Raw genomic sequence first — 57,671 nt, 5'->3', positions numbered from 1 at the left:
GTCCGTGCCGGCGGGGCCGCCCTCCTTGGCCGTCTGGCCGGCCAGGAGGGGGCGCAGATGGTTCGTGGAGTCCTCGGCGCAGGAGAGCGGCCCGGCCTGGACGTAGGAGACGACGAGCTGGCCCTGGTGCAGGCGCAGGTCGTCGCGGTCGAAGCGGAAGTGCAGCTCGCGCCGGACGGTGAACAGGGACACCTCGGCCTTGTCGTCGGCCCCGGCCGGCCGCAGCGCGTACACGAAGGTGTGGTCGGCGGTGACCTCGAGCGTGGACGAGTCGGCCTCGGCCGCCTGCAGCGTGCCCTGGACCCGCACCTTGCGGTCGGCCAGCTCCGCGCGGGTGGGGTCGAAGCGGACCAGCCAGCCCGTGGGCGCGTGGCGTCCGTCCGCGGTGGGGCGGGAGAAGCTCTGGTCGAACTGGCCGAGCTGATCGGGGTCGAGCAGGACACGGACCGCCCGGACCTCACCGCCGGTGAGCACCTCCGGGTCGAGGGCGGAGCGGACGATGTAGTCCTTGGCGGTGGACAGGGCGGAGACGACCTGGCTGTCCGAGAAGTGCGCGGTGCGCCGGGAGGCGGGCAGCGGCACACCCTCCGCGCCGCTCTTGAACTGTGCGGCGGGGCTGTGCTCGTACAAGTAGGCCGGGTCGGGCGTGCCGGGCACCTTGCCCTCGGGGGCGAGCGGGATGACGGTCATCCGCAGCGGCTCGGCGGGCTCCTGGGCGGCTGGGGTCTGGTAGGGGTGCCGTACCCCCATGTAGATCGCGGTGCCGAAGGCGATGGCGATCAGCAGGACCAGGACCAGTGCCTGCCGGGACAGACCCCGGCGCAGGGGCGGGCGGCGGCGCACGGCGGGCGCGTGGTCGGCGATGCGCTCCTGGGCTGAGAATTCCTGGAGGCGGGCAGCACGGATGAACGATTCGTCGAAGACGACGGATCGATACTCGTCCTCTCCACCTCCGGGAGCCCCTTCGGGCGCCCCCTCAGGTGGGTCTCCAGGCCCGCCCATATCTTCAGGGTAGGTCTCCGGAAGGTCAGGTAAACGCCCCGCTCCATGACAAGTTCTGACAGGTTCTCACCAGGACAGGCGGGTTCCGGTCAGGGGGTGCGCGGGATCACCGAGACGGCGGGCCCGGTGTAGTCGGCGGACGCCGAGGGGGTCGCGCCACCGCTCTGTTCCAGCCCGGTCGAGGTGGGCGCCGGCACGGGCTCCTGGCGGTTCGAGGACGCGCCCCGGTAGACCGCCGTGAAGGCCAGCGCGACCATGCCGATGCCCATCACGAGGGCGAGCAGCCAGGCGACGGGGCGGTGCCAGCGGACCTGCTTGCCGTACGGGCCCGTGCCGCCGTAGCGATCCTCGAGGACGTCGGGGTCGTCCAGCTCGTCGAGGTCGGGATCATGGCCGAAATCGCCGTGTCCCTCGGAGCCGTACCCGTCGTCGTAGCGCTCGCCTCTGGTGTGGGCGCGGCGCGCCTCCGCTTCGGAGGCCTCGGCTCTCGCCTGTGCGGCGGCAAGGAGGCGTTCCACGGCGGTCGGCTCGTGCACCACGGCCGCGCGTACGAAGGCCTCGTCGAAGACCACGGAGGCGAACTCTTCGTCCGACACCCCGCGGTCCTGGTCGTCGTCGGGCTCCCAGCCGTCCTGGAACGGCGTGCCCCCCACGTCCTCCGGCACGGATCCAGAGTAGACCTGGGGGGTCAATTTGGGCAGACGGTATGGAAATTCATCCGCCGGTTGAGACGGCGTTCACGGGGCTCCGCACGGCGCGCGCCCCACCGGTCCGCCCCTGCCGCACGCATATGCGCTGCCGCACCTGGTCACGCGGGAGGCGCTCAGCGGCGCACGTGCCCGTCGCCGGTCACGATGTACTTCGTGCTGGTCAGCTCCGGCAGGCCCATGGGGCCGCGGGCGTGCAGCTTCTGCGTGGAGATGCCGATCTCCGCGCCGAAGCCGAACTGGCCGCCGTCGGTGAAGCGGGTGGAGGTGTTCACGGCGACGGTGGTCGAGTCGACCAGCTGGGTGAAGCGGCGGGCGGCCTGCTGGGAGGTCGTGACGATGGCCTCGGTGTGGCCGGAGGTCCACAGCCGGATGTGCTCGACGGCCTTGTCCAGGGAGTCCACGACGGCCGCGGCGATGTCGTACGACAGGTACTCCCGCTCCCAGTCCTCCGCCGTCGCCTCGACGACGGTCGCCTTGGAGTCCTTGGCGAGGGCCTGGACGCGCTCGTCGGCGTGCACGGTCACCCCGGCGCCCGCGAGGGCCTCCAGGGCGCGGGGCAGGAACTCGGCGGCGATGTCCTGGTGGACCAGGAGGGTCTCGGCGGCGTTGCAGACGCCGACCCGCTGGGCCTTGGAGTTGATCAGGATCTCGACGGCCATGTCGAGGTCGGCGGCGGCGTCGACGTAGACGTGGCAGTTGCCGGTGCCGGTCTCGATGACCGGGACGGTGGACTCCTGCACGACCGTGTTGATCAGGGAGGCGCCGCCGCGCGGGATGAGCACGTCGACCAGGCCGCGGGCGCGCATCAGCTCGCGGACGCTGTCGCGGCTCTCGCCGGGGACGAGCTGGATGGCGTCGGCGGGCAGCCCGGCCCCGCCCACGGCGTCGCGCAGGACGCGCACGAGGGCGGTGTTCGACTGGTAGGCCGAGGAGGAGCCGCGCAGCAGGGCGGCGTTGCCGGACTTCAGGCAGAGGGCGGCGGCGTCGACGGTGACGTTCGGGCGGCCCTCGTAGATGATCCCGACGACGCCGAGCGGCACGCGGACCTGGCGCAGGTCGATGCCGTTGGGCAGCGTGGAGCCGCGGACGACCTCGCCGACCGGGTCGGGCAGCGCCGCGACGTCGCGCACGTCGGAGGCGATGGCGCGGACCCGCTCGGGGGTGAGGGTGAGCCGGTCGATCATGCCTTCGCTGATGCCGGCCTCGCGGGCCTTGGCGACGTCCTTGGCGTTGGCCTCGACGATCTCGCTCGTACGGACCTCCAGCGCGTCCGCGATGGCGAGGAGCGCGTCGTCCTTGTCGGCCCGCGGCAGCGGCGCGAGGCTCGCGGCGGCGGCCTTGGCGCGGTAGGCGGCCTCGGTGACCGGGGACATCGAGTCGTACGGAGAGAGCGTGGTCATGAGGGAAGCGTAGTGCGCCGGGCGGATCCGTTCATCGTTCGTTTCACACCCCGAGACACCCCCGGGGCGCTCCCGAGACGCCTCCTGGACCAGGGTGGGCCGGGTCAGAACGGGTGGACTCCGACCGGGGACGCCGGTGGCGGTCCGTACCCCTCGGCGATGCGCTGGTGGTAGGTCGCGCGGTCGATGACCTCAAGGCCGACGATCTCCCAGGGCGGCAGTCCGGCGGTCTGCCGGTGTTCGCCCCACAGGCGCAGGGCTACGGCGGCCGCGTCGTGCAGGTCGCGGGCCTCCTCCCAGTAGCGGATCTCCGCGTGGTCGACCGCGTAGCGGCTGGTCAGGAGGAAGGGATGGTCGTGGGCGAGCTGTTCCAGGGCGCGCCGTACCTCGGGGAGCGGGGCCTCCCGGCCGGAGACGCTGAGGGTGACGTGCCACAGGCGCGGGATGTCGGCGGGTTCCTCGCCCTGGAACCGGTCACCGGCCGCCACGCTGGTCAGGGCGCGCTCGTCACCGGCCGCGCGGGAGCCTGCACCACCACGGGACGCCGTGGCCCCAGGGCGCACTCGTCTCACGACGCCTCCTTTGCACAGTGGTGCTCCTGCGGAATATTGCCCTGGGACAAAGTTCAGCAGGCCGCGGGAGATCGCGTGGCGGTTTTGCGGAACGTCCACCACCGGGGGCGGATGTTTCGGCCCATTACGGGTGGAGGACCACCAGGTCGTCCCTGTGTACGACCTCGCGTTCGTACGCGGGCCCGAGTTCGCGGGCCAGCTCGCGGGTGGAGCGGCCGATCAGCCGGGGGATCTCCTTGGCGTCGAAATTGACGAGCCCCCGGGCCACGGCCCGTCCCGTGGCGTCCCGCAGTTCGACCGGGTCGCCGGCGCTGAACTCGCCCTCGACGGCGGCGATCCCGGCCGGCAGCAGCGACTTGCGGCGGTCCACGACGGCCTGGACGGCACCGTCGTCCAGGGTCAGCGCGCCCTGCGGGGTGGACGCGTGCTGGAGCCAGAGCAGCCGGTCGGCGGAGCGCTTGCCGGTGGGGTGGAAGAAGGTGCCGGTGTCCTCGCCGGTCAGGGCGTCGGCCGCGTGGATGGCGCTGGTGAGCACGACGGGCACACCGGCGCCGGTGGCGATCCGGGCGGCCTCGACCTTGGTGACCATGCCGCCGGTGCCGACGCCGGCCTTGCCCGCGCTGCCGATCTCGACGTGCGCGAGGTCGGACGGCTCGCGCACCTCGGCGATGCGGGACGTGCCGGGCCGCGCCGGGTCGCCGTCGTAGACCCCGTCCACGTCGGACAGCAGGACCAGCAGGTCGGCGTGGACGAGGTGGGCGACCAGGGCGGCGAGGCGGTCGTTGTCGCCGAAGCGGATCTCGTCCGTGGCGACGGTGTCGTTCTCGTTGACGATCGGGAAGGCGCCCATCGCCAGCAGCTTGTCGAGGGTGCGCGAGGCGTTGCGGTGGTGGGCGCGGCGGCTCATGTCGTCGGAGGTCAGCAGCACCTGGCCGACGCGGACGCCGTAGCGGGCGAAGGAGGCGGTGTAGCGGGCGACGAGCAGGCCCTGGCCGACGCTGGCGGCGGCCTGCTGCCGGGCGAGGTCCTTGGGGCGGCGGCGCAGGCCCAGCGGGGCGAGTCCGGCCGCGATGGCACCCGAGGAGACCAGCACGATCTCCCGCTCCCCGCCGCTGCGGATCTTGGCGAGCACGTCGACCAGCGCGTCCACGCGGTCCGCGTCCAGGCCGCCCGAGGCGGTGGTCAGCGAGGAGGAACCGACCTTGACGACGATTCTGCGGGCCTCGCCCACGGCCTGTCTTGCCCCTGCCACGTCCCCGTCCGCCCCTCGCGTCGATTCGGTCCCTCACCAGGAAATCTACGGGACGGCGAGACCCGGCGCGGCGCCGGTCCACGCTACGGACGGTGCCGCCCGCGTCACGGACGACGGCCGCGTAGGAGTTCCGTCCCGGCCGAAGACAGGAACGCGATCTTCCGCTACGGTCCGACGTCACAGCGGGCCGACAGGCTCCCTACGCTCCGGCGACACGCGCGTGTCGTCAGGAGGTCGCCGCGCGTTAACCCGTACGGCCGACCTGCGCCGACACCCGACGCTCCTGGAGTGACCGCAGTGCCCGTACCTCTCCCCCGTCCACCGGTCCTGCTGAAGGGGCTGGTCACCCTCGTCCTGGCCGCCGCGTTCGCCGCACAGGCGGTCGCGGCGCTGCTGCCCCACGTACCGCTGCTGCTCGCCGCGACCGCCGTCTCCCTGGCCACCGAGGGCGCCCTGCTGCGGTGGCAGCGCGGGGTGCTGTCGCTGTTCGCCAAGTCGCACGCGGACATCACCGTGCGGCACGTCCTGCGCGATCTGCTGCTGGTCGTGGGCCTGCTGCGGCTCGGCGAACAGGACCGGGAGACGGTGTACGTCCCGCTGGTGGCCGGGCTGCTCGCCTTCTACGTACTGCACTGCGCGATCCAGGCGGTCTCCGTCCTGGTGCGCCGGACCCGCACCCTGCCGGTGGTGACCCGGAACATCGACGCCTCGGCGCTGCGGCTGTCCCCGGCCCCGGCCCTGCTGCTGCGCCGCCCCGGCCACCGGCTGCTGGTGTTCGGCCTGCCCGCGACGGCCGGGCTGCTGGCCGCCGCCCCGGGCGACGAGCCGGTGTACGCGGCGGTCGGCATCGCGCTCTCCCTCCTCCTCGCGCTGACCGGCCTCGGCGCGCTGCTGCTGCGGCTGCTGCCGGGCCGCCGCCCGGCCGGCGAGCAGGAGGTGCTCGACTGGTTCGACGCGTGGCTGGCCGCGTACCGGCCCACCGTCGGTCTGTACTTCTCCGGCGGCGCCGCCTCGGCCTATCAGGCGAACATGTGGCTGGAGCCCCTCGCGCGGGGGGACGGCAGGCCGGTCATCGTGCTGCGCGAGCGGTTCATGACGCAGAAGATCGCGGCGACGGACATCCCGATCGTGTGCCTGCCGAAGGTGTCGACGCTGATGCGGCTGGAGCACTCCACGCTGCAGGTCCTCGTCCACCCGTCGAACTCCGGCAAGACCTCCCAGGTGCTGCGCATCCCCACGATCAAGCACACCTTCGTCAACCACGGCGAGAGCGACAAGCTGTCCTCGTGCAACCCGTACGCGAAGGCCTACGACGAGGTGTGGGTGGCCGGGCCCGCCGCGCGCGAGCGGTACGCGCTGGCCGAGGTGGGCGTCGAGGACAAGGACGTGGTGGAGACCGGCCGCCCGCAACTGGACGCCGTACGGCCGTACGCGGGCCCGCCGGCCGGCGCCTGGACGACCGTCCTGTACGCGCCGACCTGGGAGGGCTGGGACGGCAACCCCGGCAACACCTCGGTGATCGCGGCCGGCGAGAACCTGGTGCGGGCGCTGCTCGCCGACCCGGGCGTGCGGCTGCTGTACAAGCCGCATCCGCTGACGGGGTCGGTGGACCCGCGCGCGGGCGCGGCCGATCTGCGGATCCGGGAGCTGATCCGGGCGGCGAACCGGGAGCGGACGGGGCCACGCCCCTCGGGCGACGCCGGACTCGACCGTCTCACGCGGGAGCTGGACCGCCTCACCACGACCGACTTCCGCGCGGGGGCCGACACGGTGGAGCGCATGCGGGTGCAGTCGGCGCCGGAGCCGGGCCGGGCCGAGGCGGTGGCGCGGGCGACGGCGGCCTGGGAGGAGGCGTACTGGGCCTCGCTGCCGGAGGGCGAGCACCAGATCATCACGGACGTCCGGCCCGCGCTGTACTCCTGCTTCGACGTGGCCGACCTGCTGGTCAGCGATGTGTCGAGCGTGATCAGCGACTTCCTGGCGAGCGAGAAGCCGTACGCGGTGGCGAACACCAGCGGGCTGAGCGAGGACGCGTTCCGTACGGCGTTCCCGACGGTGGTGGCGGCGACGGTGCTGTCGCCGGACGCGGGCGGGGTGCCGGCCCTGCTGGAGGCGGTCCGGCACCCGGAGAAGGACGAACTGGGCGAGGCACGGGCCGCGTTGAAGCTGCGGCTGCTGGGCCCGGCCGAGCCGTCGTCGCAGGAGCGGTTCGACACGGCCGTGCGGGAGCTGTGCGGCAGGGCCCTGGAACACCGGGAACGGGTGGCGGAGCGGCTGACGGCGGAACTGCCCGGCCAGCGCACGGAGACGACGCTCCCGGCCGCACCGCGCTGAGCGGCCGGTACGGATGCGGGACGAACGCGGGGGCCGGGCGAAAGCCGGCCCCCGCGCCCGTGTTCACGCCGCCGACCGCACCTCACGCGGCGTCAGCACCCGCCGCGCCTTGCGCACCGCCCGGCGTACGAACGTGTGGGCGCCGCCCTCGCGGTAGCCCGGGAAGGCCCGGGCCTCGCGCGGCTCGGCGAGGTACACCGAGTCGGGGATGCCGGCGTCGCGGTCGCGGAAGTGCGGGTAGGCCAGGTAGACGCGGCGGCCCTTGCGCTCCAGGAGCGCCGCCGCCTGCTTCTTGGCCTTGACGAACTTCACGACCTCGACGAGCAGCTCGGGCCGCTGCTCGGCGACCAGATGCAGCCGCAGCCGCTCGTGGACCCTGAGGCGCTGGGCGGCTCCCTCGGTCCAGTGGGCGTCCAGCAGAGGCTTGGCCAGCTCGAACTTGTGCCGACGGATCTCCTCGCTGTCCGTGAGGTACTTGGGCCCGAACTGCGGCAGCAGCGTGACGAGTAACGGCCGCAGCATGAGCTGGTCGCGCCGGCCACCCGCGGGGACATGCTCGGCGATGAGGTTCATCAAGGCCCGCGCGGAGTCGAACCGCAGCGCGTAACTGCCGCTCTTGGTCACGTGCTTGCCGTCGTCGCGGCCGACCAGGTAGTAGCAGGTGTGGTCGGCGACCACGGAGACGCCGTCCGCCCGCAGATACGCCTCCATGGTGAACAGCGCGTCCTCGCCGGTGAACAGCGACTCGTCGAACCGCATGCCGTGCCGGTCCAGCAGCTCGCGGCGGAACAGCTTCTGCGCGCTGAGCGTGAACTTGATGTTGGAGGAGAAGACGTCGGTCCGCTCCACCGTCTTGCCCCACATGGACTTCGGCGCGGAGCGGTTGACGCCCTCGACCTTGCCGAGGACGACGTCCGTGCCCGCCCGGTCGGCCATGGCGACCATCCGCTCCAGGGCCTCGGGGCCGAGCCGGTCGTCGGCGTCGAGGAAGAAGACATAGCGCCCGGTCGCCTTGCCCAGGCCGACGTTGCGCGGGCCGCTGGGGCCGCCGGAGTTCTCCTGACGGATCACCAGGACGTTCATGGGTGCGCGCGCGGCGAACTCCTCCAGGTACTCCCCCGTGCCGTCCGTCGATCCGTCGTCCACCGCGATGACCTCGACGCGCGTCGGATCGATGGTCTGTGCCTCGACGGACGAGAGGCACTCGATCAGATACGGCATCGCTTCGTACGCCCCGATGATCACACTCACATCAGGCTGCGCAACGGTCACGTTTCCCCCTAGTCAATGGGATATTCCCCCCGTATCGCCTCATTCGCTACTTGGTAGACGGGTGATCAGGGCAAGCGGTTGCCTCGCACGCACGTGTTAGTGGGACAGGTCACACGATGAATCGACAGGCGGCGGGCACGCGAAAGGGCTCGGTCCCCGAGGAAGGTCTTCCTCGGGGACCGAGCCCTTGATCAGCCGGTGGGTCAGCCCGCGCCGACACCGTCCGTGTCACCGGCCGCGGCCGCCCGCTGCCCGGGCACGGCGTTCGCCAGCTCGGCGTCGGCCTCGGGGTCGACCTCGGCATCGGCCAGGGCGGCCGCCACCCGTGACTCCTGGCCGACGTTGCGCGTCTCGGCCTTGAGGGCGAGGTCCGCGACGGCGGTGTTGAACTGGACGAGCGAGGTCGGCTCGTCCGGGCCCAGCAGGTACTGCTTGAGCTCCTTGCGGTCCTCGGCCAGCGGATCGGCGGCCCGGTCGCGGACAGCGGCGAGCAGCTCGGGCAGCTCGGCCGCGCTGTTGGACAGGATCACCGCGGCGCGCACCGCCGTGTTGTTCCGCTTGAACTCCTCGACGCCCACCTCGGCGGAGTCGGTGACCGCGTACGGCTTGCCGCTCGCGATGAAGTCGGAGACCACGCTGGAGATGTCGGAAACCATCGCGTCGGAGACGTTGAAGCAGTCGTACAGCCGCGGGTCGGCGCCGGTGATGACGCGGTGCTCCCAGGCGGGGAAGGAACGCCAGTAGGCGTCGTTCCACTCGCGGCGCAGCCGGGCGACCTCCTCGTGCCGGGCGATGTCGACCTGCCCGTCACGGGTGGCCTCGGCCTCGTCGCGGCGCTCGCCGCCGGAGCCGGACAGCTGCGCGAGCCGGGCCTCGATACGGGCCAGCTCGGCCTTGGCGTCGGCCTGGACGGCCGTGTCGGCGGCGAAGCGCGTGTCGAGGGCGCGCTCGGCGGCGGCCTTGCGCACCAGGGCGGTGATGCGCTGGTGGGCGGCGCCGGCCTCCTTGCTCACGTTGCCGGTGAACGGGTGCGGCTTGTACAGGACGCGGACCGGCGGGTCGGCCTGCACGAGCTGCCGCACGATGTTCTCGCCGGCCAGGACGACCGAGGTGTTGCCCGGGTTGCCGTCCCAGCCCTCCCAGGTGGGGGCGTAGAGCACGGTCGGGATGCGGCCGTCGGGCACGCCCTGCCAGGTCTGGATCGGGGCGAGCTGGGGGCGGCCGACCTCGACGATGTCGTCGTCGCGGACACCGACGTCGGCGATGGCGTAGCGGTCGCGGCCCGCGCGGCCGGCCGTCCACACCTCGTCGTAGACCTTGCTGTACGGGTTGACGCTGGCGAGCTTGTCGCTGTCGCCGTGGCCGATGAAGACGTGCTTGATCGTGGGCACGCGCAGCATGTGGATGTTCTTGCCGACGTTGGCCGCGTAGAGCGCGACCCGCACCGTGGACAGGTCCATGTTCATCAGGTGCACCCCTCCGGGCACGCAGACGACCGGGACCGTGGTGGGCGCCAGATTGTTCAGGATGGCCCGCTCACGCAGGATGATCAGCGGCTTGGAGTCCAGGTTCTCCATGGTGTCCAGCCACATGTTGACCTGGTAGGCGGAGTCCTTCGAACCGGAGAAGTACAGGACCGTCTCCGGCTGGTACTCGCCCAGCCAGTCGTCGACGGCGGCCAGGACCGTGTCGGCCTTCGGCGGGATCTTCCGGCCGCGCACGAACGGCACGAGCGCCAGCACGTACAGCACGCCGAGGGCGACCGTGATGCCGATGCCGACGAAGCCGACGAGAGCGGACTTCACCTGCGCGGCGAGCAGGATGCCGGCGACCGCGAAGAGGTCGATGTGCAGCATCTTCTCGGCGGAGCGGTGCAGCAGCTTGCGCGGCGGGGCGTCCGGGATGCGGATGCGCGACTTCAGGTCGACGTTGCGGGTGGCGACCGGCATACGGCGGCGGTTGCGGATCAGCTGCACCAGCGCGCCGTGCGGGGCCTGCAGACCGTAGAAGGCGATGAAGCAGGCGATCGCCCCGTAGTAGATCAGGTTGTCCGCGAGGGACAGCCGGGCCAGCAGCAGGACGAGGAGGAGCTGCCGGATCAGGAAGCGGATCGACAGGCCCGCCCGCACCTTGCTGAGGCGGTTGATCAGATAGCTGCTCTTGCGGTGCAGATAGTGGTCCGCCAGGTACGTCACGGCGGCCGCTGCCGCGAAGGCGGGAACGCTCGGGACGAGCGCGGCCAGCATGAGGGCGGGGTAGCCCGCCATCATGAGGACCGCCGCGGCCAGCTGGGCCGCACTGCCCACCCGGGCGACGCGAATAGCGGTGGATATCACGGAGAAACCTGCTCTTGGGAGGGGTGTGCCGGTCTGGTTCGGAATTGCGGCTGGTCTGTGAATATTCGCGGGACGGTATGGATTCAGGCCCCTGCGAACTCTCCTGTCGACGAACGTCGTGAACAGGAGACCGCAGAGGCCTGAATTACCGGGGTCTATTTGGCGGCAATTATTACACGCCGTCCTGCCGGTCCAGAACCGTGGCGAGCGCCTGCTCGAAGCCGGACGCCCGGGCCGCGCCGGCCGTCGGGTCCTGCTGGCGGACGTCGATGACGTGGCCGGTCAGCTCGGACAGCAGCACGTCGAGCGAGGTGCGGGCCACGGCCTCGGACGACAGCAGGGAACCCGAGGGCTCCTGGCCGAAGGCCTTGGTGCGCATGGGGGTGGCGGTGCGCTCGGGGTTGATGCAGTTGACGCGGACACCATCGCCGGCCCACTCGTCGGACAGGGCCTGGGTGAGGTTCACCATGGCGGCCTTGGTCGAGGAGTACAGGCTGTACTCGGCGCGGCCGCGGGTGTAGCTGCTGGAGGTGTACAGCAGCAGCTGGCCCTTGGTCTCGGACAGGTACTTGTACGAGGAGCGGGCGATCTGGACCGGGGCCAGGTAGTTGACCTTCAGCGCCTCCTCGATGGTGGCGTTGTCGGTCTCGGCGAGCTTGCCTATGCGCAGCACGCCCGCGGTGTTCACCACGTAGTCGATGCGGCCGGTCTCGGCGTACGCCTTGGACAGCGCGTCGTCGACCTCCTCCGGGTTCTCCACGTGGGTGCCGGTGGTGGAGCGGCCGAGCGCGTAGACCTTGGCGCCGTAGGACTCGGCGAGCTCGCCGATGTCCTTGCCGATGCCGTAGGAGCCGCCGAAGACGACCATGGTCTTGCCGGTGAGGAGCTCGCGGTAGGCCTCCTCGGAGACCTGCTCCGGCGCGGCGGTCGAGGCGAGCTGGAAGAGCTTGTCGGCGATGAAGACGTCGACGGGCTGCGTGACCTTCATGTTGTACTCGTCACCCGCGACGACGTGGATCGGCACGTCCGGCAGGTACTTGAGCACGACGGAGCAGTCGTCGGTGGCCTGGAAGTTGGGGTCGTTCGAGGCGACCTCGTAGGCACGCTTGATCGTGGACAGCTTGAAGGCCTGCGGGGTCTGGCCGCGGCGCAGCCGGGAGCGGTCCGGGATCTCGGTGATGAACTCGCCGTCCTCGCCGTGCGTGCGCGTGACGATGATGGTGTCCGCGGACGGGATGGCCACGTCGACGGCCTGGAAGCGCTCCAGCGCGACGACGCAGTCGTCGATGACGCGCTGCGACAGCAGGGGGCGCACGGCGTCGTGGAAGAGGACGTTGGCGTCCTCGCCCTCGGCCAGGCCCTCACCGAGGGCGGCGATGGCGCGCTCGGTGGTCTCGTTCCGCGTGGAGCCGCCCTCGATGACCTTCGAGACCTTCTTGAATCCGGCCTTGGCCACGATCTTCTCGACGTCGGGCACGTAGCCCTGCGCCATCAGCACGATGACGTCGTCGATCGAGTCGGCGTTCTCGAAGGTGGTCAGCGTGTGCTCGATGACTGCCTTGCCGGCGATCTTCAGCAGCTGCTTGGGGATCGACAGACCAACGCGCTGACCGGTACCACCAGCCAGGATCACTGCGGTGGTACGGGGCTTGGCTATGTGCTGGGACACAGGTGACCTACCTCGGGGCGACAGGGAACTTGGAAATGGTCCCACTTGTGGTTACCGCAGTGCAAGGTGAGCGACCTTCGCCACATATGTGCGCGCAACCTGTCATTCACCTGGGAGTGCCGGTGATTGGTGAGACGACTCCGTGAAGACCCTCGAAATGCGCTGTGAGTAACTCCACAGGAGCACAGCGGCGTCAGAGCCGCGTGAGACCGCGGCGACAGGAGGGCCTTCACCAGTTCCTTGAGCGATGTCGGGGACGATGTCTGGTGCACGGTACGCGTCTTGGCGGCGGCGCGTCGCACCCGAGGGCCGTGTCAGTCGTCACGGGCCGGTCTTCACCTTCCCGGGCACGGGGCGGCACGCGTTCTTCATAAGCGTCGGCGCATCGTCGCGGACAAGTCGAATACCGCTCGTTCAGCCGCCCATTGCCGCGGAATTATCGGTAAAGATTGCGCAGCATTTCGATCTCGGTCGGGGTAAGGGAAGAGACGGAAGAGCCCGGGACTCCGATGAGTCCCGGGCTCCCGTCCGGCTCCCTGCTCAAAAGGCCGTCAGACCACCTCGACGCCCGGCCGGCCCGCCTCGACCCGCAGCTTCGCCAGCGTGCTCGGCACCGAGGTCGGCTGCCGCACGGTGTCGACCACCCTCACCTGCGCGTCGATGCCGTCGCGGTCGATGTCGAAGAGGTGGTAGCCGCGGTGGGCGTCGAGCAGCTTCCAGTGCGGGTTGTCGGGGCGGCGCGGGTCCCACTCCCTGCGGAACGCCTCCTGGTCCTGGTCGCCGTTGCTGGAGATGGACGTGCCGACGAACTCGGCGCCGACGACCGCGGAGTCCGGGTCGGCGTAGTCCTCCTTGAGGTCGCTGATCATCGTCAGATGCCGGTCCCCGGAGAGCACCACGGGGTTGCGGACCTGCTTGAACTCCTGGGAGAACTGGTTGCGTTCGGCCTGGTAGCCGTCCCAGGCGTCGTAGAACCAGAGCTTGCCCTCGCCGACCTTGAGGTCCGTCTCGGCCATCATGATCTGGGAGGCGATCAGGTTCCAGCGGGCGGGCGAGTCCTTGAGCCCGTCGAGCAGCCACCGCTTCTGCTGCGCGCCCAGCATGGTCAGCGACGGGTCCTGGGCGCCGGCCTGGCTGGTGGCCTGGTCGCTGCGGTACTGCCGGGTGTCCAGGACGTTGAGCCGGGCGAGGCGGCCGAACTCCAGGCGGCGGTGCATCCGGATGTGCGGCCCGTCGGGGACGGCGGTGGCGCGGACCGGCATGTGCTCGTAGAAGGCCTGGTAGGCCGCGGTCAGCCGGGCCACGAACGCGTCGTGCGGCTGTTTGTCGGGGTCCTGCGGGATCTCGCCCGCGAAGTCGTTGTCCACCTCGTGGTCGTCGAAGCTCACCACGAAGGGCGCGCCCGCGTGCATCGCCGCGAGGTCCGGGTCGGTGCGGTACTGCGCGTACCGGTTGCGGTACTGGACGAGGCTGAACGGCTCACCGGTGCCCTCGTGCCGCCGCAGGGCCGTCGCCGAGGGCGTGGACTCGTAGATGTAGTCGCCGACGAAGACCACGATGTCGGGGTCCTGATCGAGCATGTCTGCGTATGGCGTGAAATAGCCGTGCTGCCAGTTCTGGCAGGACGCGAGAGCCATGCGCAGGGAGCCACCGGAGCTGTGCGGGTGGGGCGCGGTGCGGGTGCGGCCGACGGGTGAGAGCTGCCCGCTGGTGCGGAAGCGGTACCAGTACCTGCGGTCCGCGCGCAGCCCGCGTACGTCCACGTGAACGCTGTGCCCGTACTCGGGCCGGGCCTGGGCGGTGCCCCGGCGGACGAGCTTTCTGAACCGGTGGTCCTCCGCAAGCTGCCACTCCACCGGCACCACCCGGTCGGGCATGCCCCCGCCGTTCAGCGGGTCGGGGGCGAGCCTGGTCCACAGCACTATGCCGTCAGGCAGCGGGTCACCTGAGGAGACGCCGAGGCTGAACACACCGTCGGGGAGCGGCGTCTCGGCCGCGCGGGCGGCGGCCGGGAGCCACAGCTGGGCGGAGGCGGCGGCGCCGAGCACCGCGGCGCCGGCGGTCAGAAAGCGGCGTCGGTCGGGCGATCCTGCTGTCATCGGCTGACTCCCTTACCTCGCTGGCCACATGGACTCTGGGAAGCTTCACGCTCGCGGGCGACCCGCCCGCTGAACGCCGGGGTTCACGTACATGACAACTAAGCAGACAAAAAGAGACCCGCCGCCAGCACCGGAACAAGCCGTTGCCGCAGCGGGTCTGACGGATGATCAGTCGGCGAAGAGCGTACCGAGCCGAGCGTCCGTGGGGGTGGTGCCGAGGAGCGTGTTGCCGAAGGTCGTGGTGCCGTTCGGGCTCACGACGGTCTTCGGGCCGGACCTGAAGTACCAGACGGACCCGGCCTTGGCGTTCTCCCCCGCCGCGCCGGCGGCCAGGTCGGCCAGGCCGTCGTGGTTCGCGTCGGCGAGGTGCACGGCCGAGCCGAAGGCGTCGCCCTTCTCGGCGGCGCCCGGCACGTTGGGCGTGTTCTGCGTGACCACCTGGGCGCCGGTGCCGGTGAGCCCCTTCGCGCTGCCGCGCAGCACGACGACCGCGCCCGCGTCGGCCAGGCCGTCCAGGTCCTCACCGGGCAGCCCGGTCGCCACGTCCGGGTAGCCGTCGCCGTTGACGTCGGCGACGCGGACGTCGGTCCCGAAGCCGTCGCCCGCCTCGGCGGCGCCCGGCACCCCGGGGCTGTCCTGGTTGAGGTGCGCGGCCCTGGTGCCGTCCGGTCCGTTCGGGGTGCCCGGGATCCAGGTGACCCGGCCGCCCTTGACGGCGGGGTTGTCGAGGTCGCTGTCGTACCCGGTGACGGCCCGGCCCACCACGATGTCGTCGACGCCGTCCTGGTCGATGTCCCCGACGTCGAGGTTCTCGCCGCCCTGGAGCCGGTGGCCGTCGGCGCCTTCCACGGTGAGGTACGGCTTCAGTCCCTGCCGGGAGCCCGGCCAGTACACGACCCGGCGGGCGTCCCACTCGTCGCCGTCGTTCTGGGTGGCGGCGATGTCGGTGACACCGTCGCCGTTGACGTCGCCGGTGGCCAGGTCGAGGACGCGGGTGTCGAACTCGTCCTTCAGGATCTGATCCTCACGGGCCGTGGCGCCGTCCCGGGTGAACGGGCCGCTCACCACGCGCAGATAGAACTGGTTCTCCACGGTCACCAGGTCCGCGGCACCGTCGCCGTCGACGTCCCCGACGGTCAGACGGCCCCGGCTGCCGAGGCTGTCGTACTCCTTGCCGGTGGCCACCACGGCGCTGCCGGACAACCCCTTCGGGCCGCCCCACAGGACCTCGACCAGGCCGGATTCGGCGCCGCCGTCGGCCGTGTCCTCGCCGCCCACACCGACGACCAGGTCCGCGTACCCGTCGCGGTCGAGGTCGGCGGTGCCGAGCGCGCTGCCGAAGGCGTCGTCCTTCTCGGCGTCGCCGGGCACACCGGCCGAGTTCTGGCTGAAGACCTGCCGGTTCGTCGTGGACAGCCCGTTCGCCGTGCCGTAGAGCACGGCGACATAACCGGCGCCCTTCTTACCGGCGACGGTCGCGGACGGGGCGGCCGTGGCGAGGTCGGCGTAGCCGTCGCCGTTGAAGTCGTCACGCGGACGCTCGGCGTTCGGCGTGGCGCTCGGGGGCGCGGCGTGGGCGGCGGGGACCGCGAGGGCGCCCGTGAGGAGGACGAGGCCGGTGGCGATGGCGAGCCGGCCGCGGCGGGAGCGGAAGCGCGCGCTCATCGGGTGAAGCCCGAGCCGAGGGCGGAGCCGTTCGCGCCCGTGCCGAGGGTGCCCGCGCCGAAGCTGACCGAACCGGTGGCGGTGGGGGCGTTGACGGTGTTCGGGAACGCCCAGACTCCGCCGTCCCGGTTCTCACCGGTCGCACCGGCGAACAGCTCGGCCCGGCCGTCGCCGTTGACGTCGAGGAGCTTGGTCTCGGCGCCGAAGAAGTCGTTCTGCTCCGCCTCGCCCGGGACGTTCTTGGTGTTCTGGCTCATGCTGAAGGCGCCGTTGCCGCTCAGCCCGGACTTGCCGCCGCGCAGGACGGTGACCTGGCCGGCCGCGTAAACGTCTCCGATGGCCTCGCTCGCGCTGCCGGTGGAGACGTCCGCGTAGCCGTCGGCGTTGATGTCACCGACGGAGATGCCCCCGCCGAAGCCGTCGGCCCACTCCGCGTCGCCCGGCACACCAGGGGTGTTCTGCGTGATGACCGTCGTACGGGAGGTGTCGGGGCCGTCGGCCGAGCCGTGCACCACGCCGATCTGGCCGCCCTTCAGCAGCGGGTCGTCCAGGTCGGTTTCGCCGAAGCCGTCGTTCGAACGGCCGATCACGAGGTCGGCGAACCCGTCCTTGTCCACGTCACCGATGCCGAGGTGCTCGCCGCCGCGCATGCGTGTGCCGTCGGGGTTCTTCAGCTCGACGGGCTTGCTCAGGCCGTCCGGTGTGCCGCGCAGGTAGACCGCGCGACGGTGCCTGTAGTCGGGGTCGTGCATGTCGTCGTCGCTGACGTCGTGGATGAGCGCGACCAGATCGGTGACACCGTCGTGGTCGACGTCGCCGGTGGCCACGTCGTCCGTGACGTACGCGGGCTCCAGGGCGAGGGTGCGGCTGCTCGCGGCGCCGCCGGTGCGGTCGAAGGGCCCGGACAGCAGGCGGTTGCCGGTGGCGAGGTCCAGGTGGCCGTCGTTGTCGAAGTCTCCGAGCGCCGGGGTCTTGGAGTCGACCCGGTCCTCCTCGGTGCCGGTGGCGACGGCCGTGCCGCCGGACAGGCCCTGCTTCCCGCCCCACAGCACGGCGAGTGTGCCGGCGGCCGTGACGTCCCCGACGTCCTCGCTCGGGGCCCCCACGACCAGGTCGGCGTAACCGTCGCCGTCGAGGTCACCGGCGGCGATGCCCTCGCCGTAGTAGTCGTCGGTCTCCGCCGCACCCGGTATGCCCGGGGAGTTCTGGCTGATGACCTGCTTGTGGCCGAGGTCGAGTCCCTTGGCCGAGCCGTACACGACGGCCACGTATCCGGCCCGGGCCTTCCCGTCGACCTTGCCGTACGAGTCGGCGACAGCCAGGTCCTGATAGCCGTCGCCGTTGAAGTCGTCGTGGAGCTTCGAAGCGGCGGCGGGGGCGGCGTCCGCGGCCGGGACGGCATGAGCGGCCACCGGGGCGGTGACGGCGGCGGCGACGGCGATCGCCGCCGCGACTCCGATGCCTCGGCCGATCCTGCGCTTGCTCGTGGACTGGGGCACGTACGTCAACTCCGTTGATCGCATGGGCAGTTACTGCACGGCGAGAAACAAGATCCTCATCCGCTCTGCCCTGTACGACACATTGGAGAACGACTTGGTTGCACCAAAGTCGGTCGCGAATTTGCTCTTTGTTAACTCAGAACGGCTCGAAGTCGTCGAACTCCTGCTCCGCTTCGTCCCTCTCGGCCTGCCGGTCCCTACGGCGCTGCGCTGCCGGGCGCTCTCCCTCGAACCGGTGGTCCTCACCGCGCCGGCCGAGCATCTCCGCGCCGGCCGTCAGGGACGGCTCCCAGTCGAAGACGACCGCGTTGTCCTCGGGTCCGATGGCGACGCCGTCGCCGCCCCGGGCACCCGCCTTCACCAGCGACTCCTCGACACCGAGCCGGTTGAGCCGGTCCGCGAGGTATCCGACCGCCTCGTCGTTGTTGAAGTCGGTCTGCCGCACCCACCGCTCGGGCTTCTCACCGCGCACCCGGAACAGGCCGTCGGCCTCGCGGGTGACGGTGAAGCCCGTGTCGTCGACGGCCTTGGGCCGGATCACGATCCGGGTGGCCTCGTCCTTCGGCTTCGCGGCCCGGGCCGTGGCCACGAGCTCCGCGAGTGCGAACGACAGCTCCTTCAGCCCCAGGTGCGCCACGGCCGACACCTCGAACACGCGGTAGCCGCGCGCCTCCAGGTCGGGCCGCACCATTTCGGCCAGGTCCTTGCCGTCCGGTACGTCGGTCTTGTTCAGGACGACGATCCGCGGGCGCCTGTCCAGCCCGCCGTACTGCCGCAGCTCCTCCTCGATCATGTCGAGGTCGGAGGCCGGGTCGCGGTCGGACTCCAGCGTGGCGGTGTCCAGGACGTGCACGAGGACACTGCACCGCTCCACGTGCCGCAGGAACTCCAGGCCCAGGCCCTTGCCCTGACTGGCCCCGGGGATCAGCCCGGGCACGTCGGCGATCGTGTACACGGTCGAACCGGCCGTGACGACACCGAGGTTCGGCACGAGCGTGGTGAAGGGGTAGTCGGCGATCTTCGGCTTGGCGGCGCTGAGCACCGAGATCAGGGACGACTTGCCGGCGCTCGGATAGCCCACGAGCGCCACGTCGGCGACGGTCTTCAGCTCCAGGACGACGTCCCGCAGGTCCCCCGGCTCGCCGAGCAGCGCGAAGCCGGGCGCCTTGCGCCGGGCGGAGGCCAGCGCCGCGTTGCCGAGCCCTCCCCGGCCCCCCTGCGCGGCGACGAAGGACGTGCCCTGCCCGACCATGTCGGCGAGGACGTTGCCCGCCTTGTCCAGCACCACCGTGCCGTCCGGCACGGCCAGGACCAGGTCCTGCCCGTCCTTGCCGGAGCGGTTGCCGCCCTCGCCGGGCTTGCCGTTGGTGGCCTTGCGGTGCGGGGAGTGGTGGTAGTCGAGAAGCGTGGTGATCGACTGGTCGACGGTGAGGATCACGTCCCCGCCGCGACCGCCGTTGCCGCCGTCCGGCCCGCCCAGCGGCTTGAACTTCTCACGGTGGACGGAGGCACAGCCGTGGCCTCCGTTACCCGCGGCGACATGCAGCTCGACGCGGTCCACGAAGGTGGTCATGGGATGTGCCTCCAGTTACGTACGGGGTGTTCTCTGAGAACCAACACGCGAAAGGCGGACCCGCTTCCCGTGAGGGAAGTGAGGTCCGCCTCGCGAAAGATTCCGGTCAGGCGACCGGAACGATGTTCACGACCTTGCGGCCACGGTGGGTGCCGAACTGCACCGAACCGGCGGCCAGGGCGAACAGCGTGTCGTCGCCGCCACGGCCGACGCCGGTGCCCGGGTGGAAGTGGGTGCCACGCTGACGGACCAGGATCTCACCAGCGTTGACGACCTGACCGCCGAAGCGCTTCACGCCGAGCCGCTGGGCATTGGAGTCGCGACCGTTCCGAGTGGACGATGCGCCCTTCTTGTGTGCCATTTCTCCTCAGTCCCTTACTTCGCAGCCGCGGGGATCTCAGTGACCTTGATCGCCGTGTACTGCTGGCGGTGGCCCTGGCGACGGCGGTAACCGGTCTTGTTCTTGTAGCGCAGAATGTCGATCTTCTGGCCCTTGTGGTGGTCCACGACCTCGGCCTGGACCTTGATGCCGGCCAGCACCCACGGGTCGCTGGTCACGGAGTCGCCGTCGACAACGAGCAGGGTCGAGAGCTCGACCGTGTCGCCAACCTGGGCGGTGGAAATCTTGTCAACCTCAACGATGTCGCCGACAGCAACCTTGTGCTGGCGACCACCGCTGCGCACGATGGCGTACACGCGGAACTCTCTCTCGCTCGGGGAAACGGCACCCCCGCAGGCCAGCCGCCCGACTCAGCGAGCAGCCTCTCCTGGGCGCCCGGCGCCCGGAGGGTGAGGTTTACGGGGATGTGACGCGTCATTCGACACGCCGACGGTCAAGGTTACGGGGCCCCGGCCGAGGGGGTCAAACCGAGGCCGGTCCGCCCCCTGTGCGACCGGTCACGCCGGTCGCACAGGGACGGGATGTCAGCCCTCGTCGGTGGAGGCCGAGACGGAGGACGCGGACGACACCGTCTGCTCCGCCGCCACGGTCTTCTTCGACGCGGTCTTCTTCGCGGCGGTCTTGGTGGTCGCCGCCTTCTTGGCCGTCGTCTTCTTGGCCGCGGTCTTCTTCGCCGCGGTCTTCTTGGTGGTGGCCTTCTTCGCCGTGGTGGCCTTCTTGGCCGTCTTGCGGGCCGTCTTCTTGGCCGGAGCGGCCTCCTCGGCGGCCTCGGCGGGCGCCTCCGCGGCGGCCTCGGCGGCCGGGGCTCCGGCCTCCGACGCCTCCTCCGCTGCCGACGACACGACCACGACGGCCGCCTCCTCGGACGCGGTGGACGCGGTGGGCTTGCGCACGGCACGGCGGCGCGGACGGGCCGGGGCGGCGCTCTCGGCGGGCGCCTCGGCGGCCGGCTCGGGCTGCTCGGCCCGCTCCGGCGTCTCCGCGGCCTCCGGCGCGGCGGGTGCGGTCTCGGCGACCGTCACCACGGTCGCCTCGGCCCCCGCCGGGGAACCGGCCGGCGCGGACACCTTGCGCGTCGCCCGCCGACGGCCACGGCCCTTGGGCGCGGCCTCCTCGGCGGCCGGGGCCGCTTCGGCCGCGGCGGCCGGGGCCTCGACGACCGGGTCCTCGACGGCCATCGGCTCGGCGTGCGCCTCGGCGGCCGGCTCCGGCTGCACCGGACGGGCGACCTCCTCGGCGGCGGTCACGTCCTGCGCCGTCGGCACCTCGGCCTGCTCGGCCTTCCTGCCCTTCCTGGACTTCGGCTCCGCCGCCTCACCGCGCGGCGCACCCGCCGGTGCGGACGCCCGCCGGCTCGCCCGACGCCGCGTACGCCCACGCCCGGCCGCGGCCTCCGCCTCGGCGGCGCTGCTGTACAGCTCCTCGTCGGGCTCGAAGGACGGCTCCGGCAGGGCGATCGGCTCGGCGATCTCGGCACCGACCTCCGCCTCGGTCTCCGCCTCCTGCTCGGCGGTCTCGACGGCGGCCGCCTCGTGCGTGTGCGGCTGGTCGGCACCGGCACGCGCGCGCTTCTTGCGCTTGCCGCCGCCTCCGCCACCGGCGCCGGTCGGCTGCTCCATGTGCACGATGACACCGCGGCCGTTGCAGTGGACGCAGGTCTCGGAGAAGGACTCCAGCAGCCCCTGCCCGACCCGCTTGCGGGTCATCTGCACGAGCCCCAGCGAGGTCACCTCGGCCACCTGGTGCTTGGTCCGGTCCCGGCCCAGGCACTCCAGCAGACGTCGCAGCACCAGGTCCCGGTTGGACTCCAGCACCATGTCGATGAAGTCGATGACGATGATGCCGCCGAGGTCGCGCAGCCGCAGCTGGCGCACGATCTCCTCGGCCGCCTCCAGGTTGTTCCTGGTGACGGTCTCCTCGAGGTTGCCGCCCTGACCGGTGAACTTGCCGGTGTTGACGTCGACGACGACCATCGCCTCGGTCCGGTCGATCACCAGCGAGCCGCCGCTGGGCAGCCAGACCTTGCGGTCCAGGGCCTTGGCGAGCTGCTCGTCGATCCGGTACGTGGCGAAGACGTCGACCTCGGAGGTCCACTTCGACAGCCGCTCGGCCAGGTCGGGCGCGACATGCGAGACGTACCCGTGGATGGTCGACCAGGCCTCGTCACCGCTGACGACGACCTTGGAGAAGTCCTCGTTGAAGATGTCGCGGACGACCCGGACGGTCATGTCCGGCTCGCCGTACAGCAGCGTCGGGGCGTTGCCGCTCTTGGCCTTCTTCTGGATGTCCTCCCACTGCTGCTGCAGCCGCTCGACGTCCCGGCGCAGCTCGTCCTCGCTCGCGCCCTCGGCGGCGGTGCGCACGATGACGCCCGCGTCCTCGGGGACGATCTTCTTGAGGATGGTCTTCAGCCGGGCCCGCTCGGTGTCGGGCAGCTTGCGGCTGATGCCGGTCATGGAGCCCTCGGGCACGTAGACCAGGTAGCGGCCGGGGAGGGAGACCTGGCTGGTCAGACGCGCGCCCTTGTGCCCGATGGGGTCCTTCGTCACCTGGACGAGCACCGACTGGCCGGACTTCAGGGCGGACTCGATGCGGCGCGGCCCGTTGGCCATGCCCAGCGCCTCGAAGTTGACCTCACCGGCGTACAGCACCGCGTTGCGGCCCTTGCCGATGTCGATGAAGGCGGCCTCCATCGACGGCAGCACGTTCTGGACCTTGCCCAGGTAGACGTTGCCGACGTACGAGGTCGACTGCTCCTTGTTGACGTAGTGCTCGACGAGCACGTTGTCCTCGAGGACGCCGATCTGCGTACGGTCGCCGTGCTGGCGGACGACCATCACGCGCTCGACGGCCTCGCGCCGGGCCAGGAACTCGGCCTCGGTGATGATCGGGACGCGCCGGCGGCCCTGCTCGCGGCCTTCGCGGCGGCGCTGCTTCTTGGCCTCCAGACGGGTCGAGCCCTTGATGGACTGCACCTCGTCGGACGGCTCCGCCTTCGGCCTGGGCTCGCGGACCTTGACGACCGTGCGCTCCGGGTCGTCCTCGGAGGTCTCGGAGTCGGTGCCGCTGTCACCGGCGCGGCGACGGCGGCGACGGCGCCGACGGCTGCTGCTGGAGCCGCCTCCGCCGGACGACTCGTCACGGTCGGCGGCCTCGTCGGACTCATCGGACTCCTCGGCCGAGTCCTCGGCGTCCTGGGCGGCGGCGCCCTGCTCGGACTCGTCGTCCGAGGTGTCCTCGGAGTCGGCGGAGTCGCCACGCCTACGGCGGCGGCCGCCCCGGCGACGGCGGCGGCGCGAGCCGCTCCCCTCGGACTCCTCCTGCTCGTCGGAGTCGGCGGAGTCTTCGGCGTCCTCGGACTCGTCCTCGGCGCTCTGAGCGGCGGCGGCCTCGGCGGCCGGGGCCTCGGGCTCGTCGCCCGCACCCCGGCGGCGGCGCCGGCGGCGGGACCCGCCGGACTGCTCCTCCCGGGGAGCCTCGGCCGCGGCGGGCGCCTCGGTCTCCTCGGGCTCCTCGGTCACGGCAGCCTGGGCGGCGGCAGCGGCCGCGGCGCGCTCCGGCGTCTGGAACTGGGGCTCGGTGAACACGGGCGCCTGGAACACGGCGACGGCCGGACGGGCGGGGCGCGCGGCCGACTCGCTCTCGGCGGCAGCCGTGTCGGTGGCCGCGGCGGACTTCGAGGCCTTCGCGGACCTCGGGGACTGGGCGGGCTCGGCGAAACCGCCGGCGGCCCTGCGAGCGACGCGACGACGACGCCGCGGGGCGGCATCCTCGGCGGCCTCGGCGGCCTCAGCGGGTTCTGCGGCGGGGGTGGCTTCGGCGGGGGCCTCGGGCGCGGGCGCGGCCTCAGCGGCGGGGGCCTCGGCGGCGCGGGCGGCCTCTGCGGCGGGGTTCTCGGTCACGGGTGCCTTCGCCTCCTCGGCGTTGCCTTCCGGCGCCCCGGCGGGTGCGGACACCCGTCGCGAGGCACGGCGGCGGGTCCGGCGCGGAGCGGAGTCCTCGGCGGGCGCGGCTTCCTCGGAGACCTCGGTGGGCGCGGCGGCCTCGGCCACCGGCTCCGGGTCGCCGGACGTGGCCTGCGCCGTCTCGGACGTCTCCGCCGGAGCCGCAGCAGGCGAGGTCACCGTGCGCGTCGCACGACGCCGGGTACGCCGGGGAGCGGCGTCCTCGGACACCGCGGCCGACGCGGCGGGGGCCTCTGCCTGCTCCGACGCCTCGGAGCCGGCCGGAGCGGCGGTGGTCACCGGGACGACGGTCTCGGCGGCCTCCGTGGCCGTCGGAGCGCCGGCGGGCGCGGAGGCCCGGCGGACGGCGCGGCGCCGCTTGGCGGGGGCGGCGGGCGCGGCCTCTTCGGCGCTCTCTGCGCTCTCAGTGGCCTGCGCGGCCTCGGACGTCTCTTCCGCCTCGGCGACGACTTCCTCGTCGGCTTCCACGACCTCGGTCGCGAGCTCGTCGGGATCGGCGGCCGGTATGGCCGGCGCGACGGTCTCCACCGGGGCGTCGGAGGAGCCGCCGACGGGGGGACCCGCCGGGCGGGACGCGGCACGGCGCCGCCGGCGAGGCGGCAGGGTGTCGCTGGGGCTGTTCTGTTCGGAGCCCGTTGAGGACTCTGTGGGTTCGGTCGGTTCGAGCATGCGGGCTTTTCTCCCGTCAGGCTCCCGGGCGCCGCGCCTGGTCCGGCGATGCCGGTGACGTCCGCGGCTCGCGCTGTGCGCGTCGCCGCCGTCCGGGGCGCGGGCGCCGCACGGGAGCTCTCCGTGTCTTGTCTCGCCGGTTCCGTACGCCGAATGCGTACGGCCTGGCGAAAGTCTGCTGGTCGGTACGCTGCCCGACCCAGGTGGCTCCCGAGTCCGAGGGCGGCGCTACGACGTCCGTCCCTTCGCGGAACCTTCCTTACGCCGGCGCCGTCGCGGCGGCAGGCTGTTCGGCCGTTGAGTGGGCCTGAGCTGCCTCGCGGTCGGGCGCGAGCGGGTCGGTCACCGTGCCGGTCTCTTCATCGAACAGCCCCTGCGCCAGCCTGGTCACCGCTGCGGGGACCGGCGGCGCCAGGTCGGCCACGGCGCGGAGACCGGACAGGACGTCGTCGGGTCGTACGGCAGGCGTCACGTGCCGAACAACCAGCCGCAGTATCGCACAGGGCTGGTCGGTCGGCCCAGCATGGAGCGCGGCGTCAGCCGCTCCAGTGGAGCCGACGCTTGCGGCGGGCTGCGAACTCTGCGTTTCCGTGGGGTCTGGGATCTCCAGGCTCACCACGGCGGCTCGGGCGTCGAAGGTACGGATGCCGTTCTTGGCTTGGCGCTGGACCTCGACGGTCTCGGCCGCGGTGAAGGCGTCCGCCGCGCGGCGGGCCTCCTCTCGCGACACCCCGTCCAGCCGCAGCTCCCATACGGAAGCCGTGAGCCGGTCGGCGAGTCCCGAGGTACGCGCCTCGACCGCCTCGACGATGTCGAGCCCGGTGGGCATCGACGCGTCGAGAAGGGTCCTGAGCTGCTCCGGATCGCGCGATGCGGTGAGCGCGATCTCCAGGTATTCCGCCTCACTGCCCGTGCCGGTGGGTGCGGCATTGGCGTACGACACCTTCGGGTGCGGTGTGAAGCCCGCCGAGTACGCCATCGGCACCTCGGCACGGCGCAACGCACGCTCGAAGGCGCGCTGGAAGTCACGGTGGCTGGTGAACCGGAGGCGGCCGCGCTTGGTGTAGCGCAGTCGGATGCGCTGCACCGCGGGTGCGGGCGGCGGGCCTTCGGGCTGTCGCTTGCCCAGTGTCGTTCAGTCCTTCGTGAGAGCGGTCGTACTGCTACCAAGAGTACGTGTCCCGCGCCCCGAAGGTTCCCCGCGGTCGACGGGCCGCGGCCGCCTCGGCTCGCCGAGGAGCATCCGCCGGAAGTCGGCACGCGCCTGCCGTACGGACTCCCGGGCGGAGGCCAGGGCCTGCCGGGTGGCGCTACCCACGCTGCGGGCGGCTGCGGCGACGGGCCGCAGGACGGTGTCCCGCACGACGTGTCCGACCGGTGTCAGCACACTGCGGTACACCCACCGCACCGGCTCGACGAAGATCCACCGCAAGAGGGTGCCGAGGAACCGCCCGACGGCGAGCGAGATGTGCCCGGCGACGCGCCAGGCGTGCCCGAGGGCGTCCCACACCTCCCGTCCGATGACGGCGAGGACCCTGCCGACCGGGGCGAGAACCCAGCGCCATAGGGCGAGCACGGGCAGGACGAGCAGGATCCGGGCGATCCAGTAGAGGGCCGTTCCGATGCCGGTGACGATCGTGCTCACCAGCCACACCAGCCCCCTGCCGCACCAGACGATCGCACGCCCGACGGGTGCGAGCACCCAGGTGTACAGCCACAGGGCGGGGACGACGACGAGCCCCCTGAGCAGCCAGATCAGGGCATGCCCGACGGGTGTGAGCACGTAGGCGTACACCCAGCCGAGCGCGGCCCCGACCCCCTTGGCCGCCCACGCGAGCGCGTGCCCGACCGGCGTCAGCACATACCGGTACAGCCACCCCATGGGCACGACCACGAGCACGTACCCGAGCCACCCGAGGGCCTTGCCCACCGGCACGACGACGTACCGCCACAGCCCCACGAACGGCCAGACGAACACCGCCCGCCCGAGCCACAGCAGCGCCCGCCCCACCGGCCGGAACAGCACGTCGTTCAGGAACCGCCCGGCCACGACGAGCGCGTCCCACACCATCCGCACGGGGACGACCAGTACGAGCACGACGATCCGCACGGGAATCCGGATCGCGACGGCGAGACACCCCTCGGGCGCGGCGCCCCCACGTACGGGCGGCGCAGTCGCCTCGGGCACCCTCTTGCGCAGGTCGACCCGCGCCTCGGAACCCTCGCGGGCCGGCTTCTCCAGTTCCATACCGTCGAAGACGCCGCGGCGTCCCGTTCGGATCCCGAACCGCTCAGCCGGCTCCGGGACCCGCGACCCGAGCCTGCAGCAGCCGGGGCGACTCCTGGAAACCACGCCGGGCGTACGCGGGAATCGCCCGCGGGGTCGAGTGCACGGTGACCCGCTCCAGCCCGAGTTCCCGGGCCCCGTCCAGAACCGCCTGGATGAGCCGGCCGCCGAGCCCGCCGTCCCGCGCGTCGGGCAGGACGTACACGCACTGCAGATCACCGGAGGCGCGGCGCGGCGCTCGCGGTGTGGGGACCCGCTGCACGACGGCCAGCCACGCCATGCCGATGACCACGGCATCGGCACGCACGACCACCATGCACCGATGCGAGGCGGTGTTCTCCCGGGCCCATGCGACGAACTGCCGCACGAACTCCTCGCGTTCGCCGAGGTCCTCGGCGCCGTTCTCGACGAGCCAGTCCCATCGAAGCCGGGCGACAGCGGGCAGTTCGCCCGGGCGGGCGGGCCGGATGCCGATGTTCTCCATCACCGCATTCTGTGGACCGGCGGCATCACCCGTCCACACCCTCCGACTCCCAGCGCAGCAGATCCCCCGGCTGGCACTCCAGCACTTCGCAGAGCGCGGCGAGGGTGGAGAAGCGGACCGCCTTGGCGCGGCCGTTCTTGAGGACCGCCAGGTTTGCGGGGGTGATGCCGACGCGTTCCGCGAGCTCGCCCACGGACATCTTCCGTTTGGCCAGCATCACGTCGATGTCGACGGCGATCGCCATCAGATGACCTCTTCCAACTCGGCCCGCATCCGAGCCGCCTCGATGTCGCGTGCGACGGCCTGCGCGAGCAGCATGCGCAGCACGAGCACGACCAGCGCGACGCCCAGCACGGCCATGACGACCCCGCACAGCAGCAGGACCACCCCGGGAGCGACGGCCTCGCCGGGCGCGAGGACGACCGCGAGGGCGAAGACCAGCAGGGCGGCCGCCACGAACGCGCCGATCACGATGTGCACGTACCGGAAGGCGGCGGTGGAGAACACCGTCCCGCGGCGCACCATCGTCACCAGCCGCCACACACAGACCACAACGACCTGGGCCGTCACGATACCGAGGATCGTGATCACGAGGATCGGGGTGCGCAGATACGCGTAGTCCGGGTTCAGTCCGTCCAGATCGACGGCCAGCAGCGGCACCATGACCGCCTGCACGAACAGCGACCCGGCGAGCAGCACCACGAGCACCCCACGCAACGCCGCCACGGCCAGCTTCCCCATCACCACTCCTTCGATCGAGCTACGATTGAAATCTATCGAAACTCGATAGACATGGCAATGGGACGGCCCTCCCGGGGGAAACGTGGCAACGTGGGCAGAGAGCACGCCGAGGCGACGACCGAGGGAGAAACACCGTGGAATGGCGCGTGTTCGCGCAGGAGATGGCCTCCATGGCGCGGGAACTGCTCGCTCAGCACTCGGTCGACGCCACCCTCGAGCACATCACCGACTCGGCCACGAAGCTCGTGGCGGGATGCGACGCGGCCGGCATCCTCCTCCTGCACGGCAAGCGGGTGGAGACGCTCGCTCCCACGGCCGATCTGGTCCTCAAGAGCGACCAGGTGCAGGAGCGCCTGGCGGAGGGCCCCTGCTTTGACGCGGCCCGCAGCGACACCGCGGCGCGGATCTTCCGCATCACCGACTTCACCGACGAGCAGCCGCGCTGGCCCGCCTACGCCGAGCAGGCCCGTGACCTGGGCGTGGGCAGCATGATGGGCTTCCTGCTGTACACCGAGGACGAGGATCTCGGCGCGCTCAACCTCTACTCGGGCCGCCCGGGGGCCTTCACGGAGGACAGCGAGACGGCGGGCTGGCTGCTGGCCTCGCACGCCGCCGTCGCCTTCTCCAGCGCCCGCAGTCACGCCCAACTGGAGCAGGCCGTCGCCACCCGTCATGTCATCGGCGAGGCCATGGGCATCCTCATGGGCAGCCACCGCCTCACCGAGAAGGAGGCCTTCGACGTGCTGCGCCGCTTCTCCCAGGAACGGAACATCAAGCTCCGCGAGGTCGCCCGGCGCGTCTGCGAACAGGGCCGCCTCGGCTGACGGCTCCCCCAGCACATGGCTGAACCGGGGGAACCTGGGCCGGGCCGGTCCCCCGGGGGAGCGCCACCGACCCCGCCTTGTCTCAGCGGGTCCCCCGGAGAACCGACCTCACCCCTCGGCCGGCTCAGTCATCTCGGGCTTCCCGATCAGTGCGCGTGTCCGCTGGTCTGAGGCTGCTTGACCGTCAGCGGCAGCAGCTTCTTCCCGGTCGGACCGATCTGGATGGACGTGTCCATCTGCGGGCACACCCCGCAGTCGAAGCACGGGGTCCACCGGCAGTCCTCGACCTCGGTCTCGTCGAGGGAGTCCTGCCAGTCCTCCCAGAGCCAGTCCTTGTCCAGGCCGGAGTCGAGGTGGTCCCAGGGGAGGACCTCCTCGTAGGTGCGCTCGCGGGTGGTGTACCAGTCGACGTCGACCCCGAACTCCGGCAGCGTCTTCTCGGCGCAGGCCATCCAGCGGTCGTACGAGAAGTGCTCGCGCCAGCCGTCGAAGCGGCCGCCGTCGTCGTAGACCGCGCGGATGACCGCGCCGATACGGCGGTCGCCCCGGGAGAGGAGGCCTTCGACGATGCCGGGCTTGCCGTCGTGGTAGCGGAAGCCGATGGAGCGGCCGTACTTCTTGTCGCCGCGGATCTTGTCGCGCAGCTTCTGCAGCCGCGCGTCCGTCTCCTCGGCGGAGAGCTGCGGGGCCCACTGGAAGGGCGTGTGCGGCTTGGGGACGAAGCCGCCGATCGAGACCGTGCAGCGGATGTCGTTGGAGCGGGAGACCTCGCGGCCCTTGGCGATGACCTTGGTCGCCATGTCGGCGATCTGGAGGACGTCGTCGTCGGTCTCGGTGGGCAGGCCGCACATGAAGTACAGCTTCACCTGGCGCCAGCCGTTGCCGTACGCCGTGGAGACCGTGCGGATCAGGTCCTCTTCCGAGACCATCTTGTTGATGACCTTGCGGATGCGCTCCGAGCCGCCCTCGGGGGCGAAGGTGAGGCCGGAGCGGCGGCCGTTGCGGGTCAGTTCGTTCGCCAGGTCGATGTTGAAGGCGTCCACGCGGGTGGAGGGGAGGGACAAGCCGATCTTGTCCTCCTCGTAGCGGTCCGCCAGGCCCTTGGCGACGTCGGCGATCTCCGTGTGGTCCGCCGAGGAGAGGGAGAGCAGGCCCACCTCCTCGAAGCCCGTCGCCTTCAGGCCCTTGTCGACCATGTCGCCGATGCCCGTGATGGAGCGTTCGCGGACCGGGCGGGTGATCATGCCGGCCTGGCAGAAACGGCAGCCTCGGGTGCAGCCGCGGAAGATCTCCACCGACATGCGCTCATGGACCGTCTCGGCCAGCGGGACCAAGGGCTGCTTGGGGTACGGCCACTCGTCCAGGTCCATGACGGTGTGCTTGGAGACCCGCCACGGGACACCGCTGCGCTTGGGGACGACGCGGGCGATCCGGCCGTCGGGCAGGTACTCGACGTCGTAGAAGCCCGGGACGTACACCCCGCCCGTGCGGGCGAGGCGGAAGAGGAGTTCCTCGCGGCCGCCGGGGCGGCCCTCGGCCTTCCAGGCGCGGATGAGCGCGGTGACCTCCAGGACGGCCTGCTCACCGTCGCCGATGACAGCGCAGTCGATGAAGTCCGCGATCGGCTCGGGGTTGAACGCGGCGTGCCCGCCGGCCATGACGATCGGGTCGTCCAGGCCGCGGTCCTTGGCCTCCAGCGGGATGCCGGACAGGTCCAGGGCCGCCAGCATGTTCGTGTAGCCCAGCTCCGTGGAGAAGGACAGGCCGAACACGTCGAAGGCCTTGACCGGCCGGTGGCTGTCCACCGTGAACTGCGGGACCTTGTGCTCCCGCATCAGCTCCTCAAGGTCCGGCCACACGCTGTAGGTGCGCTCGGCGAGGACGCCCTGCTGTTCGTTCAGGACCTCGTAGAGGATCATGACGCCCTGGTTGGGCAGACCGACCTCGTAGGCGTCCGGGTACATGAGCGCCCAACGGACGTCACAGGAGTCCCACTCCTTGACCGTGGAGTTGAGCTCCCCGCCGACGTACTGAATCGGCTTCTGCACATGCGGGAGCAGAGCTTCGAGCTGCGGGAACACCGACGCAGCGACTTCGGCAGGCATGTCGCGCACCTTCGTGAGCTGGACTGTACTGACAGGGGTGACCATCCAGCCTAACGTGATCGCGGGGCGTCTCCGTACGCCCGAGGGTCAGAGGCCGGCCGTCCCGTCCTTGATCCCGTCCCAGAATCCGGGCAGTTCGGCCTCCACGCGGGTGGCCCGCTGCTCCTCGCGCTCATGGAGCAGGCCGTAGGTGAAGGCGCTCTCCCCCGCCGCGTGGGCGACCGCCGACATCTCGCGCAGGGTCTGCCGGGCCATCACGCTGTCCTGGTGCTCGCCGAGCAGGTTCTGCAGCGCCTTCATGGACTTGACCAGGCTCTTGGCCGGCTTGCCGAGGGCGGGTCGGCCCGCCTCGGCCGCGTAGCGGGTGCGCTTGGTCTTCTTGCGGGCCTCGTGGATCGCGACGTCCCGGTCGGTGCCGGGCTCCAGTTCCCGTGCCTGCTGGACCAGCGCGGTGACCTTGCGGAAGTCCTTCTTCACGGCCTTGGCGATCACCTTGCGGGGCTTCTTGCCGGCCGCCTTCAGCAGCGGCGGGTCGGCGATCAGCGCGTCCAGCGTGTCGAGCAGGGCGAGATAGCGGCGGGAGTCCAGGACGCCGAGAAGGTGTCCGCGGGCCCCGCGGTGCTCGGCGCTCGACCAGGAGCGGATCCGCTCCGGCACGGGCCCGCGGACCAATTCGTCGGGCACCTCGTCGAGGGCCGTCGTCAGCCGTTCGGCCAGCACCTCCCGGTCCCGGTCCAGGCCCAGCTCGCCGGCCAGCCACTTCAGCTCGTCGCCGACCGGGTCGGTGACCTCGCGGTCGAGGACGTCGCCGAACGACTTGAAGGTGCTGCGCAGCCGCCGGGTGGCCACGCGCATGCTGTGCACGGAGTCCTCGGCGTCCCGCCGGACGGCCGGGTCGAGTTCGACGATCGCGTCGCGCTGGGTGCGTACGTAGACGAGCACATGGTCCCCGGCGGTGACCGGCTTCCCGGCGGAACCGGACGGGCGCTTCTTGACCGGTGCCGTCTCCGCGAGGGCTCGGGCCAGCTTCGACGCCGACTCCGACGGCCGTACGCCCGCCTTGCGCAGCTTCTTCTCCACCTTGTCGAGCAGCGCCGGGTCGCCTCCGTCGGCGAGTTCCACCTCGATCTCGGTCCACTGGGTCTCGCCGCCGCCGGCCGTGAGCCGCTCGGCGAGTACGGCGTCGACGGCGACCTCGGCGAGCAGCGCGCCGTCGGCGTCGACGAGGTGGCGTACGTCGCGCTCGCAGCGCAGCCGGACCACGGGCAGCAGCTCGCCGCCCCGGACACGGGAGCGGACGAGCCCGGCGAGGTCGTCGGGGAGGGTGTCGGAGAGCGGGGCGCTCAGTTCGTCGCGGACGCCCGGGGCGATCGGGAACTTCAGGTGCCAGCCCGCGTCGGAGCCGCCGGTGCGGCGGCGCAGGGTGACGGACGACGCCGCGAGGCGTTCGTCGATCGTGTCGTAGTAGGTGGCGTCGAGGTGGGCGACACCCTTGTCGACAACGGCCGCGACCCCGGCGACACCGGTCAGGTCGGGAAGCCCGCTGTCCTCGGACTCGTATTTCCGCTCGATCTCGCGCTTGCTGTCCGCCATGAACCGAATCTAGTCGGCCCGGGGGCGGGGCGGCAGAGTGCCACCCCGCCTCAGTGCTCCTGCCTCAGTGCGCCGCCCGCCCGGCGGTCACGCCGACATCGGGCGCTGCACCCGGATGGACTGCAACAACCCGACCGCTATCCACACGGCGAACATCGACGAACCGCCGTACGACACGAAGGGCAGCGGCAGGCCGGTGACCGGCATGATGCCGAGTGTCATGCCGACGTTCTCGAACGTCTGGAAGCCGAACCAGGCGACGATGCCGGCGGCCACGATCGTGCCGTACAGGTCGCTGGTGTCCCGGGCGATGGCGCAGGCCCGCCACAGGACGACGCCGAGCAGCAGGATGATGAGGCCGCCGCCGAGGAAGCCCAGTTCCTCGCCCGCCACGGTGAAGACGAAGTCCGTCTGCTGCTCGGGGACGAACTGGCCGGTGGTCTGCGAGCCGTGGAAGAGGCCGGAGCCGGTCAGTCCGCCGGAGCCGATGGCGATCCGGGCCTGGTTGGTGTTGTAGCCGACGCCCGCCGGGTCGAGCTCGGGGTTGGCGAAGGCGGCGAAGCGGTTGATCTGGTAGTCGTCGAGCACGCCGAGCTGCCAGACGGCGATCGCGCCGACGGCGCCCGCGCTGATCAGTCCGAACACCCACCGGTTGGACGACCCGGAGGCGAGCAGCACGCCGAGCACGATGATGACCATGACCATGACCGACCCGAGGTCGGGCATGAGCATCACGATCAGCATGGGCACGGTGGCCAGGCCCAGGGCCTGCACGACCGTGCGGTGATCGGGGTACTGCTTGTCGCCCGCGTCGACCCGGGCCGCCAGCAGCATCGCCATGCCCAGAATGATCGTGACCTTCACGAACTCCGAGGGCTGCAGCGAGAAGCCGCCGGGGAGCTTGATCCACGAGTGGGCGCCGTTGATCGTGGAGCCGAGCGGGGTGAGCACGAGCAGGATCAGCAGGACCGAGACGCCGTACAGGATCGGCACGGCCGTGCGCAGGGCGCGGTGGCCGAGCCAGATCGTGCCGGCCATCAGGGCGAGGCCGATACCGGTGTTCAGCAGGTGCCGGACGAGGAAGTAGTACGGGTCGCCCTGGTTGAGTTCCGTGCGGTTGCGGGTGGCCGAGTAGACGAGGAGCGTGCCGAGCAGCGACAGGGCCAGCGCCGACAGCAGGATCGGCCAGTCGAGCCGCCGCACGACGGAGTCACGGGCGAGGAGCCGGGTCCAGCCGGAGCGCTCGGGCCCGTAGCCGGAGACCTGGAAGCTGTTCACACCGCCGGTCATGTCGTGGACCTCCGGCTTCCCTTCCGGCGCCGCTGCCTTCGGGTGTCACGGTTCTCCGGCGTCGGCGGGGCGGCCGTCGCCGGCTGGAGCGGGTCGGCCGGGGCGTTCGGGTCCTTCTTCTTTGCCTGCTGGTCCTTCGCGGGGTCCTTGGAGACCTTCGGGGAGGAGATGGTGCCGTCGGTCTTGACCTTCGGCAGGGTCTCCTGCGGGGTGGACAGCAGGGCCTTCTTCTTGTCGATCTTGCCGTCCTCGGAGACGCCGTACAGCGCGTTGTAGATGTTGCGGACGGCGGGGCCCGAGGCGCCGGAGCCCGTACCACCCTGGGCGATCGTCATGACGATCGAGTAGTCCTTGGTGTAGGTGGCGAACCACGAGGTCGTCTGCTTGCCGTAGACCTCGGCCGTACCCGTCTTGGCGTGCATCGGGATCTTGTCCTGCGGCCAGCCGCCGAACCTCCAGGCGGCCGTACCGCGGGTGGCGACTCCCGCGAGGGCATCGTCTATCCGGTCGCGCGTCGTCTTCGACATCGGCAGCTTGCCGTGCGACTTGGGCTTGATCGGCGTGACGGTCTTGCCGTCGGCGCTGATGACGGCCTTGCCGACGGAGGGGTCGTAGAGGGTGCCGCCGTTGGAGATGGCGCCGTAGATGGTGGCCATCTGGATCGGGGTGACGAGGGTGTCGCCCTGCCCGATGGAGTAGTTGATGGAGTCACCGGCGCGCAGGCGGTTGCCCTCGAGGCAGTTCTCGTAGGCGATCTTCTCGGCGTAGCTGCCGTTGCGCTTGCCGGTGCGGCACCAGACGTCCTTGTTGGCCTTCCAGTAGTCCAGCTTCCACTGGCGGTCGGGGATGCGGCCGGTGACCTCGTTGGGCAGGTCGATGCCGGTCTCCTTGGCGAGGCCGAACTGGTGGGCGGTCTTGTAGAACCAGTCGTCGGCCTTCTTCTTCGGCTTGGCGCCTCCGTCGCGCTTCCACTCCTCGTGGGAGAGCCGGTAGAAGACGGTGTCGCAGGAGACCTCCAGGGCGCGGCCGAGGCTGATCGGGCCGTATCCCTTGGACTCGAAGTTCTTGAAGACCTGGCCGCCCAGGGAGTACGAGCTGGAGCACTGGTAGGGGCCGTCGAAGGAGTAGCCGGCGTTGATCGCTGCGGCCGTCGGGACGACCTTGAAGATGGAGCCGGGCGCGGACTGGCCCTGGATCGCGCGGTTGAGCAGCGGGTAGTTGGAGCTCTTGCCGGTGAGCCGCGCGTAGTCCTTGGCGGAGATGCCACCGACCCAGGCGTTCGGGTCGTAGTTCGGGTTGGACGCCATGGCGACGACCCGGCCGGTCTTGGCCTCCATCACCACGACGGCACCGGAGTCGGCCTTGTAGTTGGTGCCGGTGTTGCGGTCGTGCTGCTTGCGGGCTTCCTTCATGGCCTCGTTCAGCTGGTACTCGGCGATCCGCTGGACGCGCGAGTCGATGCTGGTGACGAGGTTGTCGCCCGGCTCGGTGGGGTCGGCCTCGGCCTGGCCGATGACCCGGCCGAGGTTGTCGACCTCGTAGCGGGTGACGCCGGCCTTGCCACGGAGCTGCTTGTCGTACTGGCGTTCAAGCCCGGAGCGGCCGACCTGGTCGGAGCGCAGATACGGCGAGTTGGTGTTCTGCGCCGCCTTGATCTCCTCGTCGGTGACCGGCGAGAGGTAGCCGAGGACCTGGGCGGTGTTGGCCTTGCCCGGGCTCGGGTAGCGGCGCATGGCCTCCGGCTCGGCGGTGATGCCGGGGAAGTCCTCGGCGCGCTCGCGGATCTGCAGGGCCTGCTTGGGCGTGGCCTCGTCGGTGATGGGGATGGGCTGGTACGGCGAGCCGTTCCAGCAGGGCTGGGGCGTCTCGGAGTCGCACAGCCGGACCTTCGCCATGACCTCCTTGGGCTTCATGCCCAGGACTCCGGCGAGCTTGGTGAGGACGTCCTTGCCGTCGTCCGGCATCTTCAGCAGGTCGGTGCGGGAGGCGGAGACGACCAGCCGGGTCTCGTTGTCGGCGAGGGCCACACCGCGCGCGTCCAGGATCGAACCCCGGACGGCGGGCTGGACGACCTGCTGGACGTGGTTCCCGGACGCCTCCTTGGCGTAGGCCGCGCCCTCACGGATCTGGAGGTACCACAGGCGTCCGCCGAGCGTGAGCAGCAGGGAGACGACGAGAACCTGGATGACGACGAGCCGGACCTGGACCCGCGTGTTCCGGCCGGTCTCGGGAATGTTGGTCACGGGTGCTGCCTCCCCCTCTCGATGCGCGTACGGATATGCGGGTACGACTGATGAACGGCCGCCCCCGAACCGGCGTTCCTACCGGATCGGCTCGTTCGGGTGAACTTCCCTGCGTTCACAGCCGCTTGACCCCCTTGATGCGCCCGGCCCGCGCCATCCGGGCCCGGGCCGCCTTCACCCGCAGCCCGTTGCGCTGGCTGCCGATCTTCAGGCCGGTGCCGCCGGAGAGCCAGCCCGAGGAGATGTCGGTGGCCTTGGAGGAGGAGCCGGTGTCGGCGAGGGGGTCGTTCTCGGCGCGCCGGGCCAGGGCCATGATCCCCGGCACGACGAACGGGGCGAGCAGCAGGTCGTACAGGGCGGCCGTGAACAGCAGGCTGCCCAGGCCCACATGGCGGGCGGCGGTGTCCCCGACGAGGGCACCGACCCCGGCGTACAGCAGGGTCGAGCCGACGGCGGCGGCGACCACCACGACCATGGGGCCGGTGGCGGACTTCAGCCGGCCCGTCTCCGGCTTCGCCAGTCCGGCGAGATAGCCGATGACGCACAGCACCAGGGCGTACCGCCCGGCGGCGTGGTCGGCGGGCGGGGCGAGGTCGGCCAGCAGGCCCGCGCCGAAGCCGACGAGGGCGCCGCCCACATGGCCGTAGACCAGGGCGAGGCCGAGGACGGTGAGGAGCATCAGGTCGGGCACGGCGCCCGGCAGGTGCAGGCGGGCGAGGACGCTCACCTGGATCACCAGGGCGACGACGACCAGGGCGGAGGAGAGCAGGATCCGGTTGACGCGCATGAGGTGACAGCTCCTACTGCTCTTGCTGGTTCTGGCCGTCTGCGGGTGCCTCGGCGGACGGCGTCACGGTCACCGTCACCGTCGGCCTGGGGGTGGGCTTGGGTTTGGGCGGGAGCACCGTGTCGCGCGGGTCCTTCTTCGGGACGTCGACGACGACACCGACGATGTCGAGCTTGCTGAAGCTCGCGTACGGCGTGACATAGAGCGTGCGGGTCAGGCCGCCGCCGGACGGGTCGACACGCGAGACCACGCCGACGGGCACACCGGGCACGAACGGCCGGTCGGCCTGGGAGCCGAAGGTGACCAGACGGTCGCCCTTCTTCACCTCCGCCTTGCCGTTGAGGAGTTCCACACGCAGCGGGCGGTCGCCCTGCCCGGAGGCGAATCCCAGCTCGTCGCCGGACTCCATCCGGGTGCCGACCGTGAAGTCGGGGTCGCTGGCGAGCAGGACCGTGGCGGTGTTGGGCCCGACGGTGGTGACCCGGCCGACGAGCCCGTCCCCGTTCAGGACGGTCATGTCGCGCTTGATGCCGTCGTTGGCGCCGACGTCGACGGTGATGGTCCAGGAGAAGCCCTGCGCGGCGCCGATGGCGATGACCTGGGCGCCCTTGATGCCGTACTGGCCCTGGCCGGCGACCTTCAGCATCTTGTCGAGCTGCTTGAGGCGGCTGCGGCTGCGGTCGTCGCTGCCGAGCTTCGCCTTCAGGGCCGCGTTCTCCTCCTCCAGCACGGCGAGCCGGTCGTGCCGGTCGCCGGATTCACGGATGGCGGAAACCGCGTTGCCGACCGGGTCGACCGCGGCCGAGACACCGCTCTCGATCGGGCCGAAGACCGTCGCCGCGCCCTGCCGGGCACCGTCGACGGGCGAGTCCTCTCCACCGCGGATGTCCACCGTGATCAAAGCGAACGCGATGGCGATCAGCAGCACCAGGAGCAGCCGACTCTCTCGTGTGTCCCTCACGTGCGGCGGCCGTGCCCTTCCTCATAGGAATTCGGGGAGCCCCAGGGAAAACCGAGGGGCTGTTTTGTGGGAGCTTATGCCTCTATATCAACGATCCGCCGTACGAGAGGAGATCGTCCCGTACGGCGGAATCGAAGAGTTATGTCATCTGCGCGGCTGGGCGTCCAGCACCTGCTGGAGCGCCTCGAACTCCTCGACGCACTTACCGGAACCGAGAGCCACGCTGTCCAGCGGATCCTCGGCGATATGGATCGGCATGCCGGTCTCCCGGCGCAGCCGCTCGTCCAGGCCCCGCAGCAACGCCCCGCCGCCGGTCAGAACGATTCCCCGGTCCATGATGTCGCCGGACAGCTCCGGCGGACACTTGTCGAGGGTCGTCTTGACGGCGTCGACGATCGCGTTGACCGGTTCCTCGATCGCCTTGCGGACTTCCGCCGCGGAGATGACGACGGTCTTCGGCAGCCCGGACACCAGGTCCCGGCCGCGGATTTCGGTGTGCTCGTCGGAGTCGAGGTCGTACGCCGAACCGATCGTGATCTTGATCTGTTCGGCCGTCCGCTCACCCAGCAGAAGGGAGTATTCCTTCTTGATGTGCTGGATGATCGCGTTGTCCAGTTCGTCGCCCGCCACGCGGATGGACTGGGCGGTGACGATGCCGCCGAGGGAGATGACCGCGACCTCCGTGGTGCCGCCGCCGATGTCCACCACCATGTTGCCCGTGGCCTCGTGGACCGGCAGGCCGGAGCCGATGGCCGCGGCCATGGGCTCCTCGATGATGTGCACCTGGCGGGCGCCGGCCTGGGACGACGCCTCGATGACGGCGCGGCGCTCGACGCCCGTGATGCCCGAGGGCACACAGACGACGACCCGCGGACGAGCCAGATACCTCCGCTTGTGGATCTTCAGGATGAAGTAGCGGAGCATCCGCTCGGTGATCTCGAAGTCGGCGATCACGCCGTCCTTCAAAGGACGAACGGCAACGATGTTGCCGGGCGTGCGCCCGATCATCTTCTTCGCTTCGGCCCCGACCGCGAGGATGCCACCGGTGTTGGTGTTGATCGCGACGACGGACGGTTCGTTGAGTACGATCCCGCGACCCCTGACGTACACCAGCGTGTTGGCGGTCCCGAGGTCGACAGCCATGTCACGGCCGATGAACGACATTGAGTTCCCCATCAGGATTCGTCTGGCCTTCCCACTAGCTTTTGAGGGCTTTTCAGGTAGGCAAAGGTGGGTGCTGTGACGTGAAGGCTTCCATCGTAGACGCGCCTTCGCGAACACTGCGGGAGGGTCTCCGCCAATGTCAGCAGATGCTGTGCGGGTTCGCTTGTGGAGACGGGCGTTCGGGGGCGATCGTTCCCTCGATCGGCACGTATATGCCAGGAAAGTCCGGGAGCGCCGCTCCCGGACTTTGCTCGCCCTTCGCGCTTTAGGCGCGACCCGGGAAGAAGATCTTCACTTCTCGCTCCGCGGACTCCTCGGAGTCCGAGGCGTGGATCAGGTTCTCGCGGACGATGACGCCGTAGTCGCCGCGGATGGAACCGGGCGCGGCCGCGATCGGGTCGGTCGGGCCGGCGAGCGCGCGCAGCCCCTCGATGACCCGCTCGCCCTCCACGATCAGCGCCACCACCGGGCCGGAGGCCATGAACTCCACCAGCGGCTCGTAGAAGGGCTTGCCCTTGTGCTCGCCGTAGTGCTGCTCCAGCGTGTCCTGGTCCAGGGTGCGCAGCTCCAGCGCGGTGATCCGCCAGCCCGCCTTGCGCTCGATGCGGCCGATGATCTCGCCGGTCAGGCCACGACGGACGGCGTCGGGCTTGAGCAGGACGAGGGTGCGCTGAGTCACGACGGGCTCCTTAAGCGTCAAGGTTTTACGGAAAGACGAGATTACCCGGCGTGTCGGGCCGCTCGTTACGCAGCGTCAGGTGTGGAGGAGCCCGAGGGGCCCGCCTGGGCCGCGAATCTCGCCTTCGCCTCGTCCACCTTCCGCCCGTAGTGCACGGACGCCCACCACAGGGCCGCGAAGATCGCGCCCAGGAAGAACATGATCGGCACGACGAAGCCCGACGCGATGAGCGCGAGCTGCAGCGCCCAGCCGAGCACGACCCCGCCGGGGCGCGTCACCAGTCCGCACAGCACCAGACACAGGAACATCGCGACACCGCTGACCGTCCACACCGTCGCCATGGACAGATCGGGATCCTTCATGGCGACCAGAGCGGCGAACCCGATGACGAAGAACTCGCCGATCAGGGTCGAAGAACAGAGCGTACGCACGGGTCTCAGCCCTTCCCCAGGAGCAGTCGGGCCTCGCCGACGGTGATCACGGAACCGGTGACGAGCACACCGCCGCCCGCGAACTCGCCCTCTTCCTCGGCGAGCGTGATCGCGGCCTCCAGCGCGTCGGGCAGCCGCGGCTCGACCTGGACGCGGTCGTCGCCGAACACCTCGACGGCGATACCGGCCAGCTCGTCGGCGTCCATCGCGCGGTGGCTGGAGTTCTGCGTGATCACGACCTCGGCGAACACCGGCTCGAAGGCCTCCAGCAGCCCCCGTACGTTCTTCTCGGCGCTCGCGCCGACGACACCGATGAGACGGCTGAACTGGAAGGCCTCCCCGACCGCCTCGGCCGCCGCCCGGGCACCCGCCGGGTTGTGGGCGGCGTCGAGCACGACGGTCGGCGAGCGCCGCACGACCTCCAGCCGCCCGGGCGAGGCCACGGCGGCGAACGCCTTGCGGACCGCGTCCAGGTCCAGCGCGTCGGCGCGCTGCGCGCCGACCCCGAAGAACGCCTCGACGGCGGCGAGCGCCACGGCCGCGTTGTGCGCCTGGTGCGCGCCGTGCAGCGGCAGATACACCTCGGGGTACTCACCGCCCAGGCCACGCAGCGTCACCAGCTGCCCGCCGACGGCCACCTGCCGGTCGACGACCCCGAACTCCAGGCCCTCCCGGGCCACGGTCGCGTCCACCTCGACGGCCTTCTTCAGCAGCACCTGCGCGGCCTCGACCGGTTGCTGCGCCAGGATGACCGTCGCGCCCTGCTTGACGATGCCGGCCTTCTCCGTGGCGATCTCGGCGTGGGTGGTGCCGAGCCGGTCGGTGTGGTCGAGGTCGATGGGCGTGACGACGGCGACGTCACCGTCGATCACGTTCGTGGCGTCCCAGGAGCCGCCCATGCCGACCTCGACGACGGCGACGTCCGCGGGCGCGTCGGCGAAGGCCGCGTAGGCCATGCCGGTGAGCACCTCGAAGAACGACAGCCGGTACTCCTGCTGCGCGTCGACCATCTCGATGTAGGGCTTGATGTCCTCGTACGTCTCGATGAACCGCTCGGCGGAGATGGGGGCGCCGTCGAGGCTGATGCGCTCGGTGATCGACTGCACGTGGGGCGAGGTGTACCGGCCGGTGCGCAGCTCGAAGGCGCCGAGCAGGGCCTCGATCATGCGGGCCGTGGAGGTCTTGCCGTTCGTCCCCGTGATGTGGATCGACGGGTACGACCGCTGCGGCTCGCCCAGGACGTCCATCAGCGCGGCGATACGGCTGACGGAGGGCTCCAGCTTGGTCTCGCCCCAGCGCGTGGCGAGCTCCGCCTCGACCTCGCGCAGGGCCTTGTCCACCTCGGGGTCGGCGGGCCGGGTGGGGATGTCGGCGTCGGGCGGGCCGCCCTGGGTGCGCAGGGTTCGGCTGCCGGCTTCGATGACCGCGAGGTCGGGGTCGCGGGTGGTCTCCTCCGCGATGATCTCGTCGAAGTTGTCGAGGGGGTCGGGCTGGTCGTCGCTGTGGTCTGGAGGGAGCTCGCTCACGGGGCCCAGTCTACGGAGACCGACTGACATTGTTCGCTGTGGGCGGGTGCGGGTCCGTGGGGGCTGGTCGCGCAGTTCCCCGCGCCCCTAAAACAAGTACGTGGAGGCCCCGGCGCCGACAGCACCGGGGCCTCCACGACCGTATGAACCCTTACGCCTGCGGCAGACGCTCCAGCTGTGCCTGAATGCGGGCGATGTCCTCCTCCGCCTTGGCGAGGCGGGTGCGGATCTTGTCCACGACGTGGTCGGGGGCCTTCGCCAGGAACGCCTCGTTGCCGAGCTTGCCGGTCGCCTGGGCCTTCTCCTTCTCCGCCGCCGCGAGGTCCTTCGCGAGGCGCTTGCGCTCCGCCGCGATGTCGATCGTGCCGGAGAGGTCGAGGGCGACCTCGGCGCCGGCGACCGGGAGGGTCGCCGTGGCCGTGAAGGCGTCGCCCTCCGGCTGGAGGCGGAGGAGCTGCCGGATGGCGGCCTCGTGGGTCGCGAACGGCGTGCCGTCGAGGGTCAGCCGGGCCGGAACCCGCTGGCCGGGCTGGAGGCCCTGGTCGGCGCGGAAGCGGCGGACCTCGGTGATGACCGACTGGAGCGACTCGATCTCCTGCTCGGCGCCCTTGTCACGGAAACCGCTGTCGCTCGGCCACTCGGCGATGACGACCGACTCGCCGCCCGTGAGCGTGGTCCACAGGGTCTCGGTGACGAACGGAACCACCGGGTGCAGCAGCTTCAGCGTGACGTCGAGAACCTCGCCGAGGACCCGCTTGCTGACCTCGGCCGCCTCGCCGCCCGCCTGGAACGTCGTCTTGGACAGCTCGACGTACCAGTCGAAGACCTCGTCCCACGCGAAGTGGAACAGGGCGTCCGAGAGCTTCGCGAACTGGTAGTCCTCGTAGAACGCGTCGACTTCGGCGACGACGGAGTTCAGGCGGGACAGAATCCAGCGGTCCGTCGACGACATCTTCGACGCGTCCGGCAGCGGGCCGTCCACCGTCGCGCCGTTCATCATCGCGAAGCGCGTCGCGTTCCAGATCTTGTTGGCGAAGTTGCGGGAGCCCTGGACCCAGTCCTCGCCGATCGGGACGTCGACACCCGGGTTGGCGCCACGCGCGAGGGTGAACCGGAGCGCGTCGGAGCCGTACTTGTCCATCCAGTCCAGCGGGTTGACCGCGTTGCCGAAGGACTTCGACATCTTCTTGCCGAACTGGTCGCGGACCATGCCGTGCAGGGCGATGGTGTGGAACGGCGGGGTGCCGTCCATCGCGTAGAGGCCGAACATCATCATCCGGGCGACCCAGAAGAAGAGGATGTCGTAGCCGGTGACCAGGACGGAGTTCGGGTAGAACTTCGCGAGCGACTCGGTCTGTTCGGGCCAGCCGAGCGTGGAGAACGGCCACAGGCCGGAGGAGAACCAGGTGTCGAGGACGTCGGTGTCCTGACGCCAGCCCTCGGCCTCGGTGCCGGGCGGCTCCTCGTCGGGGCCGACGCAGACGACCTCGCCGTTCGGCCCGTAGAAGACCGGGATGCGGTGGCCCCACCACAACTGCCGCGAGATGCACCAGTCGTGGAGGTTGTCGACCCAGTCGAAGTAGCGCTTCTCCATCTCCTGCGGATGGATCTTGACGCGCCCGTCGCGGACGGCGTCACCGGCGGCCTTCGCGAGCGGACCGACCTTGACCCACCACTGCATGGACAGCCGCGGCTCGATGGTGGTCTTGCAGCGCGAGCAGTGGCCGACGGAGTGGACGTAGGGCCGCTTCTCGGCGACGATCCGGCCTTCGGCGCGCAGGGCCGCGACGATCGCCGACCGCGCTTCCAGCCGGTCCAGGCCCTGGAAGGGGCCGTGCGCCGTGATGATCGCGTGCTCGTCCATGATCGTCAGGGCCGGGAGGTCGTGGCGCTGGCCGATCTCGAAGTCGTTCGGGTCGTGCGCCGGGGTCACCTTGACGGCGCCCGTGCCGAACTCCGGGTCGACGTGCTCGTCGGCGACGACCGGGATGGAGCGGTCGGTCAGCGGCAGCTTGACCAGCTTGCCGATCAGGTGCTGGTAGCGCTCGTCCTCGGGGTGAACGGCGACGGCCGTGTCACCGAGCATGGTCTCGGCGCGGGTGGTGGCGACGACGATGGTGTCGTCCCCGTCGCCGTACTTCATGGAGACGAGCTCGCCGTCGTCGTCCTGGTACTCCACCTCGATGTCCGAGATGGCCGTCAGACACCGGGGACACCAGTTGATGATGCGCTCGGCGCGGTAGATCAGCTCGTCGTCGTAGAGCCGCTTGAAGATGGTCTGGACGGCCTGGGACAGGCCCTCGTCCATGGTGAAGCGCTCACGCGACCAGGCGACGCCGTCGCCGAGGCGGCGCATCTGGCCGCTGATCTGGCCGCCGGACTCGCCCTTCCACTGCCAGACCCGCTCGACGAAGGCCTCACGGCCCAGGTCGTGCCGGGACTTGCCCTCCTTCGCCAGCTCCCGCTCGACGACGTTCTGCGTGGCGATTCCGGCGTGGTCCATGCCGGGCTGCCACAGCGTCTCGTGACCCTGCATGCGCTTACGGCGCGTCAGCGCGTCGATGAGGGTGTGCTCGAAGGCGTGCCCGAGGTGCAGGCTGCCCGTGACGTTCGGCGGCGGGATGACGACGGTGTACGGCGGCTTGTCGCTCTTCGCGTCCGCCTCGAAGTAACCCCGCTCTACCCAGCGCTCGTACAGCGGCCCCTCTACGTCGGCCGGCGCGTACTGGGTCGGCAGGTCGGTGCTGGGCGCTGGTGGCTGCTGCTGAGCGTTCTCGGTCACGGGGGTCAGTTTAGAGGTGTCACTCCCCTGTCCCGAAACGCGTTTGCTTTTTGACATGCTCCCTGACCCGGGGTCCAGGGACTCCGGCCTGGGCCGTCCGGGCCCTTCCGGGAGCTTCCTGCTTCACCGCGTTGTGCCGGGACTTTCGTCCTGGTCTTACCAGCGCTCCACCAGGCGTTTAGCGTCTCCGCCCGTCCGGCGGCGACGATACGGCGCCCTTCGAAAAGAACATTGCGGGCTGCATTGTGGTCCCGGTCGTGCACGGTGCCGCATCCGCCACAGGTCCATTGCCGGACGTGCAGGGGCTTGGGACCGTCCCGGTGTCCGCAGGCCGAGCAGACCTGGGAGGACGGGAACGCGCGGTCGACCTTGGCGAAGGTGCGTCCATGTTTGACCGCCTTGTACTCCAGCATCCGTACGAAGGCGGACCATCCGGCGTCGTGCACGGACTTGGCGAGCCGGCTGCGGCCGAGAGCGGACACCGCAAGGTCCTCCACATACACCGCTTGGTTGTCGCGAATGATCTGTGCGGATGCCTTGTGGTGGAAGTCCCGGCGCCGGTCCGCCACACGCGCGTGCTGGCGCGCGACCTTGATACGGGCCTTGGCCCGGTTTTTCGATCCCTTGACCTTGCGGGACAGCTCTCGCTGAAGCCGCTTGAGCTTCTTCTCCGCCCGACGCAGGAAGCGAGGGCTGGCGATCTTCCGGCCGTCGGACAGGACCGCGAAGACGGACAGGCCCAGGTCGATCCCGGTTTCCGACTCCACCTCGGGGAGGACATCCGGCTCGGTGTCCACGACGAAGCTGAGGAAGTACCGGCCACAGCTGTCCATGGTGACGGTCAGGGAACTGGGTACGGCCGGAAGCGGGCGGGACCACTTGACCTTGAGGTTGCCGACCTTGGCCACATACACCGTGCCGTCGCCATGGAGGGAGAAGGCGTTGGCGTTGAGGCGGACCGACTGCCGGGTGTCCTTCTTCGATTTGTAGCGGGGCGGGCCGACTTTCCGGCCCTTCCGCCTGCCCTTACAACTGTCGAAGAAGTTCTTGTAGGCGGTGTCCAGGTCTCGCAGAGACTGTTGCAGGACGACCGCCGAGACGTCGGCGAGCCACGCGCGTTCCTCTGTCCGCTTGGCCTGGGTGATGCGCAGACGCGACAACTCCGCCGACTTCACATACGGCAACGCCGCCGCGTGCGCTTCCTTCCGGTCGCGCAGGCAGTCGTTCCACACCACACGGGCGCACCCGAACGCCTTCGCCAGCGCACGGCGCTGGGAGGCATCCGGGTAGGCCCGGTAGTTGTAGCGAAGCTGCATACCGATCACCGTATGGATGCTTCATGACCGCTCGCGGCGAAAGATCACATCAAACCGGAATTGCACACGATGTGAACAACCGTGTTCGAGTCGATCCTCGCATCGGCGCGGAGCTTCAGGGGCGAGATGCCGATGTGCCGCGAAGCGAGGGCGTCCCCGCTCGCCGGTCATGCTCGTGTTTCTCCTGATCGTGCCGCGAAGCACCGTTGGTGGTCCGGATTGCACCAACCCGTCCGCCCCGAGGTGCACGTCAGAGCAGCCTTGAGATGCATTCGTCCGTCCCCGGCGGCAGCGCTCTCTGAGAAGAGCGCCGGTAACGGTTGAGGGCCCCGATGCCATGCACACGGTGAGTCTGCGCCAGGATGTCTGGAACACATAAGCATCTGGAGGGGAACCCAGAACATGAGCTACAACCAGCCGGGCCCATACGGTGGACAGCAGCCCCAGCAGCCCGGACCGTACGGCCAGCCCGGTCCGTACGGTCAGCCGCCGCAGGCGCCCCAGCCCGGCTATGGCTACCCCCAGCAGGCCCCTCCGCCGCAGCCGGGCTACGGCTACCCGCAGGGCGCCCCGCCCCAGCAGCCCGGCCCCTACGGCCAGCAGCCCCCGTACGGCCAGCAGCCGCAGCCGCCCTACGGCCAGGCCCCGTACGGCGTCCCGCAGCCCCCGGCGCCGGGCGGCGGCAAGAAGAAGACGGGCATCATCCTCGGCGCGGTGGCCGTGGTCGCCGCGATCGGTGTGGGCGCGTACTTCGTGATCGGCGGGGGTGGGGGTGGTCTTGAGGACGACGGGCCGCACAAGCTCTCGACACCGTCGACCGTGCTCAGCGAGTACAAGCGCACCACGAAGGACGGCCAGACCACCGGTGACGAGGAGAAGTCGGAGCTGGAGAAGAGCGGCGTGAAGAACGCCAAGACGTCGGCCGCCCTCTACTCCAACGTGGACCTGAGCGACTACGACCCCGAGGACCCGTCGTCCGCGGCGAAGATGGCGTCGGCCAAGACGCTCACGGTGGCCGGTGCCTACGGTGAGATCTCCGACCCGGAGGCGACCCTGGACCTGTTCCTCGCCAACTTCAAGAAGTCCGCCGAGAAGGAGTCCGCCACCGGGTCCGGAAAGCCGGAGCTGATCGGCGAGCCCGAGGAGGCGGACCTCGACGGCGCGGTCATGAAGTGCCAGTCGGTCAAGGCTCAGGACGAGCTGACCAAGAAGGAGAAGACCAACTGGTTCTGCGCGTGGGCCGACTACAGCACGATCGCCCTCGTGTCGCCGGGTGAGGCGGCGAAGGGCGTCACCAAGGACGTGGCGATCGACCTCACCACCAAGGTCCGCAAGGAAGTCCGCGTCGCGGCCTGACGCAAGCAACGACGAAGGCGCCCAGCACAAGCAGTGCTGGGCGCCTTCGCGTGCAGTGGGTGACTAGGCGGTCTTCTGCTCGCCCGGCCCCCGACCCCGCGCATCCCGCGGAATCAGCGTCGGGTTGACGTTCGACTGGACGACGTCCGCCGTGATGACGACCCGGGCCACGTCCTTGCGGGACGGGACCTCGTACATCACGCCCTGGAGGACCTCCTCCATGATGGCCCTGAGGCCACGCGCGCCGGTCTGGCGGAGGATCGCCTGGTCGGCGATGGCCTCGAGGGCCTCGCGCTCGAAGTCCAGCTCCACACCGTCGAGTTCGAAGAGGCGCTGGTACTGCTTGACGAGCGCGTTGCGCGGCTCGACGAGGATCTGCAGCAGGGCCTCGCGGTCGAGGTTGTGGACCGAGGTGATGACCGGGAGCCGGCCGATGAACTCGGGGATCATGCCGAACTTGACCAGGTCCTCCGGCATGACCTCCTGGAACTGGTCCTTGGACTCCATCTCGCGCTTGGAGCGGATCTGCGCGCCGAAGCCGATGCCCTTGGCACCCGCCCGGGACTCGATGATCTTCTCCAGTCCCGCGAAGGCACCGCCCACGATGAACAGGACGTTCGTCGTGTCGATCTGGATGAACTCCTGGTGCGGGTGCTTGCGGCCGCCCTGCGGCGGGACCGAGGCCGTGGTGCCCTCCAGGATCTTCAGCAGGGCCTGCTGGACGCCCTCGCCCGAGACATCGCGCGTGATCGAGGGGTTTTCACTCTTCCTCGCGACCTTGTCGATCTCATCGATGTAGATGATCCCGGTCTCGGCCTTCTTGACGTCGTAGTCGGCGGCCTGGATCAGCTTGAGGAGGATGTTCTCGACGTCCTCGCCGACGTACCCCGCCTCCGTGAGCGCCGTGGCGTCGGCGATCGCGAAGGGGACGTTCAGCATGCGCGCGAGGGTCTGCGCGAGGAGGGTCTTCCCGGAGCCCGTGGGGCCGAGGAGGAGGATGTTGGACTTCGCCAACTCGATGGCGTCGTCACGGCCGTTCGCCCCGCCGTTCTCACCGGCCTGGACGCGCTTGTAGTGGTTGTACACCGCTACGGAGAGGGCCTTCTTGGCGGCCTCCTGGCCGACCACGTATCCCTCGAGGAACTCGTAGATCTCGCGGGGCTTGGGGAGTTCCTCCCAGCGGACCTCACTGGTCTCCGCGAGCTCTTCCTCGATGATCTCGTTGCAGAGGTCGATGCACTCGTCGCAGATGTACACACCGGGCCCTGCGATGAGCTTCTTGACCTGCTTCTGGCTCTTGCCACAGAACGAGCACTTGAGCAGATCGCCGCCGTCACCGATGCGTGCCACGGTGTGCTTCCCCTTCGCCTGGGAGACGACTGGACGTCGACGTCCAGCGGCTCCTGGTGCAGCCTTATGTCCGACGGTACCTTGCCGGGCCCCTCGTTCGGGCCCCCCTTGGCGCGGTTCACTTTGACGTGCACCGTGCCAAACCGTGCCAAGGGGCGGCAGACGATACAGCCTCTCGCCTCAGCGCAGGCTCGAGTTGTCCATCTTCCGGGTGCTGATGACCTGGTCGATCAGTCCGTAGCTCAGCGCGTCCTCGGCCGTGAGGATCTTGTCGCGCTCGATGTCCTCGCGGATCTTCTCGACCGGCGTGGTGGAGTGCTTGGCCAGCATCTCCTCCAGCTGCGAACGCATCCGGAGGATCTCGTTCGCGGCGATCTCCAGGTCGGAGACCTGACCGCGGCCGGTCTCGCTGTACGGCTGGTGGATCAGCACGCGCGCGTTCGGCAGGGCCATGCGCTTGCCCGCCGTGCCGGCGGCCAGCAGGACGGCGGCGGCGGAGGCGGCCTGGCCCATGCAGACCGTCTGGATGTCCGGCTTCACGTACTGCATCGTGTCGTAGATCGCGGTGAGCGCCGTGAAGGAGCCGCCGGGGCTGTTGATGTAGACCGAGATGTCACGGTCGGGGTCCATCGACTCCAGGCACAGCAGCTGCGCCATGACGTCGTTGGCGGAGGCGTCGTCGATCTGGACGCCGAGGAAGATCACACGCTCCTCGAAGAGCTTCGCGTACGGGTCGTACTCGCGGATGCCCTGGGAGGTGCGCTCGACGAAGCGCGGAATGATGTAGCGGGACTCGGCCTGGGGGCCGGTGTAGCGGCCCTGCGAGCCGCTCGTGTCCTGCGCGGCGTTCATACGGTCGTAGATCCCGCTTCCGGGGAACTGGTTCACGGTGTCTCCTGAAAAGGGCTGAGGCGGTCGGCTGGGGCTGTCTGGGGTCGCTGGGGCCCGGGAGGGCTCCGGGGGCCTCACGGGGCGCCACAGGCCCCGTGGGGACCTCTCAGGCCCCGGTGCCGCCGCCGCCCGGCATACCTGCGGCCGTCGGGATGACGTCGTCGATGAGGCCGTACTCCTTGGCCTCGAAGGCGTCGAACCAGCGGTCGCGGTCCGAGTCGCGGGTGATCTGCTCGACCGACTGGCCCGTGTGCTGGGACGTGAGCTCGGCCATGCGCTTCTTGGTGTGCAGCAGCCGCTCGGCGTGGATCTTGATGTCGGAGGCCGAACCGGCCAGACCGGCGGAGGGCTGGTGGATCAGGATCTCGGCGTTCGGCAGCGCGAAGCGCTTGCCGGGGGTGCCCGCGCTGAGCAGGAACTGCCCCATCGAGGCCGCGAGACCCATCGCGATCGTCACCACGTCGTTCTTGATGAACTGCATCGTGTCGTAGATCGCCATACCGGCCGTGATCGAACCGCCGGGGCTGTTGATGTAGAGGTAGATGTCCTTGTCGGGATCCGCGGCAAGGAGCAGCAGCTGTGCGGTGATCTTGTTCGCAATGTCGTCGTCGACCGGCTGGCCGAGGAAGATGATCCGCTCGTTGAGCAGCCGGTTGTAGACCTGGTCACCGAGGCCACCACCGATGGAAGGCTCGCCGGCGGCGGAGGGCATCAGATTCGTCACGTATCCACCTGCTCGTCTTACGACGGCGCCGGGCCGTCTCACGTTTCCCTGCGGGGCTGGAGCCGTTCGCAGACTCCACTGCCCTCGTATTCATGGACCCTAACGCGCGGGTCCCTTCGGGGAATCCCGGAGATGGGAGTGTTCGCCGGGGGCGTAGCGACTTGGGTGCTTCGGTCCGCACCTGGGCCGGTGACGCCGACGGGCCCCGAGAGGCACTGGTGTGTGTCTCTCGGGGCCCGTCCTCTTACGGCGTAGCAGGTGCCGGGGCTCAGCCCTCGGTCTTCTCGGTGGACTCGGCGCCCTCGGCGGCCGGGGTCTCCTCGGCGGAGGCCTCGGTCTCGTCCTCTTCGTCGTCCAGGTCGACGACCTCGCCGTTGGTGTCCTTGACCGTGGCCTTCTCGACCACGACGGCCAGGGCCTTGCCGCGGGCGACCTCGCCGACCAGGAGCGGAACCTGACCGCCCTCGACGACGGCCTGGGCGAACTGGTCGGGGGACATGCCGGAGGAGGCGGCGCGGCGCATGAGGTGCTCGGTGAGCTCCTCCTGGCTGACGTTCAGCTTCTCCTGCTTGACGAGCTCGTCGAGGACGAACTGCGTCTTGATGCCCTTGACCGCGGCTTCCTTGGTCTCGGCGTCGAACTCCTCGGCCGTCTTGCCCTGGATCTCGAGGTACTTCTCGAGGTCGAGGCCCATCTGGCCGAGCTGGTGGTGCTCGAGGTTGTGCTTGCGGGTGTTGACCTCGTCCTCGAGCAGCTTGTCCGGGACCGGCACCTCGACCAGCTCGAGCAGCTTCTCCAGGACACGCTCCTGGGCCTGCGTGGCCTGGTCGTACTGCTTCATGTTCTCCAGGCGCTTGCGGCTGTCGGCGCGCAGCTCCTCGATGGTGTCGAACTCGGAGGCGAGCTGAGCGAACTCGTCGTCCAGCTCGGGCAGTTCGCGCTTGGCGACCTGGGTGACCTTGACGGTGACCTCGGCCTCCTTGCCGGCCGCCGAGCCGCCCTTGAGCTCGGAGGTGAAGGTGGCCTCGCCACCGGCCTCCACGCCCTTCACGGCGTCGTCGATGCCGTCGAGGAGCTCGCCGGAGCCGATGGTGTAGGAGACGCCGTCGGCGACGCCGTCCTCCAGGACCTCGCCCTCGACCTTGGCCTCCAGGTCGATCGTCACGACGTCGCCGTCCTCGGCGGCACGCTCGACCGGGGCGGTGGAGGCGAAGCGCTCGCGCAGCTCCTCGACCGCCTTGTCGACGTCCTCCTCGGTGACCTCGACCGCGTCGACCTCGACCTCGATGCCGGAGTAGTCCGGGATCTCGATGGAGGGACGGATGTCGACCTCGGCGGTGAAGTTCAGCGTCTCGCCGTCCTTCAGCTCCGTGATGTCGACCTCGGGCTGGCCCAGGGGGTTCAGCTCGGCCTCGTTGACCGCGTCGGTGTAGAACTTCGGCAGCGCGTCGTTGACGGCCTCCTCCAGAACCGCACCGCGGCCGAACCGCTGGTCGATGACCCGGGCCGGGACCTTGCCCTTGCGGAAGCCCTTCACCGTGACCTGCTGGTTGATCTTCTTGTACGCCGCGTCGAGGCTGTCCTTGAGCTCCTCGAAGGGCACCTCGACAGTGAGCCGAACCCGAGTCGGGTTCAGGGTCTCCACGGCGCTCTTCACGGTTCGGTCTCCTTGTGGCTGACTTCTTGGGTTCTGCCGGGGCCAGAGCGGCCCGGCGGATTTCGCCGCCCGGAGACTTCAGACGCTGAGACACACGGGCGTGCAGCTTGCATAGTAACGGCAGCGACTACACCGCCCAAAAGGCGATCACATGAGCGACCGGGGGACGATCACCCGAGATGACTCGAGCCGGCTCGAGAGATGATCGGATGGCTGGTCGGGGTGGCGGGATTTGAACCCACGGCCTTCCGCTCCCAAAGCGGACGCGCTACCAAGCTGCGCCACACCCCGTCTGGTGCGACACGTAGGGTACATGGCGCGAGGCCGTGGGGCCGCCGTATTTCCGCTGCGTCCGCGCCGGGAGGCCCCGGATCCGAATGCGGTGTGCGACGAGGGCGCACAACCCGCTACGATGCTTGCGTGCCGAGGTCACCCGACCTGCGGCGCGCACCGTGCGGGCGTAGCTCAATGGTAGAGCCCTAGTCTTCCAAACTAGCTACGCGGGTTCGATTCCCGTCGCCCGCTCCATACGACTCAGGGCCAGGTCAGAGGATCATTCCTCCGCCTGGCCCTGATCGTTTGCAGGGGGCGTGTTCAGTCCGCCGTGTCCCTCGCGTGCCCCTTCCGCTCTGGATCTTGCTTCCTCTTGGTCTTCCGGCCCTTGTCGACGAGGGCGCTCAGTGCGTCGGCGATCAGCCGGTCACGTTCGGCGCTCGCGTGCTGGTAGATCAGCGCGGCCCGGGCAGTGCTGTGGCCCATGCGGGACATCAGCTCTCGCGTGCTGGCCCCGGTCGACGCGGCGAGGGTGTTGCCCGTGTGCCGGAGATCATGGAAATGCAGGTTCTTGATCCCGGCATCCGCACTGGCCTTGCGCCACAGCCGGTTGAAGTGGTTCCGGCGTGGAGTCGCTCCCTTGGCACCGATGAAGACACGGCCGTCGGCACCCGGCTCGGCGTACCGCTCCAGGTGGTCAAGGATGTCCGGGATGATCGCGGCCGGGATAGCCACGGTGCGCTTGCCCGCAGCGCTCTTGGGTGCCTTGATCTCGCGCTGGCCGTTGAACAGCTCGGCGACGGCCCGGCGGACACGTACGGCCCCGTGGTCGAGGTCGATGTCCCGGCGGTGCAGGCCGATCAGCTCACCCCAGCGCAGGCCGAGGAACCCGGCCATCAGCACGAGCGCCCGGTAGCGGGGCTGCATGGCCTCTGCCAGGTCGTAGACCTCCTGCACGGTGGCGGTCGGCCGCTCAGGGGTGTGCACGGTGCTGGCGCCCTTGATCGTGCACGGGTTGCGCCTGATCATCTGGTCGGCGACAGCCGTGCCCATGATCGCGCGCAGCAGGGCATAGGCCTTGGCGACCGTGGTCGGGCCGGTGCCAAAGGCGAGCTTGTCAGCGCGCCAGCGCCGCACGAGCGGGGGCGAGATCTCCGCGACGTTGACGCCCCCGAAGGCGGGTTCGAGGTGGTGCCGCAGGAGCGAGCCGTAGAGCTGCCGGGTTGTGGTGGTCAGCTCGCGTTCCTTGATCCAGGCAGCGGCGTACTCGCCGAACGGCACCTTCCCGGCGTCGGGGTCATGCCAGTCGCCGCGCCGCAGCTCGGTCTGCTTGTCGGCAAGCCAGTCGTCGGCGTCCCTCTTGGTGCGGAACGTTTCAGGCGCGGGCCGGAGCTGCCCATCGGGGCCGAGGTAGCGAGCCTGATAGCGACCGGACGGGAGCTTGCGGACCCGGCCGAAGTGCCGGCGCTTCTGTGCCATCAGGCAGCCACCCCCCGAAGGACTGCTGTACGCCGCCGCGGCTGCACCGTGTTGGCGTCGATGAACTCGCGGACCGCGCTCTCGGGTATGCGGACGTGGCGGCCGACCTTCACGTAGGTGATGCGCCGCTCTTCGATCAGACGCCGAGGGAAGCGCACGGTCGTGCCGAGCAGCTCGGCGACCTGGTCGACGTTGAGGTACCGCTCATTCATGGTCGTGCTCTCCTTCCTGGCGCAGGTCTGCGAGAGCCTCGCGCGCCGTTTCGCGGTTCAGCTGGATGTCCCGCCGGATCGTGGCGGCGAGCCAGGACTCACCAGGGGTGTAGCCGTGCCCGGCGTAGGTCCAGTGGGCGAGGGTCAGCGTGGTTGCCCCCGGGGAGTCGTCCGGGTCGGGCAGGCCGAGGGCCGCGCGCTGCTGGGCGGCCCGGTAGTCGGCGCGGGTCTGGCGCAGGGCTCCGAGGGTGGTGGAGTACTGGCGGGACTTGGTGGAGAAGTGGCCGCGGAAGCCGAGCATGTGAGCCCAGTCCCGGAGCTTGCGGTCCGGGTAGAGCGGGTGCAGATCCAGGCAGGCTTCGATGAGGCGGCGGGGGTGGTCGGGCACGCCGAGCAGGACCAGGGCTTCCTTGTTGCCGATGCGGCGGTCGACGGTGCCGGTGGTCTCGGCGGCCTTGGTGGCGTACTTGGCGACGTAGGAGGCGACGGCCTGTTCGGTGATCTCTTCGCCGTGGCCGAAGGCGCCGATCGGCTGCACGTCGAGCTGCGTGCCCCAGCGAAGCGTGCGGTCCGGCTGATCACCGGCGGCGGAAACGTCGACCGATGCGCGGGCGGCGGCAGCGTGGATGGAGTCGGTGAGCAGGTCGAGGGTGGCCCAGGTCGGCGGCGGGTCGTCGGGCCCGTCGGGTCCGTCGAAGCGGATCACGGCGTGGAAGTGGACGGCTCCGCGCTTCTGGTACTCGGCGACCTTGCCGAAGGAGACGCGGGACTGTTCCTTGGCTGTCTTCTGGGTCAGTCCGGCCCGCTTGGCGATCTCCCGGCGCAGGTAGATCGTGAAGTAACGCCACAGCTCCGAGGCGTAGTTGTTCCACAGCACGGCCCCGGCGTAGTCGTATGTCGTGGCGTCGAGCGGGGTGCCGAGTTCGGGCGCGTCCTCGCCGTGGCCTTGGCCGCAGCGGCAGGGCCGGTTGCCGGGCCGGTTGTGGACCGGGCCGAAAGAGGGAGCGGTCAGGGTGGCGAAGACCCGGGGGTGGTCCCGGATCGTGTGCGGGGTGCCCTTGTCGGGGTCGCCGACGAGTCCGGCGCGGATGAGGTGGTAGGTGTCTCCGGCGTAGGTCCAGGCGCAGGCCGGGCAGCGGGAGGCCCGGCGGTTGCCGCAGGCGACCCGGAGCCGACCGCCGGGCTCGGTGTCGGTCGAGTAGGAGTGCAGGACCTGCCCGGTGACCTTGTCGCGGGTGACTGTGGCGCCTTGCAGGTGGATGGGGTCGGAGCAGCCGCCAGTGCGGCGGATCTGTTCTTGGATGCGGTCGAAGCCGGGAGACCCGGCCACCCTCAGCACGTCGGCGAGGGTGGCCGGGTCCAGGCCCGCCATGGTGGCGGTGTCGGTCATGTCCAGCACCACCCGCTGTCGCAGGCCTCATCGTCGGTGTCGAAGAGAGGAACTTGGACACCGGCCTTGAACAGCTCCCGCAGCGGGCGGCCGGTACGGGTGAGGAAGACCGGACGCTTCCCCTTGGCAGCAAGGTTGGCGTTGATGGTGTCTTCAACCTCGCAGGCCCGGGCGAACCTCTCGGGGTCGTGCTCGTGCATGGCCTGCCATTCGGGGATCTTCCGCATCGGGCAGAAGTCGCAGGAACTCTTGGGCGGTACGGGCAGGCCCGCGGAGCGGATGATGCGCGGGCAGTCCGCCCGTCGGACCTTCAGGTCAAGTAGCGGGTAGACGAGCCGCTCGTACGGCATGGCCTTGGATTCGTTGGCGCGGCCGATCTCGTCGAGGCTGATGCCCATCGCGACAGTGGCGCGGTTGTCGGCAGTGGCGCCGTGAGCCTTCAGCCAGGCGCCGGTGACGAGGATCTTGAACTCTTTCGTGCAGACCCGGGAGCCGGGTTTGCCGTTGGTCAGGAAGACCGGGATGGTCTGGCGGCTGCCGTTGCTGCGGATGATGCGCTGGCGGATCGTCTCGGTGCCGTTCTTGGTCTCGCGGTGCAGTTCGATCAGGTCGAGGCCGTGGGCCGCCGCGAAGGGAGCCGCGTACTGCTCGAAGTAGTGCAGCGTCGCGGGGTTCTCGCTGTCGGCACCGACGTTGGCGAACAGGAAGGTGCGGAAGTCCAGGCGGCCCTGTGCAGCGAGGACGAGCGCGGCCATGGACTGCCAGCCGCCGCCGAAGCTGAAGGTGCGCAGTTGCTGGCTGCGTGGCTCGGTGTTCACTGGCTGCCTCCCTTTGCGTGGGCAGTGCCGTGGTTGGCCTCCCAGCCCTGGACCAGGAGGCGGACCTGGGCGTCACCGGTGGCGGTGGCGCTCGCGCCGCAGTGGCACACGGCGGACCCGCGGGCCGGGGCTTCCGGGGAGGACTTGCTGATGTGCAGGCCGGGCCGGTCCCGGGTCGGCGTCAGGTCGCCCATGCCGGTCACCTCCCGGTCCGCGCGAAGGCGGAGGAGAGGCGGTGGCCGGTGCCCTTGCAGCTCGGGCAGGTGACGCGGAGGGTCGCGCGGGTGCCGTTGGCGTGGCGGATGCCGGTGGTGATGGCGGCGGTGGCGAAGCCGTCGCAGTCGCGGCAGAGCGGACGGTTCGGGGCGTGAGAAGGCATGATGAGTGGAGCCCTTTCGGGTCGCGAGATCTGGAAGCGGTCTGGGCCGTCCGGGGCGGCGGATACTTGGCGGTAGAGGCCGCCCCGGAGGGCTACTTGAAACGGCGGTTCTTGGTCCGGCGAGGCCGGGAGCGGGCCGGGTGCTTGGAGACCCGGTTGAGCGTGTAGGTAATGCCGCAGGTCGCCGACAGCACGGTGACGATGGACGCGGCGATGACCTGGACGACGAAGGCGAGTACGAGCAGCACCACGACGGACCCGGTGGTGATCAGCAGGGTCATGACGATCGGGCCCTTGTAGGAGCGCGGGGCTTCCTGGACGATCACGATCTTGCGCACGTTGGTGCCGGGCGGGATCTGCCGGTACAGATCGGCCGGGATGTGTCCGGCCCTGATCTGGTCCTCAGGTAACTGCATGGCGGTCTCTCTCCGGCTCAGGTGGTGCAGCGGTGGGTGCGGGCGGCGAGTTCGGCCGCCGAGCGGTCGCCGTACTCGTTGGAGAAGCCGCACTTCGGCGCGGTGCAGGCGGCGGTGTGCCGGGTCTGGCCCCGGCCGTTGTTGAAGGAGCCGACCTTGACGGGACCGATGCGGATCACGTCGTAGAAGCGGTTCGGGCGCATGGGTGAACCTCCTTAGATGTCAGGCGAGTTGAGCGACGATCGCCCCGGCGAGGTCTTCAGGGATGCCGAGCCGGGTGCGCAGGGTGGCGGTGTCGATATCGGTGCCGGTGCGGGTGCGGTGGTCAGTGGCGACCTTGCGGGCGTGGTCAATCAGCGCCGGAGGCACCACCGGTGCGGGCGCTTCGGGCAAGGCCGGTACGGGCTCCGGTGTGGCGATCTCCGGTACCGGCTCGGGCTCATCGACACGATGCGTCTCGACCTCCGGCGCGGCCGATTCCTCCACAGGCTGCGCAGGTGCGGCCGGTTCAGCGGGCGAGTGGACCAGCAGGGTTCCGCCGAGGAAGGCCAGAGCGGGCCAGCCAGCGACGAGGATGCGCAGCCAGGCAGGCACGTCGGCCAGGTCGAGCAGTCCCGCGGTGGCGATGTTCGCGCCGAGCGACGCGGTCAGCGCGATGACGAACCAGGTCCAGGCCGAGCGGTCGCGGCGTGCCGTGCGCAACCTGCGCCAGGCAGCGACCAACAGCAGATCGACGGAGACCGGGTAGGCCCAGGCCTTCCAGCCGGTCTGACCGGCCGCTTCGGCAAGGTCGTGCAGGTGGGCGAAGGACAGGGCACCAGCGATCACGGCCTGTACGAGTACGAAATCCGGGCGGACCTTGGCGGTCATGTCTTCACCTCCCTCTCGGGGTTGGGCCGGGGCGGGGCGGCGGGGAGCAAGTCCGGCCGCCCGGCCCCGTGCGGTTCAGTCGGTGGCTTCGCCGGTGCCCCAGCAGGTCAGGCAGAGGGCTTCCTGCCGGTCGTCGCTCACGCGCTTGCTGCGACCGCCGACCTTGAAGGACTCCGAGATCTGGCCCGTCTGGCAGTCGGGGCACGGCTTCTTGGCGGGCTTGCGG

49 protein-coding genes and 2 tRNA genes (2 of these 51 only partly in view) are annotated in these 57,671 nt (G+C 70.2%); 4 read left to right on the top strand and 47 right to left on the bottom strand.

Translation table 11 applies throughout. The annotated features are described in order from the left end of the window. From NNW99_RS25535 to proB, 5 genes are all read right to left on the bottom strand, one after another. A protein-coding gene (locus tag NNW99_RS25535; RefSeq protein ID WP_215121450.1) for a hypothetical protein crosses the window boundary here: on the bottom strand, window positions 1-1,002 show its 5' portion. It extends 69 nt beyond the left edge of the window; only the first 1,002 of its 1,071 coding nucleotides appear in the window; it begins with the start codon at window positions 1,000-1,002; the stop codon falls past the left edge of the window. Window positions 1,003-1,091: 89 nt separating this feature from the next. Beyond that, the gene (locus NNW99_RS25530) at window positions 1,092-1,694 is read right to left on the bottom strand and encodes a hypothetical protein (RefSeq protein WP_215121449.1); all 603 of its coding nucleotides are present in this window, start codon (window positions 1,692-1,694) and stop codon (window positions 1,092-1,094) included. Window positions 1,695-1,825: 131 nt separating this feature from the next. Beyond that, window positions 1,826-3,112, bottom strand: a complete 1,287-nt coding sequence (locus NNW99_RS25525) for a glutamate-5-semialdehyde dehydrogenase (RefSeq protein WP_215121448.1) — start codon at window positions 3,110-3,112, stop codon at window positions 1,826-1,828. 104 nt (window positions 3,113-3,216) lie between these two features. Then, entirely contained in the window at window positions 3,217-3,675 is a 459-nt protein-coding gene (locus NNW99_RS25520; RefSeq protein ID WP_215124455.1) for a hypothetical protein, read from the bottom strand. Between the two features lie 133 nt (window positions 3,676-3,808). Next, a complete protein-coding gene (proB, locus tag NNW99_RS25515; RefSeq protein ID WP_215121447.1) occupies window positions 3,809-4,936 on the bottom strand; it encodes a glutamate 5-kinase in 1,128 nt (375 codons plus the stop codon). A 297-nt stretch (window positions 4,937-5,233) separates the two neighbouring features. On the opposite strand from proB, the gene NNW99_RS25510 reads away from it, so the two are divergent. After that, window positions 5,234-7,270: a hypothetical protein gene (locus NNW99_RS25510; RefSeq protein ID WP_215121446.1), complete on the top strand. Its 2,037-nt coding sequence runs from the start codon at window positions 5,234-5,236 to the stop codon at window positions 7,268-7,270. 63 nt (window positions 7,271-7,333) lie between these two features. Here the strand turns inward: NNW99_RS25510 and NNW99_RS25505 are convergent, their stop codons facing one another. The 15 genes from NNW99_RS25505 to NNW99_RS25435 form a co-directional block, all read right to left on the bottom strand. Further along, window positions 7,334-8,542 carry a glycosyltransferase family 2 protein gene (locus NNW99_RS25505; RefSeq protein WP_215121445.1) on the bottom strand — a complete coding sequence of 403 codons (1,209 nt, stop codon included), beginning with the start codon at window positions 8,540-8,542 and terminating at the stop codon, window positions 7,334-7,336. Between the two features lie 203 nt (window positions 8,543-8,745). After that, window positions 8,746-10,848 carry a CDP-glycerol glycerophosphotransferase family protein gene (locus NNW99_RS25500; RefSeq protein ID WP_215124454.1) on the bottom strand — a complete coding sequence of 701 codons (2,103 nt, stop codon included), beginning with the start codon at window positions 10,846-10,848 and terminating at the stop codon, window positions 8,746-8,748. Between the two features lie 202 nt (window positions 10,849-11,050). Further along, entirely contained in the window at window positions 11,051-12,547 is a 1,497-nt protein-coding gene (locus NNW99_RS25495) for a bifunctional cytidylyltransferase/SDR family oxidoreductase (protein ID WP_215121444.1), read from the bottom strand. A 551-nt stretch (window positions 12,548-13,098) separates the two neighbouring features. Next, window positions 13,099-14,646, bottom strand: a complete 1,548-nt coding sequence (locus NNW99_RS25490) for an alkaline phosphatase (protein ID WP_215121443.1) — start codon at window positions 14,644-14,646, stop codon at window positions 13,099-13,101. Between the two features lie 168 nt (window positions 14,647-14,814). Then, window positions 14,815-16,311 carry an FG-GAP repeat protein gene (locus NNW99_RS25485; RefSeq protein WP_215121442.1) on the bottom strand — a complete coding sequence of 499 codons (1,497 nt, stop codon included), beginning with the start codon at window positions 16,309-16,311 and terminating at the stop codon, window positions 14,815-14,817. Next, window positions 16,308-17,810 carry an FG-GAP-like repeat-containing protein gene (locus NNW99_RS25480; protein WP_215121441.1) on the bottom strand — a complete coding sequence of 501 codons (1,503 nt, stop codon included), beginning with the start codon at window positions 17,808-17,810 and terminating at the stop codon, window positions 16,308-16,310. The genes NNW99_RS25485 and NNW99_RS25480 overlap by 4 nt, the downstream gene beginning before the upstream one ends. 136 nt (window positions 17,811-17,946) lie before the next feature. Continuing rightward, entirely contained in the window at window positions 17,947-19,383 is a 1,437-nt protein-coding gene (gene obgE / locus NNW99_RS25475; RefSeq protein WP_215121440.1) for a GTPase ObgE, read from the bottom strand. 106 nt (window positions 19,384-19,489) lie between these two features. Then, window positions 19,490-19,744: a 50S ribosomal protein L27 gene (rpmA, locus tag NNW99_RS25470; protein ID WP_215121439.1), complete on the bottom strand. Its 255-nt coding sequence runs from the start codon at window positions 19,742-19,744 to the stop codon at window positions 19,490-19,492. A 14-nt stretch (window positions 19,745-19,758) separates the two neighbouring features. Next, window positions 19,759-20,079, bottom strand: a complete 321-nt coding sequence (gene rplU / locus NNW99_RS25465) for a 50S ribosomal protein L21 (protein ID WP_010041937.1) — start codon at window positions 20,077-20,079, stop codon at window positions 19,759-19,761. Between the two features lie 228 nt (window positions 20,080-20,307). Continuing rightward, the gene (locus tag NNW99_RS25460) at window positions 20,308-24,417 is read right to left on the bottom strand and encodes an Rne/Rng family ribonuclease (RefSeq protein ID WP_215121438.1); all 4,110 of its coding nucleotides are present in this window, start codon (window positions 24,415-24,417) and stop codon (window positions 20,308-20,310) included. 259 nt (window positions 24,418-24,676) lie between these two features. After that, entirely contained in the window at window positions 24,677-25,504 is an 828-nt protein-coding gene (locus NNW99_RS25455) for a TIGR03936 family radical SAM-associated protein (RefSeq protein WP_215121437.1), read from the bottom strand. Between the two features lie 48 nt (window positions 25,505-25,552). Further along, entirely contained in the window at window positions 25,553-26,665 is a 1,113-nt protein-coding gene (locus NNW99_RS25450) for a hypothetical protein (protein WP_215121436.1), read from the bottom strand. Between the two features lie 43 nt (window positions 26,666-26,708). Beyond that, the gene (locus tag NNW99_RS25445) at window positions 26,709-27,188 is read right to left on the bottom strand and encodes a GNAT family N-acetyltransferase (RefSeq protein WP_215121435.1); all 480 of its coding nucleotides are present in this window, start codon (window positions 27,186-27,188) and stop codon (window positions 26,709-26,711) included. A 25-nt stretch (window positions 27,189-27,213) separates the two neighbouring features. Then, entirely contained in the window at window positions 27,214-27,432 is a 219-nt protein-coding gene (locus NNW99_RS25440; RefSeq protein WP_189723560.1) for a helix-turn-helix transcriptional regulator, read from the bottom strand. Then, window positions 27,432-27,929 carry a DUF2975 domain-containing protein gene (locus tag NNW99_RS25435; RefSeq protein WP_215121434.1) on the bottom strand — a complete coding sequence of 166 codons (498 nt, stop codon included), beginning with the start codon at window positions 27,927-27,929 and terminating at the stop codon, window positions 27,432-27,434. Before NNW99_RS25435 ends, NNW99_RS25440 begins: the two co-directional genes overlap by 1 nt. 134 nt (window positions 27,930-28,063) lie before the next feature. Between NNW99_RS25435 and NNW99_RS25430 the strand changes: the two genes are divergently transcribed. Further along, complete coding sequence (locus NNW99_RS25430; RefSeq protein ID WP_251057933.1) at window positions 28,064-28,753, top strand: GAF and ANTAR domain-containing protein; 690 nt, start codon at window positions 28,064-28,066, stop codon at window positions 28,751-28,753. Window positions 28,754-28,899: 146 nt separating this feature from the next. On the opposite strand, the gene NNW99_RS25425 is transcribed toward NNW99_RS25430, so the two are convergent. The 12 genes from NNW99_RS25425 to NNW99_RS25370 form a co-directional block, all read right to left on the bottom strand. Beyond that, window positions 28,900-30,858 (bottom strand): TIGR03960 family B12-binding radical SAM protein, encoded by a 1,959-nt coding sequence (locus tag NNW99_RS25425; protein ID WP_215121433.1) that lies wholly within the window; start codon window positions 30,856-30,858, stop codon window positions 28,900-28,902. A gap of 87 nt (window positions 30,859-30,945) precedes the next feature. Then, entirely contained in the window at window positions 30,946-32,451 is a 1,506-nt protein-coding gene (locus tag NNW99_RS25420; protein WP_215121432.1) for a CYTH and CHAD domain-containing protein, read from the bottom strand. 87 nt (window positions 32,452-32,538) lie between these two features. After that, entirely contained in the window at window positions 32,539-33,741 is a 1,203-nt protein-coding gene (rodA, locus tag NNW99_RS25415) for a rod shape-determining protein RodA (protein ID WP_215121431.1), read from the bottom strand. After that, window positions 33,738-35,984 (bottom strand): penicillin-binding protein 2, encoded by a 2,247-nt coding sequence (gene mrdA / locus NNW99_RS25410; protein WP_215121430.1) that lies wholly within the window; start codon window positions 35,982-35,984, stop codon window positions 33,738-33,740. Before mrdA ends, rodA begins: the two co-directional genes overlap by 4 nt. Before the next feature lie 115 nt (window positions 35,985-36,099). Beyond that, a complete protein-coding gene (gene mreD, locus NNW99_RS25405) occupies window positions 36,100-36,771 on the bottom strand; it encodes a rod shape-determining protein MreD (RefSeq protein ID WP_215121429.1) in 672 nt (223 codons plus the stop codon). A 13-nt stretch (window positions 36,772-36,784) separates the two neighbouring features. Further along, window positions 36,785-37,732, bottom strand: a complete 948-nt coding sequence (gene mreC / locus NNW99_RS25400) for a rod shape-determining protein MreC (protein WP_215121428.1) — start codon at window positions 37,730-37,732, stop codon at window positions 36,785-36,787. A 144-nt stretch (window positions 37,733-37,876) separates the two neighbouring features. Continuing rightward, the gene (locus NNW99_RS25395) at window positions 37,877-38,896 is read right to left on the bottom strand and encodes a rod shape-determining protein (protein ID WP_004001297.1); all 1,020 of its coding nucleotides are present in this window, start codon (window positions 38,894-38,896) and stop codon (window positions 37,877-37,879) included. Between the two features lie 265 nt (window positions 38,897-39,161). Beyond that, entirely contained in the window at window positions 39,162-39,575 is a 414-nt protein-coding gene (ndk, locus tag NNW99_RS25390; protein ID WP_184592637.1) for a nucleoside-diphosphate kinase, read from the bottom strand. A gap of 65 nt (window positions 39,576-39,640) precedes the next feature. Beyond that, entirely contained in the window at window positions 39,641-40,006 is a 366-nt protein-coding gene (locus NNW99_RS25385) for a DUF4233 domain-containing protein (RefSeq protein WP_215121427.1), read from the bottom strand. A 5-nt stretch (window positions 40,007-40,011) separates the two neighbouring features. Beyond that, entirely contained in the window at window positions 40,012-41,532 is a 1,521-nt protein-coding gene (locus NNW99_RS25380) for a folylpolyglutamate synthase/dihydrofolate synthase family protein (RefSeq protein ID WP_215121426.1), read from the bottom strand. A gap of 151 nt (window positions 41,533-41,683) precedes the next feature. After that, window positions 41,684-44,314, bottom strand: coding sequence for a valine--tRNA ligase (locus tag NNW99_RS25375; protein ID WP_215121425.1), 2,631 nt, complete (start codon window positions 44,312-44,314; stop codon window positions 41,684-41,686). A gap of 5 nt (window positions 44,315-44,319) precedes the next feature. After that, a complete protein-coding gene (locus NNW99_RS25370) occupies window positions 44,320-45,630 on the bottom strand; it encodes a transposase (RefSeq protein WP_251057932.1) in 1,311 nt (436 codons plus the stop codon). Window positions 45,631-46,032: 402 nt separating this feature from the next. Here NNW99_RS25370 and NNW99_RS25365 point away from each other — a divergent pair, with 402 nt between their 5' ends. Continuing rightward, window positions 46,033-46,986: a hypothetical protein gene (locus NNW99_RS25365; RefSeq protein WP_215121424.1), complete on the top strand. Its 954-nt coding sequence runs from the start codon at window positions 46,033-46,035 to the stop codon at window positions 46,984-46,986. Window positions 46,987-47,049: 63 nt separating this feature from the next. On the opposite strand, the gene clpX is transcribed toward NNW99_RS25365, so the two are convergent. From clpX to NNW99_RS25340, 5 genes are all read right to left on the bottom strand, one after another. Continuing rightward, entirely contained in the window at window positions 47,050-48,336 is a 1,287-nt protein-coding gene (clpX, locus tag NNW99_RS25360; protein ID WP_010041898.1) for an ATP-dependent Clp protease ATP-binding subunit ClpX, read from the bottom strand. A gap of 180 nt (window positions 48,337-48,516) precedes the next feature. Then, the gene (locus NNW99_RS25355; RefSeq protein WP_285439957.1) at window positions 48,517-49,224 is read right to left on the bottom strand and encodes an ATP-dependent Clp protease proteolytic subunit; all 708 of its coding nucleotides are present in this window, start codon (window positions 49,222-49,224) and stop codon (window positions 48,517-48,519) included. A 109-nt stretch (window positions 49,225-49,333) separates the two neighbouring features. Beyond that, window positions 49,334-49,939 carry an ATP-dependent Clp protease proteolytic subunit gene (locus NNW99_RS25350; protein ID WP_030818448.1) on the bottom strand — a complete coding sequence of 202 codons (606 nt, stop codon included), beginning with the start codon at window positions 49,937-49,939 and terminating at the stop codon, window positions 49,334-49,336. Window positions 49,940-50,219: 280 nt separating this feature from the next. Next, window positions 50,220-51,608, bottom strand: coding sequence for a trigger factor (tig, locus tag NNW99_RS25345; protein ID WP_215121423.1), 1,389 nt, complete (start codon window positions 51,606-51,608; stop codon window positions 50,220-50,222). Between the two features lie 214 nt (window positions 51,609-51,822). Beyond that, window positions 51,823-51,899: transfer RNA gene (locus NNW99_RS25340), tRNA-Pro, on the bottom strand. A gap of 163 nt (window positions 51,900-52,062) precedes the next feature. On the opposite strand from NNW99_RS25340, the gene NNW99_RS25335 reads away from it, so the two are divergent. Next, window positions 52,063-52,136 (top strand) — tRNA-Gly (locus tag NNW99_RS25335). 66 nt (window positions 52,137-52,202) lie between these two features. Here NNW99_RS25335 and NNW99_RS25330 read toward each other — a convergent pair. The 10 genes from NNW99_RS25330 to NNW99_RS25285 all read right to left on the bottom strand — a co-directional run. Then, the gene (locus tag NNW99_RS25330) at window positions 52,203-53,360 is read right to left on the bottom strand and encodes a site-specific integrase (protein WP_215121422.1); all 1,158 of its coding nucleotides are present in this window, start codon (window positions 53,358-53,360) and stop codon (window positions 52,203-52,205) included. Further along, the gene (locus NNW99_RS25325) at window positions 53,360-53,572 is read right to left on the bottom strand and encodes an excisionase family DNA-binding protein (protein WP_215121421.1); all 213 of its coding nucleotides are present in this window, start codon (window positions 53,570-53,572) and stop codon (window positions 53,360-53,362) included. Before NNW99_RS25325 ends, NNW99_RS25330 begins: the two co-directional genes overlap by 1 nt. Further along, window positions 53,565-54,962 carry a replication initiator protein RepSA gene (gene repSA / locus NNW99_RS25320; protein WP_215121420.1) on the bottom strand — a complete coding sequence of 466 codons (1,398 nt, stop codon included), beginning with the start codon at window positions 54,960-54,962 and terminating at the stop codon, window positions 53,565-53,567. Before repSA ends, NNW99_RS25325 begins: the two co-directional genes overlap by 8 nt. Beyond that, the gene (locus tag NNW99_RS25315) at window positions 54,959-55,780 is read right to left on the bottom strand and encodes a phosphoadenosine phosphosulfate reductase (protein ID WP_251057931.1); all 822 of its coding nucleotides are present in this window, start codon (window positions 55,778-55,780) and stop codon (window positions 54,959-54,961) included. Before NNW99_RS25315 ends, repSA begins: the two co-directional genes overlap by 4 nt. Further along, complete coding sequence (locus tag NNW99_RS25310) at window positions 55,777-55,974, bottom strand: hypothetical protein (RefSeq protein ID WP_215121419.1); 198 nt, start codon at window positions 55,972-55,974, stop codon at window positions 55,777-55,779. The genes NNW99_RS25315 and NNW99_RS25310 overlap by 4 nt, the downstream gene beginning before the upstream one ends. Window positions 55,975-55,979: 5 nt before the next feature. After that, the gene (locus tag NNW99_RS25305; protein ID WP_215121418.1) at window positions 55,980-56,159 is read right to left on the bottom strand and encodes a hypothetical protein; all 180 of its coding nucleotides are present in this window, start codon (window positions 56,157-56,159) and stop codon (window positions 55,980-55,982) included. A 92-nt stretch (window positions 56,160-56,251) separates the two neighbouring features. Continuing rightward, the gene (locus tag NNW99_RS25300; RefSeq protein ID WP_215121417.1) at window positions 56,252-56,575 is read right to left on the bottom strand and encodes a hypothetical protein; all 324 of its coding nucleotides are present in this window, start codon (window positions 56,573-56,575) and stop codon (window positions 56,252-56,254) included. Between the two features lie 17 nt (window positions 56,576-56,592). Then, on the bottom strand, window positions 56,593-56,778 hold the full coding sequence (locus tag NNW99_RS25295; RefSeq protein ID WP_215121416.1) for a mobile element transfer protein: 186 nt from the start codon (window positions 56,776-56,778) through the stop codon (window positions 56,593-56,595). A gap of 19 nt (window positions 56,779-56,797) precedes the next feature. Beyond that, complete coding sequence (locus NNW99_RS25290) at window positions 56,798-57,445, bottom strand: DUF2637 domain-containing protein (RefSeq protein ID WP_215121415.1); 648 nt, start codon at window positions 57,443-57,445, stop codon at window positions 56,798-56,800. A gap of 75 nt (window positions 57,446-57,520) precedes the next feature. Further along, on the bottom strand, window positions 57,521-57,671 hold the 3' portion of the coding sequence (locus NNW99_RS25285; RefSeq protein ID WP_215121414.1) for a hypothetical protein. It continues 20 nt past the right edge of the window; 151 of the gene's 171 nt are visible here — the last part of the coding sequence; the start codon falls outside the window, past its right edge; the stop codon is at window positions 57,521-57,523.

The organism is Streptomyces sp. CRCS-T-1, assembly GCF_024442335.1.
Lineage (GTDB): Bacteria > Actinomycetota > Actinomycetes > Streptomycetales > Streptomycetaceae > Streptomyces > Streptomyces koelreuteriae.
The sequence above is the reverse complement of the archived record's forward strand: the minus strand, read 5'-3'. Positions and strand labels throughout refer to the sequence as shown.

Coding starts and splice junctions, on each gene's coding strand:
- NNW99_RS25525 (WP_215121448.1), bottom strand. CDS start 3,112: ATGACCACGCTCTCTCCGTACGACTCGATGTCCCCGGTCACCGAGGCC.
- NNW99_RS25490 (WP_215121443.1), bottom strand. CDS start 14,646: ATGACAGCAGGATCGCCCGACCGACGCCGCTTTCTGACCGCCGGCGCC.
- NNW99_RS25485 (WP_215121442.1), bottom strand. CDS start 16,311: ATGAGCGCGCGCTTCCGCTCCCGCCGCGGCCGGCTCGCCATCGCCACC.
- obgE (WP_215121440.1), bottom strand. CDS start 19,383: ATGACCACCTTCGTGGACCGCGTCGAGCTGCATGTCGCCGCGGGTAAC.
- rpmA (WP_215121439.1), bottom strand. CDS start 19,744: ATGGCACACAAGAAGGGCGCATCGTCCACTCGGAACGGTCGCGACTCC.
- NNW99_RS25460 (WP_215121438.1), bottom strand. CDS start 24,417: ATGCTCGAACCGACCGAACCCACAGAGTCCTCAACGGGCTCCGAACAG.
- NNW99_RS25450 (WP_215121436.1), bottom strand. CDS start 26,665: ATGGAACTGGAGAAGCCGGCCCGCGAGGGTTCCGAGGCGCGGGTCGAC.
- NNW99_RS25445 (WP_215121435.1), bottom strand. CDS start 27,188: ATGGAGAACATCGGCATCCGGCCCGCCCGCCCGGGCGAACTGCCCGCT.
- NNW99_RS25440 (WP_189723560.1), bottom strand. CDS start 27,432: ATGGCGATCGCCGTCGACATCGACGTGATGCTGGCCAAACGGAAGATG.
- NNW99_RS25435 (WP_215121434.1), bottom strand. CDS start 27,929: ATGGGGAAGCTGGCCGTGGCGGCGTTGCGTGGGGTGCTCGTGGTGCTG.
- NNW99_RS25425 (WP_215121433.1), bottom strand. CDS start 30,858: ATGCCTGCCGAAGTCGCTGCGTCGGTGTTCCCGCAGCTCGAAGCTCTG.
- NNW99_RS25420 (WP_215121432.1), bottom strand. CDS start 32,451: ATGGCGGACAGCAAGCGCGAGATCGAGCGGAAATACGAGTCCGAGGAC.
- rodA (WP_215121431.1), bottom strand. CDS start 33,741: ATGACCGGCGGTGTGAACAGCTTCCAGGTCTCCGGCTACGGGCCCGAG.
- mreD (WP_215121429.1), bottom strand. CDS start 36,771: ATGCGCGTCAACCGGATCCTGCTCTCCTCCGCCCTGGTCGTCGTCGCC.
- NNW99_RS25395 (WP_004001297.1), bottom strand. CDS start 38,896: ATGTCGTTCATCGGCCGTGACATGGCTGTCGACCTCGGGACCGCCAAC.
- NNW99_RS25370 (WP_251057932.1), bottom strand. CDS start 45,630: ATGCAGCTTCGCTACAACTACCGGGCCTACCCGGATGCCTCCCAGCGC.
- NNW99_RS25365 (WP_215121424.1), top strand. CDS start 46,033: ATGAGCTACAACCAGCCGGGCCCATACGGTGGACAGCAGCCCCAGCAG.
- NNW99_RS25350 (WP_030818448.1), bottom strand. CDS start 49,939: ATGCCCTCCGCCGCCGGCGAGCCTTCCATCGGTGGTGGCCTCGGTGAC.
- NNW99_RS25330 (WP_215121422.1), bottom strand. CDS start 53,360: ATGGCACAGAAGCGCCGGCACTTCGGCCGGGTCCGCAAGCTCCCGTCC.
- NNW99_RS25325 (WP_215121421.1), bottom strand. CDS start 53,572: ATGAATGAGCGGTACCTCAACGTCGACCAGGTCGCCGAGCTGCTCGGC.
- repSA (WP_215121420.1), bottom strand. CDS start 54,962: ATGACCGACACCGCCACCATGGCGGGCCTGGACCCGGCCACCCTCGCC.
- NNW99_RS25310 (WP_215121419.1), bottom strand. CDS start 55,974: ATGGGCGACCTGACGCCGACCCGGGACCGGCCCGGCCTGCACATCAGC.
- NNW99_RS25305 (WP_215121418.1), bottom strand. CDS start 56,159: ATGCCTTCTCACGCCCCGAACCGTCCGCTCTGCCGCGACTGCGACGGC.
- NNW99_RS25300 (WP_215121417.1), bottom strand. CDS start 56,575: ATGCAGTTACCTGAGGACCAGATCAGGGCCGGACACATCCCGGCCGAT.
- NNW99_RS25295 (WP_215121416.1), bottom strand. CDS start 56,778: ATGCGCCCGAACCGCTTCTACGACGTGATCCGCATCGGTCCCGTCAAG.
- NNW99_RS25290 (WP_215121415.1), bottom strand. CDS start 57,445: ATGACCGCCAAGGTCCGCCCGGATTTCGTACTCGTACAGGCCGTGATC.